Here is a 57545-nt window from a genome sequence, read left to right as displayed (position 1 = left end):
CCGGCTACGATGCCGAGAAGGCCATCAGCCATGGCTATGATCCCAAGCAAGCCAAGGCGCTGCTGGCCGAAGCCGGTTATCCGGATGGTTTCCGGCTGGCCTTTGACTGCGAGCAGGGCTATTACCTGAATGCGGAGCAGTGGTGTCAGGCGGTGCAGCGCTACTGGTCCAAGGTTGGTGTGGATACCAACCTGAACATGCATACCCGCAGCGTCTATTCCCAGATCCGCGATAACGGTCGCACCGATGTGGCGGTGCTGGGCTGGGCCAACCTGCCGCTGTATGACGCCTACAGCATCAACCAGCAGATGCTGCACTCCAAGGATGGCGGCATTTACGGTGCCTTCAACATTCCCCGCTACCGGAATGAAACCATCGACAAGCTGATTGAACAGTCTTCCTCCGAGCAGGATCAGCAGGCCCGCACCGGGCTGATGGAAGAAGTGCTGGCCACGGCCCAGCAGGAGCTGCCGTTCCTGCCCATGCACTTTGAGCCCATGGCCTGGGCGACCTCCGACAAGCTGAGTATTACCCAGAACCCCGACAACGTGGTGCGGCTCTGGTACGCCAGCCTCGAGGAAAGCTGATTCCTTTGCCGGCCACCCGCTGAACCAGGGGTGGCCGGCACACAAGATTCTCGACCAATACCAAAATAACAAGGATAAACCATGGCAAAACTACCGAGCATGGCTGCCTGTCTGGTGGTGGCCGGCTGTTCGCTGGCGGCTGCGCAGCAGGCTCAGGCTGAAAACGTGGTGCGCTGGGCCCAGCAGGCGGATATTCCCACCCTGGATCCTTATGCCTTTGCGTCAACCCATGCCCTGAGCTTTCAGAATCATATCTACGAAGGGCTGGTGCAGTGGAACAACGAGCTGAAGCTGGAGCCGACCCTGGCCACCCGCTGGGAGCAGCTGGACGACACCACACTGCGCTTTTATCTGCACCAGGGCATTCGTTTTCACAATGGCAATGCCTTCAATGCCGATGATGTGGTGGCCTCCATCGCCCGGGTGACCCACCCCGACTCAGGCATTCGCGGCAATGCGTCTTCCATCAGGGATGCCGTCAAGGTAGACGAGTACACGGTGGACATTCGCCTCAATGGCAAGTCGCCCATCGCCCTCAATGAGCTGTCCGGCGTACTGATGATGGACAAGGAGTGGCTGGAACAGCACAAGGCCACCGAGCCCACCAGCATGAGCAAGGGCACCGAAGGTTATGCCACCAATCACGCCAACGGCACCGGCCCCTTTATTCTGGAAAGCCGCCGCCGCGATGCGGAGATGGTGCTGGTCAAAAACGAGCACTGGTGGCGGGCCGGAGAGGTGAAGCACAATATCGATCGCATTGTGTTCCAGCCGGTGTCGTCCGATGCCACCCGGCTGGCGGGGGTGTTGTCCGGAGAGTTTGATCTGGTCAATGACGTGCCCCTGCAGGATCTGCCCCGGCTGGAGCGGGAAAAGAACATAGACGTCAAGGTACGCCCCTCGTTGCGGGTGGATTACCTGTCGCTGAACATGGCCGACGAGCTCAATGCGGGCAACGTGGACGGCAAGAACCCGCTGCAGGACTTGCGGGTACGCCAGGCCCTGCACATGGCCATTGACCGGGAAGCCATCGTCAAGAAGATCATGCGTGGCATGACCGAAGTGGCCAACACCTATGTGGCCCCGGCCATTGCCGGTTATGACGCAGAGCGCGCCATCACCCTTCCCTATGATCCCAAACAAGCCAGGGCGCTGCTGGCCGAGGCCGGTTACCCGGATGGGTTCACACTGGCCTTTGACTGTGTGCAGGGTGCTTACCTGAATGCGGAGCAGTGGTGTCAGGCGGTGCAGCGCTACTGGTCCAAGATCGGAGTGAAGAGCGAGCTGAATGTGCATACCCGCAGTGTGTATTCCCAGATCCGCGACAACGGCCGCACCGATGTGGCGGTGCTCGGCTGGGCCAACCTGCCGCTGTATGACGCCTACAGCATCAATCAGCAACTGGTGCACTCCAGAGATGGCGGCATCTACGGCGCCTTTAATATTCCCCGTTACCACAACCAGGAAGTGGACCGGCTGATAGAGCAGTCCGCCTCCGAGCTGGACCAGGCCGCCCGTGTGCAGCTGATGAGCGATGCCCTTGCCCTGGCCCAGCAGGATCTGCCGTTTATTCCCCTGCACTTTGAACCCGTCGCCTGGGTGGCGTCCAGCAAGCTGGAGATTACCCAGAACTCCGACAATGTAGTGCGGCTCTGGTACGCGAGCATCAAGGAGAGTTAACCCTTTTCGGCTTCTGTATGACGGGAGCCGGTTGCGGGAGTGGCTTTGCAATTGCAAATCAAAGGAGTGAGATGATGTTGGCTTTTATCATACAGAGATTGATCCAGGCTTGCGGCCTGATGCTGACGGTGGCGCTGATCGCCTTCACCATGTTCCAGTTTGTGGGGGATCCCATCGACGGCATGCTGCCGGAGAGCGCCACCCAGCTGGAGCGGGATCAGCTGCGGGAAGAGCTGGGTCTGAATGACAGTGTCATCACCCAGTACGGCCGCTTTGTCGGCAATATCGCTCAGGGTGATTTCGGGATTTCCTATTACAACAAGATGGATGTGCTCAACCTGATCATGGAGCGGCTGCCCGCTACCCTAGAGCTGGTATTTGTGGCGGTGGTCATTTCCCTGCTGGTGGGCCTGCCCGCCGGGGTCTGGGTGTCGCTGTCGCGCAACAAGTGGCTGACCAGCCTGGTGCAGACCATTTCCCTGATCGGGGTGTCGCTGCCCAGCTTTATTGCCGGCATCGTGCTGATCATCGTGTTCTCGGTGTGGCTGGGCTGGCTGCCTTCCCACGGCCGGGGTGACATAGTGGAGTTTGGCTGGTGGAGCAGCGGTCTGTTCAGTCAGTCGGGCTGGGCCTCGATTATTCTGCCGGCGCTGTCACTGGCCTTGTTTATGATCACCATGGTCATGCGTCTGGTACGCAGCGAGATGAAGGAAGTGCTGCGCACCGATTACATCAAGTTCGCCAAGGCCAGGGGCATCCGCCAGCGCAGCATCAACTATGTGCATGCCCTGCGCAATTCCCTGCTGCCGGTGATCACCATTATCGGCCTGCAGATCGGCGGCCTGATCGCCTTCGCCGTGGTCACCGAAACGGTGTTCCAGTGGCCGGGCATGGGGCTGCTGTTTATTCAGGCGGTGAACTATGTAGATATTCCGGTGATCTCCGCTTATCTGGTGTTTATCTCCCTGATCTTTATCTGCATCAATACCCTGGTCGATATCCTTTATCGCGTGATTGATCCGCGCATGAAAAATGCGTGATCGCTGGCACCCCAAGGACGAGGTAACTTATGGCAATTAACAACATGACCAAGGCGGCGCCGTCCGCCTCCACCGGCTCCCGTACCGGGGGGCTGCAGAAACTGTGGCAACGGCTGCTGGCCGCCTGGGACAGCGACATCGCCTACAACTTCCGCACTTCACGGCTGACGGTGTTCGCCAGTGCGGTGCTGCTGCTGCTGCTGTTCGCCGGCATCGGCGCTTCCCTGCTGGCCCATTACGATCCCTTCGACCTGGCCGCCTTTGACCTGATGGACTCCGAGCTGCCGCCGTCCTGGGTGGAAGGCGGTGAGGCCCGCTTCTGGCTGGGCACCGACATTCAGGGCCGGGATGTGTATTCACTGATCCTCTACGGCCTGCAGGTATCGCTGATCGTCGGCTTTATCAGTGTGCTCTGCGCCATGGCGCTGGGGGTGACCCTGGGTGTGATCAGCGGTTACTTCGGCGGCATGGTCGACGCCCTGATCATGCGCCTGGCCGACGCCATGCTCAGCTTTCCCACCATCATGTTTGCCCTGCTGGTGAGCGGTGCCGCCCGCGGCCTGCTGCCCCAGGAGATGCATGATCAGATGGCGGTGTACATCATAGTGATTTCCATCACCCTGACCGGCTGGATGCAGTACGCCCGTACCGTGCGGGGCTGCACCCTGCTGGAAGGCAACAAGGAATATGTGCAGGCCGCCAAGGTAATGGGCAGCAACAACATGCGCATCATGTTCCAGCATATTCTGCCCAACGTGCTCAGCCCGGTACTGGTGCTGGCGACCCTGCATCTGGCGCTGGCGGTGCTGACCGAAGCGACGCTGTCCTTCCTCGGTGTGGGCATGCCGCCGCATCAGCCTTCGCTCGGTACCCTGATCAACGAAGGCAACAAATACCTGTTCTCGGGCCAGTGGTGGGTGGTGCTGTTCCCGTCTCTGGTGCTGGTGATACTGGCCCTGTCGGTCAACCTGGTGGGTGACTGGCTGCGCGATGCCCTCAATCCCAAGCTGCGTTAAGGAGAAGACCATGGACAAGGCAAACAATAACCGCGGTGAGGTGATCCTGGAAGTTGATGACCTGTGCATTGAGTTTATGCACCGCAAGGGCAACCTGAAGGCGATTCAGAATGTGTCGTTCGAGATGCGCCAGGGCGAGATCCTGGGCGTGGTGGGGGAATCCGGTGCCGGCAAGTCGCTGACCGGCTCGGCCATCACCGGCCTGCTGGAAGCGCCGGGACGCATCGCCAGCGGCGAAATCCGCCTGCATGGCAAGCGCATCGACAACCTGCCGGAAGAGCAGCGCCGGCTGCTGCGGGGCAAGGAAGTCGGCGCCATCTTTCAGGATCCGCTGACCAGCCTTAACCCGGTGCTGACGGTGGGCAAGCAGCTGATTGAAACCATTCAGACCCACCTGCCACTGTCTTATGATCAGGCCCGGCAGAAGGCGCTGGATCTGATGAAGGAAGTGGGCATACCGGCGGCGGAGCAGCGTATTGATCAGTATCCGCACCAGTTTTCCGGGGGCATGCGCCAGCGCATCGTGATCGCCCTGGCACTTTGTGTGGAGCCCAGGGTGATCATCGCCGACGAGCCCACCACGGCGCTGGATGTGTCGGTGCAGGCCCAGGTGCTGCAGCTGCTGCGCCGGCTGTGCAAGCAGCACAATGCCTCGGTAATGCTGGTGACCCACGACATGGGGGTAATCGCCGAGATCTGTGACCGGGTGGCGGTGATGTATGCGGGCCGGCTGGTGGAGATCGGCCCGGTGGAGGCGGTGCTCAAGTCCCCCAGCCATCCCTATACCGCCGGGCTGATGGGCTCCATTCCCCGGATTGGCGTGCGCGAGCCCAGGCTGTCGCAGATCCCGGGCTCCATGCCCCGGCTTAACGCCATTCCCCAGGGATGTGCCTTCAATCCGCGCTGCCCCAACAGCAGTGCCGAATGCCGGCAGTCTGAGCCGGTGCTGAAAACGGTGGGTGACTCCCGGGTCGCCTGTCTGAAAGTCATGGAAGAGGAGCTGGTGTGATGAGCGAAATGATCGAAGAAAGAGGTCTGCTGGAGGTACGCGACCTGCATATCAAGTTCGATATCTCCAAGCCCTTGATGCACCGGCTGCTGAACCGGGAAGACAAAACCTATGTGCACGCGGTGCGGGGCATCGACTTCAGCATTCGCCGGGGCGAGACCTTCAGCCTGGTGGGTGAATCCGGTTGCGGCAAGTCGACGGTAGCGCGACTGTTGTCGGGTCTGTATCAGCCCACGGACGGTGAAATCAGCTATGAAGGCACAGTGCTGGCAGAAGCCAGCCGTGAGCAGCGTCAGTATATTCGCCGCCGTTGCCAGATGATCTTTCAGGATCCCTTTGCCAGCCTCAACCCGCGCTGGAAGGTGGATCGCATTATCGCCGAGCCGCTGGTGCTGTTTGGCATGATCAAGAGCCGGGAAGAGGGACGCCGGCGGGTGGGCCAGCTGCTGGAGCAGGTGGGTCTGGCGGCCTCGGACATGGACAAGTTTCCCCATGAGTTCTCGGGAGGCCAGCGCCAGCGTATCTCCATTGCCCGGGCCCTGGCCGGCGAGCCCGAGTTCCTGGTGTGTGATGAGCCCACCTCGGCGCTGGATGTGTCGGTGCAGGCCCAGGTGCTCAACCTGATGAAGGATCTGCAGGAGGAGCTGGGGCTGACCTACCTGTTTATCAGCCATGACATGTCGGTGGTGTCCCACTTCTCGGATCGGGTCGGCATCATGTATCTGGGCCGGCTGGTGGAAGTGGGCACGGTGGAAGAGGTATTCAACCGCCCCCGCCACCCCTACACCCGCATGCTGATGGACGCCATTCCCAGCATGGATGTGATCCACAAGGAGCGGACCCCGGTGACCGGTGAAGTGCCCAACCCTATTTCACCGCCCTCGGGTTGTGCCTTCCATCCCCGCTGTGCCTTTGCCACCGACAAGTGCAAACAGACCTCACCGGCCACGCAGAATATCAGCGAAACCCAGCAGGTCTCCTGCCACTATCCTCTGTCCATTAGCTGATCAGCGGCGTTTCGGACGTAACAGGGCCGGCTCGGCCGGCCCTGCCTTCTCTCACTCCTGTCATTCTTTCTTTACACCTGCTCCATCCACCTCCAGTCTGCACACGTCCCCCGCTTTTATACTTAAGGGCGCGGCAGCCGGGAGTAATACCAATTACATTAAGCAAGCGATCGCTTCAGGTCCTGCTGTAGCTGCCACTTTAGTCGGCAGGGCCTGTGCAACAGGCCTTTAAGACGCAGTGGTCTGCAGGTTTGCGCCAGCTGAAGCGGCGCCTACAGATCGGATACAGAGTGAGTAAATGTTTAATCCGATTGGTATAAGGAGGGCATCATGGCAGCAAACAATCACAAAGGCCTGTGGGAGAACCCGCTGGGTACCGACGGCTTTGAATTTGTGGAATATGCCTCCACCGAGCCCGAGCGGCTGGCGCAGCTGTTTGAGCGTCTCGGTTTTGTGGCGGTGTCCCGCCATCGCAGCAAAAATGTGACCCTGTATCGCCAGGGGGACATCAACTTTATTCTCAATGCAGAGCCCGACAGCCAGGCGGCGCAGTTTGCCAAAAGCCACGGCCCCTGTGCCAATGCCATGGCGTTCAGGGTGAAAGACGCGGCCGTTGCCCTGAAACGGTTGCAGGCCGATGGCGCCAAAGTGGTGCCCTCCGGCGCCGGCCCCATGGAGCTGCAGATCCCCGCCATTGAGGGCATCGGCGGCTCGCTGATTTATCTGGTGGACAGATACGGCGATCACAGCATTTATGATGTGGACTTTCGGCCGGTCGAGGGTGTAGAGCGCCATCCTGAAGGGGTGGGGCTGACCTATATCGATCACCTTACCCACAATGTGGCCCGGGGCCATATGGACATCTGGGCCGGCTTTTACCAGCGGCTGTTCAACTTTCGGGAAATCCGCTACTTCGATATCGAGGGCAAACTCACCGGGCTGCGCTCCCGGGCCATGACCAGCCCCTGTGGCAAGATCCGCATTCCCATCAACGAATCCTCGGACGAACACAGCCAGATCGAGGAATTTCTGCGCCAGTACAAGGGCGAGGGCATTCAGCATATCGCTTTGGGCACCGACGACATCTACCGCACCGTGGAGCAGCTGCGTGCCGGTGGCATGAGTTTTATGGATACCCCCGACACCTACTACGAGCGCCTGGACGAGCGTCTGCCCGGTCACGGTGAGGATTCGGCCCGGCTGCAGCAAAACCGCATTCTGATGGACGGCGCGCCCAGCGAAGGCCAAGGGCTGCTGCTGCAGATTTTCACCGACACAGTGATAGGCCCCATCTTCTTTGAAATCATTCAGCGCAAGGGTAACGAGGGCTTTGGCGAGGGCAATTTTCAGGCGCTTTTTGAATCCATTGAGGAAGATCAGATACGCAGAGGGGTACTGAAGGCGGATTAATCTCCCATTTTTAATCCCACCCGTTTTTTATTTGAGCGCAAGCTGGCAAAATAGCAGGACATGCTGTCAGCTATTCTTTACACCTGTGTCCGGGGTGGCTGATAACCAATAACAGACCGAAGACATAACGGAGTGGGTGTGAGTAACAATGTGCAGGGGGCCGGCGCGCGTCCGGCCCAGTGGTCCAGCCGGTTTGCCTTTATTATGGCGGCGGTCGGCTCGGCGGTCGGCCTTGGCAATATCTGGAAGTTTCCCTATATCACCGGCGAAAACGGCGGCGGCGCCTTTGTGCTGGTGTATCTGGCCTGTATCGCCGTGATCGGCCTGCCGCTGATGATGGCGGAAGTCATGCTGGGCCGGCGCGGCGGCAAAAGCCCCATCGGCACCATGGCGCAGGTGGCGGCCAGTGAAGGGCGCAGCCGCAGCTGGGTGGGCGTCGGCTTTATGGCCACCCTGGCGGCCTTTTTGATCCTGTCGTTTTACAGCGTGATCGCCGGCTGGACCATGCCCTATATTGTGTCGGCGGCCAGCGGCGAGCTGAGCAACATCAGCGCCGAGCAATCGGGCGGCCTGTTTGAAGGCCTGCTGGCCTCACCGGGCCAGCTGCTGTTGTGGCACTCGGTGTTTATGGGACTGACGGTACTGGTCTCCGCCGGCGGTGTGCGCCACGGCCTGGAGCGGGCGGTGACCAAACTGATGCCGGCGCTTTTTGTGTTGCTGCTGATCCTGGTGGGTTATGCCATGACCACCGGCCATTTCGGTGAAGCGGCCGCCTTCCTGTTTACACCCGACTTCTCCGCCCTCACCGCCGAAGCGGTGCTGGTGGCCCTGGGCCATGCCTTCTTTACCCTGAGCCTGGCCAGCGGCGCCATGATGGCCTACGGTGCCTACCTGAAAAAGGACGTCTCCATTGCCCGCACCTCCGTGGTGGTGGCGATCATGGACACCGGCGTGGCCCTGCTGGCGGGGCTGGCGATTTTCCCCATCGTGTTCGCCAATGGCCTTGAAGCCGGCGCGGGGCCGGGGCTGATCTTTGTGACCCTGCCGGTGTCCTTTGGCCAGATGCCCGGCGGCGGCTTCTTCGCCACCCTGTTCTTCGTGCTGCTGCTGTTTGCGGCCTGGAGCTCGTCCATCTCCATGCTGGAGTCCCTGGTCAGCTACCTGAACGAAAAGGGGGTAAGCCGGATGAAGGCGGCGGTGGGCGGCGGCCTGGTGGCCTGGCTGGTGGGCATTACTACCGTGCTGTCGCTTAACGAATGGTCCGGCTTTACCCCGCTGGACATGTTCGCGCGCTTTGAAGGCAAGACGCTGTTTGATCTGTACGACTACCTCACCGCCAATATCATGATGCCCCTGGGCGCGCTCTTTACCGCCCTGTTTGTGGGCTGGAAAATGAAGCCGGCCCACTCCGCCGCCGAGCTGGGCGGCTGGCACCGGGTGTGGTATCCGGTGGTGCGCTACCTCACGCCCGTCGCCCTGCTGATCGTGTTTTACTTCAACCTGAAATAACGCTCTTCACTGCTACAGGGCTTGCCTGGCTTCAACCGGGCAAGCCCTGGTATCTCTTCGCCAGCTTTCACTTCAACGCTTGACATGGATCAAGACGCTTACTGTGTCCCTACAATAATTTAACATTTTTCAGACAGTTAAATGGATAAGGACATCGTATGTATCAGTTTCTGCTAAAGGCCCATGTGGCGCTTGTTGTGTTGGGTTTTTTAAGTTTCCTGCTGCGCACCTGGTGGGGAGTGACCCATTCGGCACGACTGCACAATGCGCTGGCACTGAAGGCCCATAAACTGGTGACCCTGCTGATGCTGGTCAGTGCCCTGGCCTTGTGTGTTGTGATAGCGCAATACCCGGTCACCGATGCCTGGCTGACCGAAAAGCTGGTGCTGCTGGTTGCCTATGTCGCCTTTGCCATGATGGCCTTCAAGCCTGAGGTACCAGCCCGGCGGCGTTATGTGCTGGCGGGCATTGGCTGTGCCCTGTTTGCCACCATACTGTTTATCGCCAAAAGCCATACGCCCTTGCTGCTGGGCTAAAGACAGCCGTTATAACCCGTACCGCTCTATCTTCTTCAGCAGGCCCTGGCGCGACAGCCCCAGGGCCTGGGCGGCATGGGTGCGGTTGTTGTCGTGACGGGCCAGGGCGTCGGTGATAAGGGTGATTTCCAGCGCCCGCACCTGGGCATCCAGGGTATCGCCACCGGGCAGGGGCCGGGCCGGGCTGTTTTCCCGGGCGTCCGGATAGAGCAGGGCGATGTCGTCCAGGGTGATAATCCCCCCCTGGGCGATGGCGGCCACGCTGTCGAGGGCGCTTTTCAGCTCGCGCACATTGCCCGGCCAGCGGCGCTGAATAAACCAGTTGAAGGCGGCGGTGTCCGGATGCAGCGGCGGCTGGCCGCTGCCCTGGGCCTGCAGCTCCAGAAAGTGGCTGATCAGCAGGGGAATGTCTTCCGGGCGATCGTCCAGGGGCCGGGTTTCAATGGTCACGCCCTTGATGCGGTAGAACAAATCTTCCCGGAACTCGCCGCTGGCGACCTTGTCGGGCAGGCTGGCGTTGGTGGCGGAGATCACCCGTACATTGATGGTTTCCAGCTCTCGCCCGCCCACCGGGTAGAAGCTGCCCTCCTGCAATACCCTGAGCAGTTTTACCTGCATGGCCAGGGGCATGTCACCGATTTCATCCAGAAACAGGGTGCCGCCGTCGGCCAGCTTGAGCAGGCCGTCCTTGTTGCGATCGGCGCCGGTAAAGGCGCCCTTGGTGTGGCCGAACAGTTCGCTTTCCAGCAGTTCGGCGGGAATGGCGCCGCAGTGCACCGAGATAAAGGGACCGGAGGCCCGGGGGCTGAGATCGTGAATGGCCCGGGAGATCACCTCCTTGCCGGTGCCAGAAGGGCCGGTCACCAGCACCCGCACATCGGTGGGAGCAATGCGGCTGACCAGGGCGCGAATGGTGTTCATGGACGGTGAGGCGCCGATCAGGGTGGTGATCGGGCTCTGCCGGCTGATGCGGGTTTTCAGGCTGTTGAGCTCGCGCACCAGCTGGTGTTTGGTAATGGCGCGGCGGATCACCACCGCCAGCAAATCCGGATCCATGGGCTTGGCCAGCAGATCCCAGGCGCCCTGACGCAGGGCTTCCAGCGCCAGCTCCCGCTCGCCGTGACCGGTGAGAATGATCACCGGCCTGTCGGTAAACTCGGGCAGGGCGCTCAGGGTATGGTGCGGATCGAACCGGGGCGGCAGTGACAGATCGAGCAGGACAAGATCGGCGTCGACGTCAGCCAGCAGGGTGCGCAGCTCGCCGAGATCGGCGCCGGTATGCACCTCGTAGCCTTCCGCCTGCAGCCACTGGGCGCTCAGGGTGCGAAAGGCGGGCTCGTCGTCGATGACAATAATGCGGGCCGTGGTCATGATGCTTGCTCCTCGGGAAAATAAAGCTCAAAGGTCACCGGCCAGCCGGCGTCGTTACGGTGGCGAATATGGCCGCCATGGGCCTCCATAATCCGCTGTACGATGGCCAGCCCCAGGCCGCTGCCGCCCTGACGCCGGGTCACAAAGGGGCGGAACAAGTGAGCCTGCATGTCGGCCTCGATGGTCGGGCCATTGTTGTGCAGCCACAGCACACCGGGGGTGTCGGTGCTTTCAAGCCGTATATGGCCGTCCGGCTGATTGCGTACAAAGGACAGGGCGTTGTCGATCAGGTTGGTCAGCACCTGTTGCAGCCGGTAGGGATCCGCATACAGGTGATAATCGTCCGGCAGGCTGTAATCAAAGCTGACCTGCTGCCAGTCGAACTGGGGGCGCAGGCTGTCCAGCAGTGGCGCCAGGGGCAGGGGGCGGGGCTGTATCTGCAGCTGGCCGGAATAGGCCAGCATGTCGACGATCAGCCGGTCGGCCCGTTTGAGCTGCCCTTGAATCATGCTTTTACGATCCGCCTCCAGGCCGGCGGTGGCCATGGAAATGATATTGAGCGGGTTGCGCAGCTCGTGGGCCATGGCCGCCGACAGTCCGCCCAGCTCCACCAGGTGTTGTTCCGAGACCCGCTTGCGTTCGGCTTCGGCCAGTTGCAGCGAGCGCTCCAGCAGGCCGCAGCGGGTGGCCAGCAGAGAGCCGAACACCTCGGCGGTCAGCCGTGTGCCGGGGGTGACATCGTCAAAACCCTTCAGCCGGAACTGCCAGCCCTGTGCCTGATGCAAACACCACAGCTGCAGCCCGGGGCCGGGTTCGGACAGTGGTGGCCGGGTCAGCAGCCGCACCGTGACCGGCTGGCCCATCTGCCGGGCCAGCAGTCGCTCGGCGGTTTGGGCCAGGGCATTCCAGTCGCTGGCATCGCGCAGTTGTGCCATCCAGGTGTCGAGCAGCTGTTCATCGAGCCGGCTGCCCGGGTAGATTAACCGCTCCACTAGGGCGCTCACCGGCCGGTACAGCGCCAGCGCCAGCATCAGCAGCAGCAGCGAATACAGCCACAGCTGCCACTGGGGCACGGCGGCCAGGGCCTGCATGCCCAGCCGTCCGGCCATGGCGCTGAACAGCGCCATCAGTCCCAGCAGCAAACCGGTCATTAAAATCCACAGCAGCGCCCGGTTGGCCCAGGCGTTCACTTCCAGCATCTGGTAGCGCACCACACCGTACACCAGCAGCAGCACGTAGCTGGGCAGCAGCAGCATGGGCCAGGGATACCAGTGCAGCCCCAGAGACGGAAAAATAAAACTGGTGGCAAGGAGCAGCCCCCAGGCGCCGGCGGCGAACATGGCGGCAATGGAGCGGCGGCGGTTGCCCCTGTGGCGGGCAAAGCCCCACAGCAGCAGGGCATGGGCCAGCACGCCAATGAAAATGGTGTAGCCAATATTGAACCAGCCACTGCCCTGAAACACGAAATAGTGTTCAAAGGGGCCAAAGGCGATGATGCCGCCGCCGTTTTGCAGCAGGGTGATCAGGCTGACCAGCACCGCCGCCCCGTAAAGCAGGCCGCGGTGGCGCGCCAGCCGGCTCAGCCAGGGGCGCTGACCGGCCCCCTGGTTGACAAAGCCGATGGCAAAGTCGAGAAAAAAGGTGGGCATCAGCGGGTTGGCCAGGATCAGCGCCACCCCCAGGGTGTCCAGCCCGTAAAACACCGCCACATGGCCGGCGCACCACAGCGCCATCATCACCCCAAAGCCCGCCAGCGCCTTCATGCTGCGCCGGTTGCGGGCGCGCCAGAACAGCCAGGCCGATACCAGCAGGGCGCAGCCGCTGGTAAGCATCATCATGAGTTCAAAGGCGAGTTCCAGAGGCATAAGGAAGGGTGTCCGGGTGTAAATGGTGTTGACAGCTGGAGGCCAAAAAACTGTAAACCTTGTTGTCGGTGAGCACAAGTTTTTACACTTTTATTGATCCACGGCAAGACAGGACGGCCTTCTCCACAAATTGGCACACCTTGTGCATTTAACTCACTACCAGACTAACGAGTGAGCATAACCATAATGAACATGACTGCCCTGTTGATGGAATTTTCCGCTATTGTGATCGTTCTTCTGATGGCGGGCCTGCCGGCCCTGCTGCGTCGCCAACTGGCCCGCTAAGGAGGACCCATGGAGCTAGATGCCGCCATACTGTCGCGAATACAGTTCGCCTTTACCGTCAGCTTTCACATTATCTTTCCGGCCATCACCATAGGTCTGGCCACCGCCATTGCCATCTGGGAAGGGCTCTGGCTGAAAACCCGCAACCCTGTGTATTTTCAGCTGGCCAAGTTCTGGATCAAGCCCTTTGCCATCACCTTTGGCATGGGGGTGGTGAGCGGCATCGTGCTGTCTTACGAGTTTGGCACCAACTTCTCCCGCTTTTCCGAGATCACCGGCGCCGTGCTGGGGCCGCTGATGGCCTATGAGGTGCTGACCGCCTTTTTTCTGGAGGCCGGTTTTCTCGGGGTCATGCTGTTCGGCTGGCAGCGGGTGGGGGAAAAACTGCACTTTTTCTCCACCTGTGTGGTGGCGGTTGGCACCTGGATTTCCGCCTTCTGGATTATCGTGGCCAACTCCTGGATGCAGACCCCGGCGGGCTATGAGCTGGTGGACGGTCGCTTTGAGGTGGCCAGCTGGATGGAGGTGATTTTCAATCCGTCCATGCCCTACCGGCTGACCCACATGCTGCTGGCGGCCATGCTCAGCGCCACCTTCCTGATTGGCGGCGTCAGCGCCTGGTATCTGTTTAAAAAACGCGATCTGGCCTTTGGCCGCAAGGGCCTGTCCATGGCGCTGTGGGCGGCGCTGCTGCTGGCGCCGGTGCAGGCGTTGGTAGGCGATTTTCACGGCCTGAATGTGAAGGAACATCAGCCCATCAAGGTGGCGGCCATGGAAGGGATCTGGCCCGAGCGCGAGGCCGGTGCGCCGCTGCTGCTGTTTGCGGTGCCCGACATGGAGGCCGAGACCAATCATTTTGAAATTGCCATTCCCAAGCTGGCTTCCCTCATTCTTACCCATGAGCTGGACGGCGAGCTGCAGGGCCTGAAATCGGTACCCGCCGACGAGCGCCCCTATGTGCCGCTGGTGTTCTATTCGTTCCGCATCATGGTGGGCCTGGGTGTGCTGATGATAGGCGCCGCCCTGTGGGGCCTGTGGCTGCGCCGCAACAACGGCCGTTTTGAAAGCCGGCCCTTTCAGTGGCTGATGATGCTGATGATCCCCTCCGGCGTTATCTCTACCCTGGCCGGCTGGTATGTGGCCGAAGTGGGCCGCCAGCCCTGGCTGGTGCACGGCCTGGTGCGCACCATGGACGTGGTGTCACCGCTGCCGGCGGAGCGGGTGCTGTTTTCCCTCACCCTGTTTGTGCTCACCTACAGCCTGCTGTTCTGCGTGTATCTCTATTTTATGGCCAAGCTCATTCGCAAGGGGCCGCCCGACATGGCCCGGCTGGAGCAGCACATGATCGGCATCAAGGCCCCCGGCTTTGCCCTGGCCTGGGTGAAGAAACTGCAACACGACGTAGTGGAGAACTGAGATGGATCTGGCGCTGTTTTATTATTTGTTGCTGGGCTTTGCGGTGCTGATGTATGTGGTGCTGGACGGCTTTGATCTCGGCCTCGGCATCCTCTACCCCTGGTTTCGCAGCGAAGGCGAACGGGATCACATGATGCGTTCCATTTCCCATGTGTGGGACGGCAATGAAACCTGGCTGGTGTTTGGCGGCGTGGTGCTGTTCGCCGCCTTTCCCGCCGCCTATGCGGGCATACTGGCGACCCTGTATACGCCCATTATCATCATGCTGATCGGGCTGATTTTCCGCGGTGTGGCCTTTGAATACCGGTTCAAGTCCCATCGCTCCAAGCCCTGGTGGGACAAGTCGTTCTGGCTCGGCTCCACCGTGGCCACCTTCTGCCAGGGCGCCATTCTCGGCGCCGTGGTGCAGGGGGTGGAGGGCGGCCCCGGCGAGCTGGGGGCCCTGGACTGGCTCAGCCCCTTCAGCCTGTTCACCGGTTTTGCGCTGATGGTGGCCTATGCCCTGCTGGCCTGTTGTTACCTGGTGCTCAAGAGCCGTGATCCCGTGCTGGCCCGGGCCGCCCACCTGGGCCGCCGGCTGGTGGTGATCATCATGGCCATTCTGCTGGTGGTGAGCCTGTGGATGGTGCTGGCCAACGAGCAGGTGAGTGCGCGCTGGTTTGACGGCCTCAACTTTATCTGGCTGTCGCCGCTGCCGCTGCTGAGTGTGCTGCTTGGCTTTTTGCTGTACCGGGATCTGGACGGCGAGCCCCATGAAACCCGGCCCTTCTGGCTGGCCTGCGGCCTGTTCCTGCTGGGTTTCGGTGGTCTGGTGGTGAGCCTGTTCCCTTACCTGATCCCGCACCGGCTGACCCTGTGGCAGGCCAGTGCCCCCGACTCCAGCCTGTTGTTCCTGCTGCCGGGCATTCTCATCTTTCTGCCGCTGATCTGCGCTTATACCCTGTGGGGCTACCGCATCTTTTCCGGCAAGGTGGAAGATTTCGAGGAAGGTTACTGATGGCGGGTAAAAGAAGCTGGCTGTGGTTTGCCGGCCTGTATCTCGCCGGGGTGGGGGGGATCACCCTGGTGGGCATGGCCCTGCGCTGGCTGCTGGGAATGTAAACCTTTCGGACCAGGTAAACAAAAAACGACCCAAATGGGTCGTTTTTTTTGTTGCTAGCTCCAATCTTCTTATACTAATTACATTAAGCAAGTGATCGTTTTAGGTCCTGTTGTAGCCGCCACTTTAGTCGGCAGGGCCTGTGCAACAGGCCTTTAAAACGCCATGGTCTGCCGGTTTGCGCCAGCTGAAGCGGCGCCTACAGCTCGCTAACAGAATGAGTAAATGTTTAATCCGATTGGTGTTACATCATCCAGAATCCGGCGGCCAGCAGGGTGACCAGAGCGATGGCGCCGCCGATCAGCGCATAGGGCAGCTGGGTCAGGGCGTGATCCATGGTGTCGCAACCGGCGCCCTGGGCCGAGAGCACGGTGGAGTCACTGAAGAAGCAGGCGTGGCTGCCAAAGGCCGAGGCCGACAGCAGGGCTCCCACCACCAGCGGCATGGGCACGTCCATGGCCTGACCCAGGGGCACCACGATGGGCAGGGAGATCACGAACACGCCCCAGCTCGATGCGGTGCTGAACACCACCGCGGCCATCACCAGGAACACCACGGCGGGCAACAGCGCCGGCGTCAGCAGCGGGGTGACGGTGTCGATGATGTAGCGGGTCATGCCCAGCTGATCGTTCACTTCCTTCAGAATAAAGCCGGCGCACACGGTGGCGAGCGGATACAGCATCACCTTGAAACCGTCCAGGGTCGCCTCCACCTGCTGCTGAAACGACAGCAGCCGTTGCACCGAATACAGCACCATGGTCGCACCCAGGGCCACCAGCACGCCCTTCAGCAGATCGATGTCGTAATACACGCTGGCCAGCACCAGCACCGCCATCGGCAGCAGAAAGTTGGTCAGTCCCAGCCAGCCGGGCACGCTGCGCTCGGGGGCGGGCGTTTCCTCGTCCTGCCAGCCATCGGGCACCGGCTGACCACCCTGCGCCCGGGCCTCGGCCTTTTTCATGGCGCCCAGATCCGGAAGCCGGCGCGCCGCCACCAGCGCCACCACCAGCAGCGCCGCCCAGCCGTAAAACATCCAGGGAATGCTGGCTACATAGAGTGACATGCCCTGGCCGCTTTCGGCCGCACCCGAGTCTTCCAGCAATGAAGCAAAAAACACCGCCCAGGTGGATACCGGCACCAGAATACAGATGGGAGCGGCGGTGGAGTCCACGATATAGGCGAGTTTTTCCCGGGAGATGTGAAAGCGGTCGGTAATGCGCTTCATGGATGACGACACCGCCAGCGAGTTGAGGTAGTCGTCGATAAACACCACCAGTCCCAGGCCGACCGTGCCCACCATGGCGCTTCTGGGGGACTTGATAAGCCGGGTCATGACGGCGCCAAAGCTGTGCACGCCGCCGCCCCGGGCCAGCAGGTTAATCAGCCCGCCCATCATGCCGCATACCAGAATAAGCCAGGCGATGGTTTCATCCATCATCACCGCCAGGGTCACGTCCGCCAGCGGGCTTACCAGGTTGGCCGGATCGAGCAGCAGCAGGCCGAGCAGGCTGCCCGCCAGCAAGGATTCCACGGTTTTGCGGGTGAGCACCGCCATGGTGATCACCAGCGCCGCCGGCAGCAGGCTCAGCGCACCGTAGTCGCTGCCGGGCTCATGGGTAAAACCGAGCCAGGCAAAGGCCAGGGCGGCTATCACGGCCACCGCCAGGCCACGCCAGAGCGGTGGCCATTTGACACTGGGATTGAGGGCCAGGGAGTTGGGTTGTTCCATCATCATCTTCCTTTTTTGGGTCGAGGGGGCGCGCCTGCCGGCGCTCTTTTACCTGCTTGGTAACATCAGGCGTTTTTCAGCATCCATTCCAGTTCAATGTCGGTAATGCGCTTTTCAAATTCGAGCAGCTCGTCCTGCTTGCAGATGCGGTACACCTCGATGAACTCCTCACCCAGATAGCGCTTGAGCGGAGTGTCGCTTTCAAGCCGGGCCAGGGCGCTGCTCTGGCGGGTGGGCAGGGGCAGGCCTTCCTGCTCCAGGCCGTTGCCCACCACCGGCTCCGGCAGCGGCAGTGTGTTGTCGAGGCCGTGCAGCAGGCCGGCCAGTATGGTGGCCACCACCAGATAGGGGTTGGCGTCGGCGCCGGGTACCCGGTATTCAATGCGGCGTGCCTCGTCGTCGCCGGCGGGAATGCGCAGGGCCACGGTGCGGTTGTTGTGACCCCAGGACGCCTGCACCGGCACATACATGCCCGGCTGAAAACGGCGAAAGGCGTTCATGTTGGGGGCCAGCAGCGCCATGCTGTCGGGCATCAGATCCAGCATGCCTGCCAGCGCCTGCCTGAGCAGCGGCGAGTCCTCGCCCTCGGCATCGGCAAACAGGTTGTTGCCCTGCTCGTCGGTCACACTGATGTGCACGTGCAGGCCGCTGCCCGGATGCTCCTCGTAGGGCTTGGCCATAAAGGTGGCGTCCATTTCATACTGTTCGGCCACCAGCTTGATCAGCCGCTTCAGCGCCAGCGCCTGATCGCAGGCGGCCAGCACGTCGCTGCCGTGGTGCATGTTGATCTCGAACTGACCGGGGGCCGCTTCCGCCACGGCGCCGTCGGCGGGCAGTCCCTGCAGGGCGGCAATATTGTCGATATCGGCGAGGATCTCCGCAAAGTTGTTGAGGTTGTCCACGGAATACACCTGGCTGTAGGTGTCCCGCTTCTGGGTCAGCGGCGAGCAGGGGGGTTGCAGCCGGCCCTGCTCGTCCCGATCCCGGTCCACCAGATAAAACTCCAGCTCCAGGGCGATCACCGGGGTCAGCCCGCGCGCCTTCACCTGCTGCCATACCCGGTTGAGTACGTTGCGCGGCTCCAGGGCAAAGGGCTGCTCGTGTTCATCCACCATGGTCAGCAGCAGCTGGGCCACGGTTTCCGCATCCGAGGCGGAGGGCACCAGGGTGCCGGCAATGGGATAGCAGGGCAGATCCGGCTCGCCGATGTCCTGGCCGATGCCGGTCTCTTCCACCACGTTGCCGCGAAAGTCCATGGCAAACACGGAGGCGGGAAAAAAACAGCCGGCTTCAAGCTTGTCGAGGGCACTCACCGGCAGCCGCTTGCCGCGAAAGATGCCGTTGAGATCGGTCAGTAAAACGTCCACATACTGGGTTTGGGGGTAGCGGACCAGATAGGCGGCCACCTCCTGTTCAAAGAGAGTAGAAGCCGGCTCGTCGGCCGAGGGAAGAGTCGTTACCTTTGTGTTCGCTTGCATGATTTCACCACCATGTGACCGTTAAATATAATTTACGTTGATAACTTAGGTGTGTTTATTTTGTTTTGCAAGTGTTAAAAATTATTGAGCTCCTGGTCCCGTGGTGCTAGGGTTTTGACTATATTTTTTACGGATGTCCCGCCATCGGGGCAGAGTGTTCAAAATTTAAAGCGGGTGAGCGACGATGACATTGGTTCATATATTTAACAAACCCTGGGTGGGCGTCATTCTGTGCCAGCAGCAGCTCGGGCCCCACCCGGGCCTTACCGTGCAGCAGAAATATCTGGACGCCATTGTGGCGGCCGGCGCGGTGCCGGTGCCCCTGGTGCACCAGCTGGGTGAGGATGAACAAAGCCTGGCGGCCATGCTGTCCCGCCTCGACGGCATTCTGCTTACCGGCAGCTACAGCAATATGGAGCCGCACCATTACGGTGAAACCGGTAAGGAAGAGCACACCGACGCCGGCCGGGACCGGCTCAGCCTGCGGCTGATCGACGCCGCGCAAACCATGAAGCTGCCGCTGTTTGGCATTTGCCGCGGTTTTCAGGAAATGGTGGTGGCCAGCGGCGGCCGGCTGCACCGGCGCCTGCACGAGACCGGGCTGTTTGCCGAGCACAGGGAAAACAAGGAACAACCCCTGGAGGTGCAATACGCCCCGGCCCACGACATTCAGCCCGTGGCGGGCGGCCTGCTGGCGCAACTGGCGGGTGAGGGCGTGCAGAAGGTCAATTCATTGCATATGCAGGGGGTGAAGGCACTGGGACCGGGCGTGCGGGTGGAAGCCACCGCTCCCGACGGCCTGGTGGAAGCCATCAGCCTGGTGAATCATCCCTTTGCCCTGGGGGTGCAGTGGCACCCGGAATGGCACAGCCGCGACAACGCCCTTTCCCGGTCGCTGTTCGACGGCTTTGTGGCCGCCTGCCGGGATCATGCCCGGGCGCGGGAGGCGGTATGAGCGCCCATGGCGAGCTGGCGCCGGGCAGCCGGCTGGCGGACATTCGCCGGCGGCTGGGGCTCAGCCAGCGCAGAGTGGCCGAGCTGTCGGGGCTGACCCACGGCGCCATCTGCACCATAGAGCAGGACAAGGTGAGCCCGGCGGTGAGCAGCCTGCAAAAGCTGCTCAAGGTGTATGACATGTCGTTGTCGGAGTTTTTTGCCGAGCCCGAGCCGCTGGCCCGTAACAAGGTGGTGATTAACGAGAGCGAGCTGGTGGAAATCGGCAGTCAGGGGGTGTCGTTCAGACTGGTGCACAACGGCAACCGCCAGCGGGCGCTGGGTTTTCTTATCGAGTGCTATGCCCCGGGCACCAGTACCGGCGGTCACCTCAAGCATCAGGGCGAAGAGGTGGGTACCGTGCTGGAAGGGGAAATCGAGCTGACGGTGGGCGGTGAGCACTACCATTTGAGCGCCGGTCAGAGCTACGTGATCGACACCGGGCTGCCCCATACCTTTACCAATTCATCGGACCGGGAATGCCGCATTATCAGCGCCCATACCCCGGCCAATCTGTAATCAAGGCGGAGACACATGATGGAGTTCAGAAACCAGGCTTACTGGCAGGCGGAAGCCGAAAAACTGCAACCCGAAAGCCGGCTGTTTATTGAAGGAGAATACCGCGAGGCGGTGGCCGGCGAGCGCTTTGCGGTGATCAACCCCGCCACCGATACCACCCTGGCCGAAGTCAGCCGGGCGCGGGAGGCGGATGTGAACATGGCGCTGGTCGCCGCCCGGGCCAGTTTCGAGGCCGGCGTCTGGTCACAAAAAGCCCCCGCCGAGCGCAAGACGGTGCTGCTCAGGCTGGCGGCGCTGATGGAGCAGCACAGGGAAGAGCTGGCGCTGCTGGAAACCCTGGATACCGGCAAACCCATTCGTCACAGCCTGCGGGACGACATTCCCGGCGCGGTGCGCTGCATGCGCTGGTATGCCGAGGCGGTGGACAAGATTTACGGCGAAATCGCCCCCACCGGGCCCGATGCCCTGGCGCTGGTCAGCCGCGAGCCCATCGGCGTGGTGGCGGCCATTGTGCCCTGGAACTTTCCGCTGCTGCTGGCCTGCTGGAAGCTGGGGCCGGCGCTGGCGGCGGGCAACTCGGTGATTTTAAAACCCTCGGAAAAATCGCCGCTGACCGCCATTCGTCTGGCCGCCCTGGCGAAGGAAGCGGGCCTGCCCGATGGCGTGCTCAACGTGCTGCCCGGCTTTGGCCACGAGGCGGGCAAGGCCCTGGCCCTGCACGAGGATGTGGACTGCCTGACCTTTACCGGCTCCACCGGGGTGGGGCGGCTGCTGATGGAATACGCCGGCCGCTCCAACATGAAGCGGGTGTGGCTGGAGGCGGGGGGCAAGAGCGCGAATATCGTGTTTGCCGACTGCCCGGATCTGGCCAAAGCGGCCCGGGCTTCGGCGTCGGGTATCTTCTACAACCAGGGTCAGGTGTGCATTGCCGGCACCCGGCTGCTGGTAGAAAGCAGCATCAGGGACGTCTTTATGGCCGAGCTGAAAAAGGCCGCCGAGCACTTTAAACCCAGAGATCCGCTGGATCCGTCTTCCACCATGGGCACCCTGATCGACAGCGATCACCACGGCAGCGTGTGCCGCTACATTGCCGAGGGTCTGGAAGAAGGCGCCGTTCTGGGCCTGGACGGCCGGGATCAGGCGGGCAACTTTATCGGGCCCACCGTGCTGGAGCAGGTCAATCCGCATATGGCGGTGGCCCGGGAAGAGATCTTCGGCCCGGTGCTGGCGGTGACCACCTTTGAACGGGAAGAGGACGCCGTGCAAATGGCCAACGACAGCCAGTACGGTCTGGGCGCCGGGCTGTGGACTTCGGATCTGCGCCGGGCTCACCGGCTGGCGCGGCAACTCAAGGCCGGATCTGTGTTTATCAACAATTACAACGACGGCGATATGACGGTGCCCTTTGGCGGCGTCAAGCAAAGCGGCAACGGCCGTGACAAGTCACTGCACGCCTTTGACAAGTTTACCGAACTCAAGACCACCTGGCTGGCACTGGATTAAGGGAGCATTCACATTATGGAACACGTCAACAGCTACTACGCGGCCACCGCCAACGAACACGCGCCCTGGCCGCAACTGACCGAAAACATACAGTGCGATGTGTGCGTGGTGGGGGGCGGTTACACCGGCCTGTCCACCGCGCTGTTTCTGACCGAGGCAGGCTTTGATGTGGTGCTGCTGGAGGCCGGCCGCATCGGCTTTGGCGCCAGCGGTCGCAACGGCGGCCAGATTGTCAACTCCTACAGTCGGGACATAGACGTGATCGAATCCCGCTACGGCGCCGATACCGCCCGCATGCTGGGCAGCATGATGTTTGAAGGCGGTGATATTATTCGCGAACGCATTGAGCAGTACGATATAAAGTGCGACTTCAGGCCCGGCGGCATTTTCGCGGCGCTCAACCGCCGCCAGCTGCATGAGCTGGAAAGTCAGAAGGGCAACTGGGAGCTCTACGGCCATGATGGCCTGGAGCTGCTGGATGCCGAGGCGGTGGCCCGGGAGATCGACACGGATCGTTATGTAGGCGCCCTGCTGGATCATCGCGGCGGTCATATTCACCCCCTCAATCTGGCGCTGGGAGAGGCCGAGGCCATTCGCAAGCTGGGCGGTCGCATCTTTGAACAGTCGGCGGTGACCAACATTCAATACGGCGATCCGGCCCTGGCAAAAACGGCCAGGGGCAGCGTCAGCGCCAGGTTTGTGGTGCTGGCGGGCAATGCCTATCTCGGCAACCTGGAGCCCAAGCTGTCGGCCAAGGCTATGCCCTGCGGCACCCAGATTGTGACCACCGAGCCCCTGAGTGACGAGCAGGTCAGACGGCTGATCCCCAACGGCTATTGTGTTGAAGACTGCAACTACCTGCTGGACTACTACCGGCTCACCGGCGACAACCGGCTGCTCTATGGCGGCGGCGTGGTCTACGGCGCCCGGGATCCGGACGACATCGACCGCCTGGTGCTGCCCAAACTGCTGAAGACCTTTCCCCAGCTGGAAGGGGTCAAGGTGGATTACCGCTGGACCGGCAACTTCCTGCTGACCCTGTCGCGCCTGCCCCAGTTTGGCCGGCTCGAGCCCAACGTGTATTACATGCAGGGTTACAGCGGCCACGGCGTCACCTGTACCCACCTGGCGGGCCGGCTGCTGTCGGAAGTGCTGAAAGGCCAGGCCGAACGTTTTGACGCCTTTGCCTGCCTGCCGCACCTGCCGTTTTTCGGCGGCCGCCGCTTTCAGGTGCCCTTCAGCGCCATGGGCGCCGCCTACTACAGCCTGCGGGATAAATTGGGCGTTTAAATGTATTGGAGCGCGGACGGCTCGTCCGCAATTTGGCGCGCAGCGGCAACCATTTTTGAGCGCCTGCGGCGCTAATGCAGGCGAGCCGCCTGCGCTCCAAACTTCGTCAATCGGCCAGCAAGGTATCGGTGCGGGCCGCCATGATGAAGTCATTGCGGTGCAGGCCGCCGATGGCGTGGGTCCACCAGGTCACGGTGACCTTGCCCCATTCCAGCAAAATGGCCGGGTGGTGAAATTCGCTTTCGGCCAGTTCCGCCACCTTGTCGGCAAAGGCCCAGGCCAGTTTGAAATTCCTGAATTTAAACTCCCGCTCCAGCTGCAGCACGCCGTCCCGGGCCTGGGGGGTCCAGTCGGGGATCTGCGTCATCAGCTCGGCCAGCTCGGCATCACTGACTCTGGGCGCATCGGCCCGGCAGGCCTCGCATTGTTGTTGGGCCAGTTGGGTCATGGGTTCTCCTTAAACGGCGGTTTGTTTGGGTGGAAAGGTGGGGGCGAACAGCCCCAGTGCCTGAGCCTTGTGCACGTCGGCCATGATATCCATGTCGGCAATGGCAAAGAGATCGTCCAGGCTGTCCAGTACATAGTAGATGGGCTGCATGATATCGATACGATAGGGCGTGCGCAGCACATCCAGCATATTAAAGGGGCGAAACTCGGGTTCATCCGATTCAAAGGCGTATTGAGTCTCACCCGGCGACGACAGTATGCCGCCGCCATAGATGCGCCGCCCTTCCGGCGTGTTAAGCAGGCCGAATTCCACGGTGAACCAGTACAGCCGGGCGAGAAAGCCGCGTTCTCTGGGGGTGGCGTCGCGGCCGAGTTTCCCATAGGTATGAGTAAAGCGGGCAAAGGCCGGGTGGGTGAGCATGGCGCAGTGACCGAACAGCTCGTGAAAGATATCCGGCTCCTGCAGATAGTCGAGATCTTCCCGCCGGCGAATGAAGGTGGCCACCGGAAACTGCCGGTCGGCCAGCAGTTCAAAGAAACGGTCAAAGGAGATCAGTGCCGGCACCCGGGCCACCCGCCAGCCGGTGGCGGGCTCCAGCACCCGGTTGATCTCGTTCAGCTGGGGAATGCGGTCATGGGGCAGGTTTAACCGTTTCAGGCCTGTCAGGTATTCGTTACAGGCACGGTGCTGCACGCAAGCCAGCTGGCGCGTAATCAGCGTGTGCCAGATGGCGTTTTCCTCCTCCGAGTATTCAATTTTTCCGTCGGGCCCGGGTTTACGGGCCACATAGGTGGAGGCGTTCATTTATATGCCCTTCGTCAGCGTCTGTATATTGCCTTTTAATCTAGAGAGATGAGCGCAGGCTGAGAAGGGCAGGTTGGCAGTTTGAATTTACGCTGGTGTCAGTTCTGCTTTACGATGGGTGCCTGTACTCCAAACACTCGGGACAGATAGGCCAGGTAGCCGGCGTCTTCGCACATGGTCTTGCCCGGGCTGTCGGACAGCTTGGCCACCGCCTGGCCGTTGCAGCGGGTCATCTTGATCACCATGTTGAGGGGCCTGGTGTCCACCACATCGTTGGTGAGGTGGGTGCCGATACCAAAGGCGGGGTGGCACTGGCCGGCAAAACGCCGGTACAGCGCCAGCGCCGTGTCGATGGTAAGCGAGTCGCTGTACACCAGCCGCTTGCTGCGGGGATCGATCTTGAGCTTGCGGTAGTGGGCCAGGGCCTTCTCGGTCCAGATAACCGGATCGCCGGAGTCGTGGCGCAGGCCGTCAAACAGCTTGGCGAAGTAAAGATCGAAGTCCCGCAGAAAGGCGTCCATGCCCACCACATCGGTGAGGGCAATACCGAGCCGGCCCCGGTATTCGTGTACCCAGGCTTCCAGCGCGGCTTTCTGGCTGTCGACCAGACGGGGGCCCAGGGCCTGAAACGCCTGCAGAAACTCGTGGGCCATGGTACCCATGGGCCGGCAGCCCAGGCGTCGGGACAGATCCAGGTTGCTGGTGCCGGAAAACTGCGCGGGCAGTCCGTTCAGCAGGGTTTCCACCACTTCCTGATGCCAGCGCCGGGAAAAGCGCCGGCGGGTACCGAAATCGGAAAAATGAAAGCCGTTGCCGGCCGGCTCCCGGGCCACCTTTGCCATCTTGTGCTGCAGCCTGGCCCTGGCCTGTTGCCAGTCGGGGCGTGAGTAGTGATGGCGGCAATATACCTCGCTGATAATGGCCAGCAATGGCACCTCAAACAGTATGGTGTGCAGCCAGGGACCGCGCACCACCACTTCCAGCCGGTCGTCGTGGCAGGCCAGCCGTACAAAGCCGCGCTCCAGCCGGAACAGCCGCAAAAAGTGAATAAAGTCGGGCTTGATGTAATCCAGTGTCGCCAGAAAGGCGAGCTCAGCTTCGGTCAGCCGCAGGCTGCACAGATGGTCGATCTCCCGGCTGATGTCCTCAACACAGGAAGAAAAGTCCACACCCGGAGTGCGGCAGCGAAAGCGGTATTCCACTTCCGCCGCCGGGTACTGGTGCAGCACCACCTGCATCATGGTGTATTTGTACATGTCGGTGTCGAGCAGGGATTGAATAACGGGCTCAGTCATCACTCTGCTCCAGAGCGCCGCTGTCGTGTACAAAATGGGCGCCCAGCTGGATCATCTCGGCCATGGCATGGCGGCTGGTGTCGTCGGCCACGCCGCGAATGGCGGCGCGATTGACGATGACGTTCATGCCGGCGGCCAGCAGTTGTTTAACCGTGTGGAATACGCAGTAGTCGGTGGCCAGCCCCCCCACCAGTACGGTGTCGATATCGTTGTCGCGCAGGTATTCAATCAGCCCGGTACTTTGCTGCTCGGCCAGATCATGAAAGCAGGCGCCGTAGGGGTGCATATCGGGCTCCACCCCCTTCCACACGAAAAAGTCGTAGTCGGCGGGATGGGGCAGGCCGTCGAGCAGTTCAAAGCCGCGGGTGCCGGGCACCGCATGGAGCGGCCAGCGCAGATCCATGTTGTCGCTGTCCATTTTGCTGAAAGCGGGCTGCTGGTCGGTGGCCACCCAGTGGGCAGCGGGAGAGTGGGCGTCCTTGGAGCCCAGGCGAAAACCGGCAAAGGTGGCCTGGCGGTTGAGCTCGCCGGCGATATCATCGCCGCCGGGAACCGGCAACTCATCGGGACAGACGGGAGTAAAGGTATACTGGGCATCCACGTCCAGACTGGCTACCCTGTGTTTGGCGGGCAGTTTCATGTGCCACCTCCTGTAAGTGACTTGAGGGCAAAGGGCACTGCGTTTTTTAATATTGTTTTAATTGAGTCTAGGGATAATTTGGTTCAGTATCGCCCCCATTCGGGGTATTTCCCCCTCATTAGCCAAAGGTGACCATAATGAGCCAGCTCCACCAGCCAGAATACCAGCGTTTTATCGAACAAGTGAAAGCCGACAACGTCATGTGGGGGCTTCGCTTCGGAGACGAATGGGTGGTGTGTGATTCCACCGAGTTCGCAGACACCGAAGTGATGCCGCTGTGGTCCACCAGGGCCGAGGCCAGCGCCCAGTGCGTGGACGAGTGGGCTCAGTATGAGCCTTTTGAAATCACCCTGGCCGAATTCCTGGAAATCTGGGTGGAAGATCTGTCGGAAGACGGCGTGCGCATCGGCCCCAACTGGAATGAAGAACTCGACGGCATTGAGCTGGATGTACTGGAGATGGTGAAGGAATTCGCCTGATCCACGCTTAAAACTGGATGAGTGAAAAAACGGCGCTCCTTGTGGAGCGCCGTTTTTGTTTAGGGGAAAATAGGTTGCCGCTGCGCGGCAAAATGCGGGCAGGCTGCCCGCGCTCCAAAGAAGGCTCGGTATTAAAACCTCCAGCTCAGTCGCTGCCAGCCCCGCTCGACCGCCAGGGCATTGAGACTGTCGCTGCCGTTGATCACCGCGGCTTCATCCACATGCTCCAGCAGCGCCAGATCGTTGTGGGAGTCGCTGTAGCCGTAGCAGAAGCCGGGCTCTATGCCTTGTTCCCTCAGCCAGTGCCCCAGGCGCACCACCTTGCCCTGCTGAAAGCTGTAAACCCCCTCGGGCCGGCCGCTGTAGCGCCCCTGCACGATCTCGGTCTGCACGCCGATGGCATCCGCCACCCCCAGATGATGTGCGATGGGCCTGACCAGGTGCTCTCCGGTGGCGGAAATGATCAGACACCGGTGTCCCTGCGCGCGGTGCCAGGCAAGCCGTTCCCGCGCCTGGGGATAGACGATGGGCGCAATGTGCCGTGTGATGAACTCCTCAACCAGCGGTGCCAGCTCTTCGGGGCGCCGGCCTTCAATGGGCGACAGGGTCAGCGCCATATAGACGTTCATATCGAGGGTGCCGGCGTAATAGTCGTCCATCAGCCGGCGTTCTTCCGCCAGCAGTGCCTTGCTCACCAGGCCGCGCTCGGCCAGAAAGGTCAGCCACAGGGTGGCGGAGTCGCCGGCAATCAGGGTTTCATCCAGATCAAAAATGGCCAGGTTCATCAGGCAACCTCTTTCAGTTCATTTTGTGGCAACAACAGCTCCACCCGGCTGCCGGCGGGCAGCAGGGAATGGGGGCCCCGGTTGAGGGTGTCCACTTCCAGGGTGGCCTGCTCCAGTTGCATGCGGTAACGGATCACATTGCCCAGCAACTGGTGCTGCGCCACCCGTGCCGGCAGCGGTGCCGTCATCATTTGGCCATAGTCCCGGCCCGGCTCACGAATGTAAATGCTCTCGGGACGAATGGCCAGCCGGCCGTGAATGTTAAGGCCGAACAGGGCCCGGGCCTGCTCCGGCTCCAGCAGGTTGTAGCTGCCCATAAAGCTTGCCACAAAGTCACTGGCCGGACGGGTATACACCGCCTCGGCGCTGTCGGCCTGGACGATACTTCCCTTGTTCATCACAAAGATGCGGTCCGACATGGTCAACGCTTCTTCCTGATCGTGGGTCACAAAGACGGTGGTAAGGTTGAGATGTTGCTGGATCTGGCGGATCTGCTCGCGCAGCCGCTTGCGGATGGGCGCATCCAGCGCCGACAGCGGCTCGTCCAGCAACAGAATGCGCGGCTGCACCACCAGCGCCCGGGCCAGCGCAACCCGCTGGCGCTGGCCGCCGGACAGCTCGGAAGGATAGTGGCGCTCGCGGCCTTTCAGGCCGACCAGCTCCACCGCTTCCGCTACCCGGCGTTCGGTTTCCCGCTTGTCCACTTTTTGCATGCGCAGGCCAAAGGCGATATTGCCGGCCACGGTCAGGTTGGGAAACAGGGCATAGCTCTGAAACACCATGCCAATGCCCCGTTTCTGGGGCTTGAGGTGAGTGATGTCTTCACCGGCCACACGAATATGGCCGGTGTCGGGGCTCACCAGACCGGCCAGGCTGCGCAGCAGGGTCGACTTGCCGCAGCCCGAGGGGCCGAGCAGGGTGACCAGCTCGCCCTGGCGAATGTCAAAACTGATATCGCTGAATACATGAGTGTCGCCAAAGCGTTTGGCGAGATGGGCAACTTCCAGATAAAACATCAGGCTCTCCGGGATTGCAGGCGCAGCGCCAACCAGGTGGCGAGGCCGATAAACAGGAAGTAGGACATCACCATGGCACTGGTGAAGTGGCCGCTGGTGGTGCGCTGGCTGTACAGGTAGACCTGCAGGGTTTCAAAGCGGGTGCCCACCAGCAGGTTGGCGAACACGAACTCCCCGAACAGGAAGGAAAACGCCAGAAACAGGGCGCTGAGCAGGCCGTTGCGGATGTTGGGCAACACCACCTGCAGAAAGGCCCGGGTGGTGCCGGCCCCCAGCAGGTGGGCGGCGTCCATCAGATCGTGCAGATTGATGGCTTCCAGGTTGTTGGCCAGCGCCCGGTACATAAAGGGCAGGCTCAGGGTGAAGTAACAGAGCACCAGTATCCAGGGCGTGCCGGTCAGGGGCAGCGGGCCGCCGGCATAGAGCTGCAGCAAACCCACCGACGACACCACAGGCGGCACTGCAAAGGGCATCAGCACCAGCAGGTTCATCAGTCTCTTGAGCCGGGGAAAGTAGTAAAACACCACGAACAGCGCCGGCAAAATCAGCGCCAGGCTGAGCACCAGCGCCGCCAGGCATACCAGCAGCGAGCGGCCAAAGGCCGCCAGAAAGCGGCTGTCACTCCACAGCTGGGCATACCACTGCAGGCTGAACCCCGAGGGCAGAATATGGGCGCCCCAGTGTTCGGCCAGGGAATAGATCAGGGTAATGGCGATGGGGGTGGCCAGCAGCGCCACCAGCACCCAGATGGTGATGCGGGCGGACAGCGGGGGCTTAGACATAACGACTCCGGGCAATCAGCCATTGATTGATGCCGGTCACCAGCAACAGCAGGGCCATCAGCAGCAACGACAGCGCCGCCGCCAGCTGAGGCTCGAGGAAGATGTCGCCCGCCACCAGACCGGCAATCTGAATGGTGACCAGGTTGTAATTGCTGGTCATCAGCGCATAGGTGCTGGCATAGGCCCCTAGGGCGTTGGCCAGCAAAATGATAAAGGTGCCGAGCAGGGCAGGCCTCAACACCGGCAGCGCCACTTTCAGCCAGTAGTGCAGCGGACCGGCGCCCAGCAGGGCGGCGGCGTCGCGCCAGTCGGGCTTGATGGCATCAAAGGCCGGGTACAGCAGCAGTACCGCCAGCGGGATCTGAAAATAGGTGTAGAGCACCAGCAGGCCGGCCCGGGAGTAAAGATGAAAGTCTTCCACCAGCCCCAGCTCCTGCAGCAGCAGGGTGACGGCGCCGTTCATGCCCAGCAGCACGATAAAGGCAAAGGCCAGGGGCACGCCGGAAAAGTTGCTGGCCATGGTGGTAAAGGCCACCACGGCGTTTTGCAGCCGGCCCGGTACCCGGCGCAGGGCCGCGGTGCCGGCCAGGGCGATGGCCAGCCCGGCCAGGCTGGACCAGAACGCCAGATCCAGGCTGTTGGCAAAGGACTGGCGATACCAGGGCGAGCCGAGGATCTCGGCGAAGTTGGCCAGGCTCCATTCACCGCCGGCCTGAAAGCTGTTGACCAGTACCCAGATCATGGGGGCCAGCTGAAACAGGCCAAACACCAGAGCAAAGGGCAGCAGCAGGGTCAGCGGCAGCCAGCGGCGCCAGGGGGCGGGGCGGCTGGCTGCCGCCCGGGCCGCGCTCGCCGCCCTGGGTTGGGCGGACGCCTTGGCCCGCAGCGCGGCGGTGTTACCGCCGGTGGGCAGAGTAGACTCGTTCATCGCAGCAACTCCCGGCACAGGGGCTTGTCATGTTCAATGCCCAGCAGGCTGGCCACGGTGCCGCACAGCTCGGTCTGGCGGGGTTGGGCCTGCGGATTGTGGCTGAAGGCCGAGCCCAGCACAAACAGCGGCACTTCGCGCTCTTCCGGCAGGTTGCCGCCGTGGCTGCGATCCCGGTTCATGCCGTGATCGCTGGTGATCAGCAGCTGATAGCCTTGCTCCAGCCAGCGGGGTACATAATCGGCCAGCAGCAGATCAAAGTGGCGGGCGCTGTTGCGGTACTGTGAGGAGTCCAGGCCAAACTTGTGGCCGGCATCGTCCACGTTCATCGGGTGGATCAGCAGCAGATCCGGATCCGCACTTTGGCGCAGCCATTCGGCGTCCAGCAGCAGGTGGCTGTCGGGGTAGTGATCCAGGTGATAAAAGGCACCGTGCTGAATGGGCAGTGACTTGTCGCTGGTAAAGCGATCCCGCACCGGATCATAGGGCGCTTTGTTGTACAGCTCGCTCACCCAGTGATAGGCCGCCGCCGCCGTGGTGAGGCCGGCCTGGCGCGCCAGGTGAAACACACTGGTTTCCTTGCTCAGGCGCACCACCTCGTTGTGCACCACTCCGTGATCCACCGGCTGGGTGCCGGTAAGAATGGTTTCATAGAGCGGGCGCGACAGTGAGGGCAACTCGCATTGCAGCTTGTAGGCGGTGGCGCGCTCCGCTTCGGTCATGGCCAGCAGGTAGCCCAGGTTGTGCCGGGCTACCTCGTGGGCCAGACCGTCAATGATGATCAGTATGACCTTGTTCATGCTTACCTCTGCTGGTGGATCTGTACCTGGCTCTGCCACTGGCGCGGCAGCCGCTTGGTGCTTTGCTCCCAGGTCTCAAAGTCTTCAATCGGGTGAGCCTTGGCGTACATCTCGTCGGGCAGCAGTTTGGCCTGCACGTCGTCGGGCAGGGTGACATTGCTGCGAATGGGGCGGGCGTAGCCCCGGGCCAGGTTGATCTGGCCGGCGTCGCTGAGAATGTATTCCCGGGCCAGTTTGGCGGCGTTGGGGTGTTTGGCGTACTTGTTGATGATGGTGGCGTAGCCGGAGATCAGCGAGCCGTCTGAAGGGATCACCACGGTAAAGCGGTCGCGATCGATGCGATCCCGGTAGTTGAGGGCGTTGAAGTCCCACAGTATTGCCATTTCAATCTCGCCCTTTTCCAGGTTGGCGATATTGATGTCCACCGGTGACAACCGGCCCTGTTTGGCCAGATCCGCGAACAGCGCCAGGGCCGGGGTGAGGTTGGACTCGTCTCCGCCCAAGGCAAAGGCGGCGGCCAGAATGGCGCTGTTGGCCTGGGCGGCCACGCCCACATCGCCTACCGCAACCCGATAGTCGCCGTCGCGCAGCTCCGCCCAGGAGGTGGGCGCCTTGCTGACCAGCTCGTTGTTGACGATAAAGGCGATGGTGCCGGTATAGCCCAGCATCCAGTGGCCGTCTTTATCCTTGGCCCAGTCGGGAATGTCATTCCAGGTGCTGGGCTTGTAGGCCTGAGTCACGCCCTGCTGTGCGGCGATGGGGCCAAAGGCGGCACCCACATCGCCGATGTCGGCGGTGGCGTTGTCCTTTTCGGCGGCAAACTTGGCGATTTCCTGGGCCGAGCTCATGTCGGTGTCCTGATGCTCGAGGCCGTAACGGGTCTCGAGATCCTGCCAGGTGTCCTTCCAGTTGGCCCAGCTGTCGGGCATGCCGACGCTGTATACCTTGCCTTCGGCCCGGGCCTTGCTTTCCAGCTCGCTGAGATCAGCGGCCTGGGTGGTGGCCGTCAGGGCCAGGGTCAAGAGACTTGCACTAAACAGGTTTTTCATGGGATTCCCATCCTCTGGACTAGGTCAGATTTCGGGGTTCATGCTAGAGCGCATTTGTGACAAAAATAAGTCAGTTTTACGACAGGTAAGTGGTGTTTTTATGCATAAGTGATGAAATGTTGCGCTGGATCTCGTTATTAACCTGAGCGGTACAGGCTGGTATACTCGCTTTCATCGTTGCTGGAATAGGCCAAATAGATTGACCGCTTCACCCCAAACCCAGACATCCCGCATTATCGATACCCTGCGCGGGCAGATCACCGGCGGATCCCTGGCTCCCGGCCACAAGCTGCCCGCCGAGCGGGAGCTGGCCACCCTGTTTGATACCACCCGCATCACGGTAAAGGACGCGCTGTCGATGCTGGAAGCCGAGGGGCTGATTTACCGGGAAGAGCGGCGCGGCTGGTTTGTGTCGCGCCCGCGATTGATCTACAACCCGGTCAGCCGTTCTCATTTTCATGAGCTGGTGCACAGCCAGCAGCGCACCGCCGAGACTCAGGTATTGGCCTGCGAGTCGGTGGTGGCCCCCGGCGAGCTGGTGGCGGACATGGGACTGGCACCGCTCAGCCGGCTGATCCGCATCTGCCGGGCCCGGCGCATCGACGGCCGCACCGTGCTCTATGTGGAGCATTTCCTGCGCCCGGAGCTGTTTCCGGGCATTGAGCAGCAGGATCTGAGCCGGTCGCTGACCGATCTGTACCGGCAGCAATACGGGCTGGAATATGGCCGTTCACGCTTTGATATCTGCCCCACGGCGGCCCGGGGCGAGGCGGCGCGGGTGCTCAACCTGGCCCAGGGCAGCCCGGTGCTGGCGGTCAGCCGCATCAATTACGATCAGTACGATCGCGTTATCGACTGTGACCGGGAAATCTGGCGTCACGACGCCGTGCGCATTCGGGTGGAAAGCCGGGTGTGAACATGGTGTCGCCATTTTCTGATTAAACAGGGTGCAGTAAGGAGCCTAAGCGAATAAAATATGCCCGCCTTTTGATACAAAGGCGGTATCCGCATGTTCACACGTATATAACACCTCCCCGGCCAAGGCTGGGTTCTGTTTTCCAAAATACCCAATTATAGTTCCAATCGATTCCCTTTTGGTTTTTCATGAGCAACGCCCACCTTACAGACGGAGCCAGACATTATGTTTTCACTCAGTCTTGCCATTGACCGCTTGCCCCGGGAAGCCGGTCTGCTGACCATGGCGGGCGTGCACTGGCTGTCGCTGGCCCGGCGGGATGACATGCTGCGGCTGGCACAACAGTTTATTGCCGGTCTGCCACCAGAGCTGCGCACCACTCTGGTCGCGCCTGCCGATGAGCAGCAGGCGTTGCTGGAGGCGCTGCCTGCCGACACCGGGCCGGCCCGCATGGCGCTGTTTGAGCTGAAAACCGGCCGTCGAGCCGCAGAGCTGAAGCAGCTTTCAGCTGAGCTTGGGCGAGCCGGTATCCGCTCCGGTTTGTTGCTGCTGTTGCTGCCTGCCGGACGGGTTGAGGTGCTGGGCAGCAATAGCTCGTCCTGGGCGCTGGCGCTGCAGGACTGGGCCGAGCGACACGGAGTGGCGGTGCTGGTGTTGTGCCATGGGCAGGAGCGGGTATTGCCCGGGGAGCTGGCCGGCCGGCTCAGTGGTCTGTTGCGGCTGGAGCGTCATGGTGGCGGGATTTTTCTGCAGATTGAAAGTTGGCGCAACCGTCTTGGCTTGCTGGCAGGCTCGGCGTTTGAGCTGGGGCTGGAAGCCGGCCGCTTTGCGGTACTCCCTGCCCTGGCCTGGCAGAGTGACGAGGTGTATGAAGCCGGTGGCGTGCTGATCCAGAAAGCCGCGCTGGAGCGAATACCGGCGCCGGCTGCCGACTGGCGAGTAGTGGAGCAAAACGACGCCTTCTGGGAAGCAGCGCTCACCGCAGCCGAAGGCACCCTGGTGGTGGCGGTAAGCCATAACGATGAAGTGCCCGGGCTCGCGCGGCACCTTCACAAGCTGCGCAGCCTGCACGGACCCGGACTCAGGCTGGCGGTGCGCAAGCTGCGTCCCTGTCTGCGGGATGCGGAGCAGGAGCTGCTGCTGCACTGCGGTGCCAACCTGATTATTCCGGACGGGCTGTCTCATGCCAGTTTTATGGCGTTGCTGCGCTGCCTGCACGGGCAGCGCTGGCACCGGCCCCGGGTGCATAATCTGGATGAACTCTTGTTGCGCTATCAGCCCCCCGCAGCCAGCGGCCTGTTAAGCCCGAACGCCTTTTTCCGCCAAGCCGATGCCGTGTTTCGTGCCGGTAGTGGCGAGACGACACATCAGTTGCTGGCGTTGCCACTGCGTACGGGGCTGAGTGCCGACATGTGCCTGAGTCAGCTGCATTTGCGCCGGCAGGGAGACCTGGCCTGCCTGCTGGATGATTGCTGTTACCTGTTTCTGTTTGCCTGCCCCGATGAAACCCGGGAAGCGGCCCTGGCCAATATTTGCCGGTTGCCCTGGCCGGAGCTGTTCAGTGAATGCCGGGTGTTTACCGATACCGAAGCACTGCCCCGGCAGCGCTTTGAACAACAGCATGAGGTAGCTGCCATCGCGCCCGTGGTATCGCTGCACGCCGACAGCCCGCAAAATAGCAGCCAGTTCGGCAGCCGGCCTGTTTTTCTCGAAACCAGAGGAGCCTAAATGTATTCGGATGTATGGCAGCTGGCGTTACTGAGTGCCCTGCTGGCTCTGACCGGCTGGTGGGCGCTGACCCGCCTTGGACGAAAAACCATGGCTCTGATTGCGCTGTTGTTGCCCGGCCGTTACCTGAAGGCGAGGGGAGTCCGCCGAGTGATACGAAAGGAAGAGTGCCATGAGCAGGGCGGAGGCCGTCATGACCCAGACTGACACCGGCAAGGCCGCGCTGGCTTCGGCGCCGCTGTGGCGTGGGCTAGGGCACTGGAACCTGTACTTTCTCGTCAAGCTGTTGTTGCTGTGGCAGGGCTACCTGAACTTGCAGCCGCTGCCCAATCTGGCGCTGGCGGCGTTTCTGCTGCTGCCGTTACCGGGGCGCTGGCTGCCCCGGCTGCGGCTGCTGACGGCCCTGCCGCTGGCACTGGCACTGCTTTATCAGGACAGCTGGCTGCCGCCGTTTTCCCGTTTGCTGGCTCAGCCCGGTGTGGCCGATTTTACCTGGGCCTATCTGCTGGAGCTGGCCGGGCGCTTTATTAACTGGCAGCTGCTCGGGGGCTTGCTGATAGTGGTTGTGGCGTATCTTTATCTGCAGCTCTGGATCCGGTTTACCACCTTTACCCTGGCTGGGCTTGGCTGGCTGGCGTTGCAGCCTCTGGTTAATCAGGATGAGGCGAGCGCCAACCTGGTGGCAACACCTGCACCAGCGGTACAGGTGGCACCGGCGGTGTCACTTGATGAGCAATTGCAGCGTTTTTACCGGACGCAGCAAACCCTGACGGCGCGTTTTCCCGCTTCTGCCGGTGCCTCGGTCGCCGGGACGCCGGCAGAGGCCCCCTTTGATCTGCTGTTGCTCAATGTCTGCTCCCTGTCCTGGGATGATCTGGACGAGGCGGGGCTGAAACACCATCCCTTGTTTGCACGCATGGACCTGATCTTTGATCGCTTCAACTCGGCCACTTCCTACAGCGGACCGGCGGCCATCCGGCTGTTGCGTGCCGGTTGCGGCCAGGGCAGCCATCAGAGCCTGTTTGAGCCGGCCCAAAAGCAGTGTTTGCTGATGGACAAGCTGCGCGATCTGGGTTTTGGTACCGATATGGCGCTGAACCACAACGGCCGCTTTGATGATTTTCTGGGCGAAGTGCAGCATCAGGGCGGTCTGGGACAGCCGGTGGTGGATCTACAACAGATGTCGCGTTATCTGCTTGGTTTTGATGGCGCTCCCGTCCGGCGCGATGGTGAGGTACTCAACCGCTGGTGGCAGCAACGACTGCAGCAGGGCGAGGGCGGCCGGGTCCTGTATTACAACACGGTCAGCCTTCACGATGGCAACCGCCGTGTACTCCCCGATGGGGATACCCGGCGGGCAAGCTACCGTCAACGGGCGGAGCAACTGTTTGCTGATATTGAACAGTTTTTTGACCGGCTGGAACAAAGCGGCCGGCGGGTAGTGGTGGTGCTGGTGCCCGAGCATGGTGCCAATCTGCACGGTGATCGCATGCAAATTGCCGGCATGCGTGAGTTGCCGGTGCCGGCCATTACCCATGTGCCGGTGGGTGTTAAAGTGTTTGGCATGGACATCGCCGGGTCGGAGCCTTTGCATCTGGAGCAAACCAGCAGTTATTCGGCGCTGGCAGAGCTGGTGGCCCGGTTGTACCGGCAGCAGACAGGTGCCGGTACTGCCCCCGACCTGAACGCCCTGGTGGCAAACCTGCCCTCCACTCAGTGGGTGGCGGAAAACGCCGGTACTGTGGTGATGCAGCAGCAGGGCAGAACCTTTGTGAAGCTGGAGGAAAACGGAAATTGGCTACCTTACCCGGCAAAATGACCGATGTGGTGAGGCCGGCGGATGATACCCGGCTGTTGCGCCAGCAACTGGGACACTGGGTGCACCGTGATATTGCCGACGAGCAGGCACTCAAACAAGCGCTGCAGCGCTGGCCGTTACTGGCCGAGCTGGCAGATGAACAAGCGGGATCGGAGCAGTTTGAGGCCGACTTGTGAGGCTGCTCAGTATCAGTGGCATTCGCGGCGGCACCGGTACCACTACCGTGCTGGCGGCTCTGGGCTATGCTCTGCACCGGCTGGAACAACGGGTATTGCTGGTGGATCTGTCCCCCGCCAATATGCTGGGGTTGCATTTTGAGCAGCCGGTCAGCCATCAGCAGGGCTGGGCCCGTGCTTATGTGGAAAGCGCCGACTGGCGTGCCCAGGCGCTGGAGCTGCAACCCGGGTTGTGTTTGTTGCCCCATGGTCGCATTACCCGGCAGGAGCAGGAGCGACTGGAGCTGTGGCTGCGTAATCACCCCGGAGAATGGAACCGGCGCATGAGCCGACTGGCAGACCGTTTTGACTGGATACTGTTTGACTCGCCCCATGACTCTGGTGCCCGGGCCGGCAGTCTGCAGCCGGATGTGAGCATTCAGGTCATTAATGCCGATGCCGCCTGTCAGGTGCTGCTGCAGGCTGCGCCCTCTGCTTCATGGCTGCTGGTTAACCGGTTTGAGGCTGGCAGCCGGTTGCAGCAGGATCTGCTGCTGCTATGGCGACGACAGTTTGCCGACCGTCTGTTGCCGCTGGTGCTGCACCGGGATGAGTCCACTGCCGAGGCTCTGGCACACAAGCTGCCCCTGGGGACTTATGCCCCCCAAAGCCAGAATGCCACCACGGCAGATAGCCTGGCGGTATGGTGTCTGGCCAGAAGGGGACGCACATGCTGACCCTGAACAGGGCTTATCATGTGCTGCGCCAACGAGGCGCTACCCGGGTCACGGCCATCTGGCTGGTGTTGTGGCTGGCACTGGCCCGGCTGGTGTTGCGCCTGGGGCAGCCGGGCTGGCGGCATTGGCTGGCGCGACTGAACAACAGCATGCCCCACCTGGTCCGGGGGCAGCCCCGCCCGGGGGATCCGCTGCGTTACCTGATCCAGGCGGTCTGGTTGCTGCTGGTTAGGCCCTGGCCCGAACACTCGCCCAGCCTGACGGCAACCTTGTTTGGCGGCGTTAAACGCCTTGGCATGCTTGCCGGGCGCAGCCAGCAGTGGTTGAGCAACCGGCTGCTCGTTTCCCTGGCCGGTACCGTGTCGGCGCCCGGAGCACAGCACAGCCGGGCATGGTGGCGCAACCGGGGCCGCCGCAAGCGCCAGCTGACCATCTGGCTGATGCTGGCGCTGGCCCTGCTGCTGGCCCTGCTGGGGGTGACTCAGCCCTTTGGCTATGGCGCCCAGCTGGTGTTTGTGGCCCTGCTGTGGATGCTGGCCATGATGGTGCGGCACCTGCCCGGGCGTTTTCCGACCCTGCTGATGATAGTGCTGTCAGTGTTGATTTCCTGTCGCTATCTGTGGTGGCGTTACAGCGCCACCCTGAACTGGAACAGCAATCTGGATCTGACCCTGGGGCTGATTTTGCTGGCGGCGGAAACCTATTCCTGGCTGATCCTGTTGCTGGGCTATGTACAAACCTGCTGGCCGCTCAAGCGGCGCCCCGTACCATTGCCGCAAGACACGGCGCTATGGCCCACCGTGGATCTGATGATCCCCACCTATAACGAGCCACTGTCGGTGGTGCGCACCACGGTTTATGCCGCTCTGGGCATCGACTGGCCGGCCGACAAACTGAATATTTATATTCTGGATGATGGCGGACGCATGGCGTTTCGCCGCTTCGCCGAGGAGGCGGGCGTGGGCTACATTGCCCGCAGCGAGCACAAGCACGCCAAGGCCGGTAATCTCAACCATGCCCTGAAGCAAACCAGCGGCGAGCTGGTGGCCATTTTTGACTGCGATCATGTGCCGGTGCGTTCCTTTTTACAGCTTACCGCCGGCGGCTTTTTGCAGGATGCCAGGCTGGCGCTGGTGCAGACGCCCCATCACTTCTTTTCGCCGGATCCGGTAGAGCGCAATCTGGGCCTGTTCCGGCGCACCCCCAACGAGGGCGAGTTGTTTTATGGTCTGGTGCAGGACGGCAACGACATGTGGAACGCCACCTTTTTCTGCGGCTCCTGTGCCCTGTTGCGGCGCAGCGCCCTGGAAGAGATTGGCGGCATTGCCGTGGACACGGTGACTGAAGATGCTCACACCGCCTTGCGTTTGCACCGGCTGGGCTGGAACTCGGCCTATATGCGCATTCCCCAGGCGGCAGGGCTGGCTACCGAGAGCCTGTCGGCGCATGTGGGCCAGCGCATTCGCTGGGCCCGGGGCATGGCGCAGATCTTTCGTATCGACAATCCCCTGCTGGGCAAGGGGCTGAGCCTGTTTCAGCGGCTGTGCTATGCCAATGCCATGCTGCATTTTCTGGCCGGGCTGCCCCGGTTGGTGTTTTTGCTGGCGCCACTGGCCTTTTTGCTGCTGCATTCCTACATCATTTATGCGCCGGCGGCCTTGCTGATGCTTTATGTGCTGCCGCACATGATGCACTCCAGTCTGACCGCGGCACGGATGCAGGGGCGTTATCGTAAAACCTTCTGGGGTGAGGTGTATGAAACCGTGCTGGCCTGGTATATCGCCCGGCCTACCACGGTGGCGCTGCTGGCACCTTCCAAGGGCAAATTCAACGTGACCGCCAAGGGCGGGCTGATGGCCGAGGCCCAGTTTGACTGGCGCATTGCCCGGCCCTATCTGGTGCTGGCCCTGCTGAACCTGGCCGGGCTGGGATTTGGCGTATGGCGCTTTTTTTATGGACCGGCCATGGAGCAGGGCACTGTGGTGGTGACCTGTCTGTGGGTGCTCTATAACCTGCTGATCATCGGCGCCGCCGTGGCCATTGCCGCCGAGGCACGGCAGGTGCGTCAGAGCCCGCGGGTAAAGATCAGCCTGCCGGCGGCGTTGCGCCTGCCGGGCGGGCATTTGTATGCGGGCACCCTGCTGGATTACTCCGATGGCGGTGCCGCCATTCGCGCTTCCGGGGCCGGCAATCTGGTACCGGGCACGGAGGTGGAGCTGGTATTGTACCGGGGCGAACGGGCGTTTGCCTTTCCGGGGGTGATCAGCCGGGAGCGCAATGGGGTGGCAGGCATCATTCTGGCCAGTCTCAGCCGCGAGCAGCGTATTGATTTTGTGCAATGCACGTTTGCCCGTGCCGATGCCTGGCTGGGGTGGCTGGAGTCCCGGGGGCGGGAGCGCCCGCTGCAAAGCCTGCTGGATGTCTTTGCCACCGGTGCCCGGGGCTATGCCTGTTTGTGGCGGTTTTTGCCCGCCGAATTGCGCCTGTTGTGTGCTCCTCTGCTGGCCCTGTTGCGCTGGCTGGGTTCTTTTTTACCGCGCTGGCCCAAAGCCGGTGTATCCAATAACCAAGAATGGACTGCCTTATGAGCCGATTGCCAAGCTGGTTTGTCACCAGCCTCATCCTGCTGCTGACGACTACCGCCTGGGCTCAGGCGGACATGGATGAGGTCAAGCCACCGTCCTGGCAGGTGCAGCGCAGTTTTGGCCAGCTGACCCAGAACAGGGATCTGATGTTGCGGGGGGTGAAAAACACCCAGGTGGTCAGCTTTGCCCTGCGCCGGGACCGTATTGCCGAAAACGGCGAGCTGGTGCTGGCCTATACGCCGTCTCCGGCCTTGTTGCCGGAGCTGTCGCACTTGCGGGTGTACCTGAACGAGGTGCTGATGGATACCCTGGTGATCACCAAGGGCGAGCCGGGCCGGCAGGTTGAAAAGCGTGTGCGCCTGGACCCGCGTCTGGTCACCGACTTCAATCAGGTACGCATCGAATTTGTCGGGCATTACACCGACATTTGTGAGGATCCGGCCCACAGCGCCCTGTGGCTGAACCTGGCCAAAAACAGCCGGATAGCGCTGACCGAGCAGGCGCTGGCGCTGACCAATGATCTGTCTCATTTTCCGCGGCCGTTTTTTGATACCAGCGATAATGAGCGGCTGCATCTGAATATGGTGCTGCCCGGTGATCCCGGGGTGCCCGAGCTGCAGTCGGCCGGTGTGCTGGCGTCCTATTTTGGCAGCCTGGCGGGCTGGCGAGGGACCGGTTTTGCGGTGAGCTACGATCAACTGCCGCCGGTTTCCGGCGATGAGCCACCGGCCCGTATTCTGGTACTGGCCGCCAATGACAACCGGCCCGCCTTTATGGCCGATGAAAAGCAGTATCCGCCGGTGGAAAGCGCCGAGGTGCGGCTGATGGATCACCCGGACAGTCCTTATTCCAAAATACTGCTGGTGCAGGGGAAGGGGGATAACGAGCTGGCCCGGGCGGTGCGCGCCCTGGCACTGGGTGGCAAGCTGTTGCGGGGAGAGCGGGCGGTGATTGAAGAGGCGCAGCCGCTGGCTCCGCGCAAACCCTATGATGCCCCCAACTGGACCCCTACCGACAGACCGGTGCGCTTTGCCGAACTGGTGGAATACCCGGGACAGTTGCAGGCCAGCGGGCTGATACCCGATCCCATCGAGTTGAGGGTACGACTGCCGCCGGACTTGTTTGTGTGGCAGAACAAAGGCATACCGCTGCAAACCCGTTATCGCTATACGGCCCCAACGGCCAATGACGATTCCAGGCTTAATATCAGCATTAACGGCGAGTTTATCGGCAGTTTGCCGTTAACCGGCGAGCGGGACAGCCAGCTGGAAAAGCTGCGGCTGGCGGTGACCTCCAATGAAACCGCCAATGCCCGTGATCAGCTGATGGTGCCCTCGCTCAAAATTGGCGCCAGCAATACCATTCGCTACGACTTCAGCTTTGCGACCACGTTTGGCAGCGCTCAGCCCGACCGTTGCCAGACCACCCTGGTGGTAGACAGCCGGGCAGTGATCGACGAAAACTCGATGATCGACTTCTCCGGTTATCACCACTTTATGGCCATGCCTGATCTGGCGGCCTTTGTGCGCAGCGGCTTTCCGTTCAGCCGGATGGCGGATTTGTCCGATACCCTGGTGCTGATGCCGGCGGCGCCTACCCCCATGCAGACCGGATTGATGCTGGACACTCTGGCGCACATTGCGGCACAAACCGGCTATCCGGCCATGGCGCTGCAAATTACTCAGGATCCCGATGTATTGAGCGGGTCTGATGCCGATCTGCTGGTGTTTGGCCGGCTGCCCGACCACCTTGAGCAGGAGCCGGGTGCCGGCCTGCAGCAGCCGGCCGACTGGCTGCTGCAGGCGGCCAATGCCTCGCCGGTGCAGACCCGGGCACCGGCCCGGCTGGAGCACACCAGCTTTGATGCCGGGGCCCGGGTGACGGTGTCGGCCAAAGGCCCGCTGGCGGCGGTGGTTGGCATGGAATCGCCCTATACGCCCGGGCGCAGTCTGGTGGCCTTGCTGGGTAACCAGGAGCAGGACTATGCCCTGCTGCGCCAGACCCTGCAGGACGAGGGAAGGCTGAACGACATATCCGGCTCGGTGGCGCTGCTGCGTGAAAGCGGTGTTAACAGCCAGCTGGTGGGGGAGCAGTATTACATTGGCCACCTGCCCTGGTGGGTGAAACTCTGGTATCTGCTGGCGCCCCAGCCGGTGTTGCTGGCGGTGCTGGCGGTGCTGAGCACCCTGTTGCTGGCGGTGCTGTTGTGGCGCAGTCTGCGCTGGCTGGCCCACCGGCGTGATGTTCACGGTGTGGACTAGACCATGAGGCTGGTGGTGCTGGCATGGTTATGGCTGATATGGCCCCTGAGCGCCCCGGGGGCCTGTGACTGGCCACTGTGGCAGCAATACAAGGCGGCCATGATGAGCGACGACGGTCGCATTATTGATCACGCCTCGCCCCGGGCCATCACCACCTCGGAAGGGCAGAGCTATGCCCTGTTTTTTGCGTTGGTGGCCAACGACAGGCTCGCCTTTGAGCGCTTGTTGCGCTGGACGCAAAACAACCTGGCCGGTGGGGATCTGAGCGCTCGTCTGCCGGCCTGGCGGTGGGGCAAAAGCGGCAGCGGTCACTGGCAAGTACTGGACGGCAACAACGCCGCCGACTCGGATTTGTGGATCGCCTACAGCCTGCTGGAAGCGGGGCGCTTGTGGCAACGGCCCGATTACACTCGTCTGGGGCGGGAGTTGCTGTGGCGCTCGGCGGCGGAAAGCCTGCGTGTGTTGCCGGGGTTGGGCCTGACCCTGTTGCCGGGCAAGCAGGGGTTTGAGAAGCCAGCAGGCTGGAAGCTGAATCCTTCCTATCTGCCGCTTCCCCTGCTGGCCCGGTTTGCCGAAGAGGCACAGATATGGCAAGACCTGGGCGAAGTCAGCCACCGCCTGCTGCTGGCGTCGGCGCCCAGGGGGGTGGCTCCTGACTGGATGTGGTGGCGAACGGGGGAGGGCCCTGATCTGAAGGCCACGGAAACCGGCAGTTACGACGCCATTCGCGTTTATTTATGGCTGGGGCTGGCAGCGCCAGGCACGCCGGGGCGTGATGCACTGCTGGAGCACTTCCGGCCCATGCTGGCGCAAACCCGGCAACGCGGTGTTCCGCCGGAACGGGTGAATGCCGTTACCGGCGGTGCCGAAGGCACCGGTCCGGCGGGGTTCTCCGCCGCCCTGCTACCTATGCTGGCGGCCTGGCCGGAATATCAAGCCGAGCTTGAGCGCCAGCTGCAACGACTGCGTGACGAGCCACCCGGTGCCAACGTCTATTATGGCCGCTCCCTGCTATTGTTTGGCCTGGGCTGGCATCAGCAACGCTATCGCTTTGACCAACGGGGCCGGCTGCACCCGGCCTGGGAGACAGTATGCGAATAAAGGTCTTGTCTGCTTTTTGTCTGCTGGTCCTGAGCCGCCCTGTTCTGGCCGATCCCGATACCCCTGCTGAGCAGCAGGCCTTTTTGCTGGAGCAGTTGCGTCTGGGGCAGGCCCTGTACCGGGATGATATGGTGGAAAATGCCCTTGGCCGGCTGGAGCTGGTGGCTCCGCTCGATAAAGATGTGGCACTGGCCGCCATGGAGTTCAGCCTGCACCGGGGAGAAACAGAGCAGGCATACGCCCGCTTGCAGCGTCTGATGGCGGCGGGCGTTTCTTCCAGCACTCTGAGCCAGGCGCGCGCCCTGCTGGCCGCCTATAACGAAGACGGCCTGGCCCTGCGCCAGCGCGCACAACTGCTGGCCGCCAGTGGTCAGCCGGACGCAGCCATGGCGCTGTACCGGCAACTGTGGGGAGACCGCCCACCCGGGCTGCAACTGGGGCTGGAGCACTGGCGTACCCTGGCTCAGGTAGACGGAGCGCGCGCCCGGGCCATTTCCCGCCTTGAGCTGCTGAACCGGCGTTTTCCCGGTAACCCCGAACTGCGCCTGACTCTGGCCCGGCTGTGGCTGGCCGGGGAGCAGCCGGAGCGGGCACTGGCGCTGCTGGGAGAACTGGCCGGCAATCCGGCGGTGGCCAACCGGGCCGCCGAGCTGGAATACAATTACCTGATTGATCTGCCGGTATCCGAACGCAGCGCCCGGCTCTGGCAGCGTTTCCTGACCCGTTATAAAGGCAGCAGCCATGAAAGCGGGGGGCGGCGTCAATGGCAACAACAGCGCGCCTTGCTCAAGGATCCCGTCTGGCGCGCCGGGCGGCAGGGTATGGCACTGGCAGAGCGAGGGCGCTATGGTCAGGCCCTGCCGTTGCTGCGCCGGGCGGTGAAGGCATATCCGCAGCATGCCGGCTTTCATGGTGCAGAGGGGCTGGCCCTGCTTCATCTGAAGCGGTATGGGCCGGCTCAGGCGGCGCTGACCCGGGCGGTGGAGCTGGAGCAGGACGGCAGACTGATTTCCAAATGGCAGGATCTGCAGCAATACGCCCGTAGCCTGGTGTGGGTGGAGCGGGGTGAACAGGCTCTGGCAAAGCAGGATTACCGCCGTGGCGAACAGGCCTTTCAGCAGGCCCACCGGCTTCGCCCCAGTGATGTGCCGCCGCTGCTGGGCCTGGCCGAGACGGCCCTGGCCGAAAATAATGAGTCGAAGGCCGAACGCCGGCTGCAGCAGGCCTGGCGGATGGCGCCGAGTGACGCTCGTGTTATCTACGCCCTGGTGGACTTTTATCGCCGCACGTCGCCGGCGCGGGCTCTGGCGGTGCTGACCGCACTGCCGTCCAGGGTGCGGCGGGACTATGCGGAGCTGGAAAGCCGGCTGCGGCTGGAACAGCTGACACCACAGATTGAGCAGGCCCGGGCCGAAGGGCGCACCGGTGACGCCATTAGCCTGTTGCGCCGGGCGGTGCGGCTGGCACCGCCCCAGCCCTGGCTGGCCTATGAGCTGGCCACCTTGTTGCAGCAGCAGGGACGGTCGGATGAGGCCGGTACGATATTTGCTCCGCTGCTGCAAACGGAGGGAGACGATCCGCAAGTCCGTCATGCTCATGCCCAGTTTCTGGCTTCACGCAATGACGATGAAGCCGCCCTGGCCAGCCTGCAACAGATTGCGCCGGAACGCTGGTCCGAGGGCATGAGTACGCTCGCCACCCGGCTGGCAGTGCGTCTGCGGCAAACGAAGATCATCCGCTGGCGTGATGAGGCCCGGCAACAAGCGGATCCAGTCCGGGCTCTGTCGCTTTATGCCCGGGGGCTGGCGGCGTCCGGCGAGCTGGCGCCTGAGGCGCTGTCCCCTCTGGACGGCGCTGCGCTGACCCAGGCCAGCCGGGCAAGCGCAGAGGATGACTGGCTGCAGCGCAGCCTGAAGCGGGAAAGCGCCGATCTTTACCGCCGCCAGAATGCCACCCTGCAAGTGCAGCAGGATGTGGGATGGCGCACCGACAATAATCCCTCGGGGGTGAACGATCTGCGGCTGAACACCAGCATGCTCAGGGCAGAGTGGCCCTGGGTCAACGGCCGGGCCTGGGTACAGGCCGAGCAGGTCATGCTGAATGCGGGCCCCCCCGAAGCTGACGATCGTTTTGGTGGCTGCAATGCGGTGACAGGGGACTGCAATGCCGGTTCGCTGGATACCGAAGGCACAGGGCTGGCGGTGGGCTGGCAGGGAGAGCGCTGGAGCTGGGACATTGGGCATTCTCCCCTGGGCTTTGAGATCAGCAACTGGCTGGGCGGGCTCAATTACGCTGGCGACTGGAATGAACTTGGTTACAGCCTGACCCTGTCGCGCCGGCCCATGAGCAACTCTCTGGTATCCTACGCCGGAGCGGTGGATCCGGTGACCGGACTGAGCTGGGGAGGCGTGACCGCCACCGGTCTGGCTCTGGGGCTGAGCCATGACCAGGGGGAGGAAGACGGCATCTGGGCCAGCCTGGGAGCACATTCGCTGAATGGTGAACGGGTGGAAAACAACCAGCGTTTCAGCGCCATGGCCGGTTATTACTACCGCCTGATTGAACGCCCCCATGAGCAACTGAGAGCGGGCAGTTCACTGCTTTATTTTCAGTACCAGAAGGATCTGAGTGAAGACACCCTGGGGCAGGGCGGCTATTACAGTCCCCAGCGCTATGTGTCCCTGGGTCTGCCGGTGCGCTATGCCCGCCGTGATGAGCACTGGTCCGGCGTGCTGGAAGCTTCTCCCGGCTGGTCCTGGTCCCGCGCTGATGGTAATGAGTTGTATCCTGAACAATGGCAGGCCATTGAAAACAGCGGCAAACCATTAAGACCAAGTGCTCCCGGGAGCAGTGACGCCGACACGGGCGGCGGCCCCGGTATCAGCCTGGCGGCCCGGGGGGAATACCGGCTGAATGAGCACTGGATTCTGGGCGGTGGTCTGAACTGGCAGGTGAGCGAGGACTATGCCCCGGGGCACGGCTTTGTATACCTGCGCTACCACTTCGGGCCCTGGTTGGGAGATCTGGATATGCCGGTGGCGCCGCTCACACCTTATGCGGAATGGCGCTGAATCGTTATTCCACCTGGTGTCCACCAAGTACCAGAGTACGCGTACAAAAGCGGCCTCAAGGTTTTCCGCAAAACCGATACATGCGAAGATGCGCCCCGTGTTTTTTGCTGTGACCTTAAGGCCTTTTGAATATGCTGCTGATGATCGACAACTACGACTCCTTTACCTGGAACCTGGTGCAGTATTTTGGTGAACTGGGGCAGGAGGTGGTGGTGCGCCGCAACGACGACATCGGCCTGGACGAGATTGCCGCCCTGGCGCCGGCGGGGCTGATCATTTCCCCCGGTCCCTGCACGCCCAACGAGGCTGGCGTGTCACTGGCGGCCATTGAGCGTTTTGCCGGTGAACTGCCCATTCTGGGAGTGTGCCTGGGGCATCAGGCCATTGCGCAGGCCTTTGGCGGCGACGTGGTGCGGGCCCGGCGAGTGATGCACGGAAAGACCTCGGCCATTCGCCATACCGGCACCGGCCTGTTTAACGGACTGCCCGACCCCTTGACCGTGACCCGTTATCACTCTCTGGTGGTGAAGGCCGACACTCTGCCGGCCTGCTTTGAGGTGACTGCCTGGAGTGAGCTTGAGCAGGGCGGCCGGGACGAGATCATGGGCATGCAGCATAAAACGCTGCCGGTGCACAGCGTGCAGTTTCACCCGGAAAGCATTCTCACCGAAGGCGGCCACCGGCTGCTGGGTAATTTTCTGAACCTGTTATAAGAGCGCTGCCGGCTCAAACGTTGGGATTCGCTGCGCTCATCCCAACCTACCCAAGCTGTCATCCTGACGAAAGTCAGGATCTTCCTGCAGCAGGATACCGGTATGACGGTGTTTCTAGCTCCCTGCCTTCCCCCCGAACTATAAGTTTTTCTTGTTTTCCCTATCAGACTTTCTCGCTCGCCTGTTACTGCTCCACCGGGAATAATGGCCGGGAGTCCGGATTTTTTATAAAAAATTTTTTGTGCCTGTTTATGCAGCGAAAGCCCCGTTGCCACGGCGCCGGACTCACCGGGTTGCGAGCTTATGCAAGATAAATGACTACAATTTTTCAAGTTGCAAAATAAACAACCAAAATTGTGACTCAATGTAGAGACAAGTTGTGGTTGCTTTGCAATAATGCTTGCACGTTTACATGGATTTAACTTTTATCGCAGAGCATGCTGCGGTAATCAGAGGAGCAACGCATGTCTGATATGGCTGTTACCCGCGAACTGTTTGACCAGGTGATGGTACCCAATTACGCCCCGTCCCAGAGCATTCCGGTTCGGGGGCAGGGTGCCCGTGTGTGGGATCAGGAAGGCAGAGACTTTATCGATTTTGCCGGTGGCATCGCGGTCAACTGTCTGGGTCATTGCCACCCGGCTCTGGTGGGAGCGCTCAAGGAGCAGGGTGAAAAGCTCTGGCACCTGAGCAACGTCTGGACCAATGAGCCGGCCCTGCGTCTGGGCAAAAAACTGGTGGATGCCACCTTTGCCGAGCGGGTGTACTTCTGTAACTCCGGCGCCGAGGCCAACGAGGCCGCGCTCAAGCTGGCCCGCCGTTACGCCATTGAGCATCACGGCCCGGAAAAAACCCAGATCATCGCCTTTCACCAGGGCTTTCACGGCCGCACCTTCTTTACCGTGACCGTGGGTGGCCAGGCCGCCTATTCCGATGGTTTCGGTCCCAAACCCGCCGATGTCGAGCACGTTCCCTACAATGATCTGGAAGCCCTCAAGGCCCTGATCTCCGATCGCACCTGCGCCGTGGTGATGGAGCCGCTGCAGGGCGAGGGCGGTATTATCAGCCCTGAGCCGGCGTTCGTGAAAGCGGTGCGCGAGCTGTGCGATCAGCACCAGGCGCTGCTGGTGTTTGACGAAGTGCAGACCGGCGTGGGTCGCACCGGCGCCCTCTATGCCTACATGGATATGGGCGTCACCCCTGACATTCTTACCAGCGCCAAGGCCCTGGGCGGTGGCTTCCCCATTGGCGCCATGCTCACCCGCGCCGACATTGCCGCCTCGCTCAAGCCGGGTACCCACGGCTCCACCTATGGCGGCAACCCGCTGGCCTGTGCCGTGGCCGAGGCCGCCTTTGATACCGTCAACACGCCGGAAGTACTGGCCGGCGTAAAGGAGCGGGAAGGCTGGTACCGGGAAGAACTGGCTAAAATCAATGCCAAATACCAGTGTTTCTCGGAAGTTCGCGGCAAGGGCCTGCTGCTGGGCTGCGTCATGAACGAGCAGTATCAGGGCCGCGCCAAGGAGTTTCTGCAGGCCGCGTCCGAAGAAGGTCTGATGGTGCTGATCGCCGGTGCCAACGTGGTGCGCTTTGCGCCCTCGCTGGTGATCACGCAGGAAGAAGTGCAAGAAGGCCTGGCCCGCTTTGAGCGCGCCGTGGCCCGGGTGGTCAACGGCTGAGGGCCACCACCGTTATAACAGGCGGGGCCGGAGCGCCCCGCCACACGCTGAAAGGAGTGCTGCATGCTGGTGATTCGCCCCATAGAGCAGCGAGATTTACCCACGCTCAAGCAGATCGCCATCGAGTCCGGTCACGGCTTTACCTCACTGCCGGTCAACGACGAGCTGCTGCAGAATAAAATCAACCATTCCCTCGCCTCCTTTGCCAGCCGTGCCGGCGGCAAGGGCGAGTGTCTGTATTTTTTTGTCGCCGAAGACAGCGACACCGGCGAGGTGCTGGGCACCACGGCGCTGGAGTCGGCGGTGGGGCTGTCGTCCCCCTTTTATACCTACCTGCTGGGCAAGCAGGTACACAGCTCGCGCAAGCTGGGCATCTACAATGTGGTGGAAACCCTCACCCTCACCAATGACTACACAGGTGTCAGTGAGCTGTGCACCCTGTTTCTGCGCGAGCCCGCCCGTCATGGCATGAATGGCCGCTTGTTGTCGAAGAGCCGGTTTTTGTTTCTGGCCGAGTTTCCCGAGCTGTTTGACCGCCGCATTCTGGCGGAAATGCGCGGGGTGTCCGACGACGACGGTAACAGTCCGTTCTGGAGCTGGTTGCAGGAGCATTTTTTCTCCATGGACTTTCCCACCGTGGATTACCTCACCGGCATCGGGCAAAAGGGCTTTATCGCCGATCTCATGCCCAAATATCCGATTTATGTGAGCCTGCTGTCAAAACAGGCGCGGGCGGTGATCGGCAAGACCCACGAAAAGACCCGGCCGGCCCTGCGCCTGCTGGAAGAAGAAGGCTTCAGCTGGCGCGGCTATGTCGACATTTTCGACGCCGGTCCCTCGGTGGAGTGCGAAGTGCGCGAGATCCACACGGTGCGCAACAGCCACCAGCTGCGGGTGCACATCGGTGAGCCGGCGCAACCGGGGACGTTTCTGATCAGTAACGGCCGGTTTGACGAGTTTCGCGCCCTGTTGGGCGACATGGCAATCAATGAACAGCAGCAGGCGGTCATCTCTCCAAAAATGGCCAGTCTGCTGAAAGTGGAAGACGGAGATACCGTCAGGGTAGCGGAGATGAAACGCAATGACTGAGGCAGTGCAATACATCAATGGTCAGTGGCTGATGGGTGAAGGCGAACAGTTTGAGTCCCTTGATCCGGCAAAAAACGAGGTGGTCTGGCAGGGCGCCGCCGCCAGTACGGCCCAGGTGGACGCTGCCGTGTCCGCCGCCCGTGAGGCTCTGGCCGACTGGGCCTTTCGTCCGCTGGACGCGCGCCTGGCCGTGGTCAAGGCCTTTTGTGGCCTGCTGGAGCAGCACAAACCGCAACTGGCCGGGTTGATCGCCAAAGAGACCGGCAAGCCTCAGTGGGAGGCGCTGACCGAAGTGGGCGCCATGATCGGCAAGGCCGCCATTTCCGAAAAGGCCTATTTTGAGCGCACCGGCACGGTAGAAAATCCCATGCCCGGTGCCCGCGCCTTTATTCGCCACAAGCCCCACGGTGTGGTGGCGGTGTTCGGCCCCTACAACTTTCCCGGCCACCTGCCCAACGGCCATATTATACCGGCCCTGATCGCCGGCAATACCGTGGTGTTCAAGCCTTCCGAGCTCACTCCTCTGGTGGCCCAGGAAATGGTGCGGCTGTGGGCCGAGGCCGGGCTGCCTGCCGGTGTGCTCAACCTGGTGCAGGGTGAAGTCAGCACCGGCAAGGCGCTGGCGGCACACCCCGGTATCGACGGCCTGTTCTTTACCGGATCGTCCAATACCGGCAAGCTGCTGCATCAGCAGTTCGCCGGCCAGCCGGGCAAGATCCTGGCGCTGGAAATGGGCGGCAACAACCCGCTGGTGGTCACCGACGTGGCCGATGTCGATGCCGCCGTGCATGCCATTGTGCAGTCCGCCTTTATTACCTCCGGCCAGCGCTGTACCTGCGCCCGCCGCCTGCTGGTGCCCACCGGTGAAGCCGGTGACCGGCTGCTGGCGCGGCTGGTGGAAGTGACCAAAGCCATTCGCGTTGGGCACTACGATGCCGAGCCCCAGCCCTTTATGGGCGCCATGATCTCCGAGCGCGCCGCCCGGGGCATGGTGGCGGCCCAGGCCAACCTGCTGGCCTTTGGTGGCGAGTCGCTGCTGATGCTGAAGCACCTGCAACCGGGCACCGGCCTGGTGTCGCCGGGTATCATTGACGTGACCGGTGTGGCCGAGCTGCCCGACGAGGAGCACTTTGGTCCTTTGCTGCAGGTGATCCGGTTCGATTCCCTGCCCGAAGCGCTGACCCTGGCCAACCGCACCCGCTACGGGCTGTCGGCGGGCCTGTTGTCCGACAGCGAGGCCGACTGGGACTATTTCTATCGCCATATTCGCGCCGGCATCGTCAACCGCAACCGCCCCATTACCGGCGCTTCCAGCGCCGCACCCTTTGGCGGCGTGGGGGAAAGCGGCAACCACAGGGCCAGCGCCTACTATGCCGCCGACTACTGCGCCTATCCGGTGGCCTCGGTGGAAGGCGACAGCCTGGACCTGCCTGAGACCCTGTCTCCCGGGCTGAGTTTTTAATCAAGGAGAGCAACGCCATGCATCGTTCTGCAGACGAGTTGTTTGACGCCCTGTGGCAGCATTACCTGACCGTGACCCCCAGTGCCCTGAAAATTCACGATTTGCTGGGAGGGGGCAAGGCCATCGTCAATGATCATGTGGCCTTTCGTACCTTCAATCATCCCAAACTCGGGCTCGACAAGCTGGCGGCCCACTTTCTGGCCTTGGGCTATGAGCAGAAGGGGGAATATCACTTCGAGGCCAAGAAGCTCTATGCCCGTCACTACGAGCATGCGGATCCAACGGCGCCCAAGGTGTTTATCAGCGAGCTGCTGCTGGAGCAGTGCTCTTCTGAACTGCAGCGCATTGTGGCCGGCCTTGTCGATCAGGTGAATGAGCAGCTGCCCGGGCACAAGGATTTTCTCTATTCCGGGGCGCCCTGGACCCTGTCTCATGCCGACTATAAAACCCTGCTGGTGGAAAGCGAATACGCCGCCTGGCTGGCGGCCTACGGCTACCGGGCCAATCACTTCACGGTGAGCGTGAATCACCTCGAAGGATTCGACACGCTGGAGGCGGTGAACAGCGCCCTCAAGCAGGCGGGGTTCCGGCTTAACGACACCGGCGGCGAAATCAAGGGTTCCCCCGATGTGCTGCTGGAGCAGTCGTCCACCCTGGCCGACACCGCCCTGGTGCGTTTTACCGATGGCGAAGCCGAGCTGCCCAGCTGCTTCTACGAGTTTGCCCTGCGTTATCCCAAACCCGACGGCAGTCTCTACACCGGCTTTGTGGCGGCTTCGGCAGACAAGATCTTTGAAAGTACCGACGCCGGCCGCTAATAGCCGGCCCCCTGCTCCCGGGCCCGGGAGCAGGGCTTTCTTCATCAGGGAGCAAGCGTTTCCGGCACGGAAGTGCCGGGTTGTGCCGGGGCAGCAGGGCTGCTGCCCAGTATCCAGCCTCCCAGCATGGCCAGCAGTACCGAAGCCCCGGCCAGTGTAACAAAGATCGCATCCAGTGAGCCGGTGCTGGTGCGCAGGTAGCCCGCCAGCAGGTTGCCCAGAGTGCCGCCCAGGCCAAAGGTCACCATGCAAAAGCCGCTGATCTGCATGGTTGTGGTGGCGCAATACTGTTTGCCTACCCAGCCCGCCACTATGCCCCACATGGGAAAATACATCAGACCGTAACCAAAGCCGGCCACCAGAGCAAAACGGGCCGGATCATACACAAAGGCCAGCAGGCCGAGGGCAAAGCCACAGAAGATCACCAGCAGCGCCACGCCGTGGCCTCTGCGGTCGGCAAGCCTGCCGGTAAGCAGGCCGGCCACCATGCCGGTGATGCCCACCATGGTCCAGGTGTAGCCGCCCAGGCTGGCGGGAAGGCCCCGTTGATCCAGATAGACGTTCAGCCAGCTGGAGAAGGGCATGGTGGAGAAACCGGCCAGGAAGCAGATCAGGCAGGCCAGAAAGGCGGTGCGTTCGCGACAAAGGGCAAACAGCAGTTTTTTAGCGGGCAGGGCCGGCTCGGGAGCCGTGGCGGGCATGGCAAGCGGTGTGCCAAGGTGCCGCAGCAGGTGCCAGGTCAGGGCCATCACCAGCAGGCCGGCAGCCCCTGCCAGTTGCCAGGCCAGTTGCCAGCCAAGGGAAGGCACCACCAGCAGGATCAGCAGGCCGTTCAGCCCATACCCCCAGGCGGTGCCGCTGGACACGGTGGAAAGGCAGGTGGAGCGCTGCTCGGGCCGGGCATGACGGCTGATGATCTCCACCAGCGCTCCCCAGCTGATGGCTGCGCTGGCGGCCAGGCAGGTCAATGTCAGCATAATGAACAGCGGGTTTTCAAGCTGCGCCATGGTAAACAGCAGGGCGGTGGTGAGTCCTCCCGTTGCCAGCGCCAGCCTCGCCGTATTCAGACGATGACCAAGCAAGCCGAGCAACATGGCGCCGGTAAGATAAGCCAGCTGGGTGAGGGCGCCGATGGCGGCCAGATGCCAGTGACCGAGAGCAATGCTTTCACGCATCAGCGGTACCAGGGCCGCAAACAAAAACATGCCAAAGCCATGGCTGACTATCTGGTTCATTCCGAAGATAACGGCCATTTTCATCCTTGATGCTCCCTGAACCTGTGATTAAAAATCGCTCTTCTTTATCCTGAAACCTTGCCGGCCTTCGGTAAATCGATGAATATTCATATCTGCGTTCAACAAGTTTGAAATCTGCTTATGCGAGACTTGCCCATTACCCTGCTGCGGACCTTTGTGGTGGTCGCGGAAACCCTGAATCTGACGGTGGCCGCCGGCCGGCTGCACCGGGCGCCGTCGACCATCAGCATGCAGCTGAGCCGGCTGGAAGATCTGGTCTCGACCGAGTTGCTGGAGCGGGGCCAGTACGGGGTTCGGTTAACACCGGCGGGAGAGCTGCTTCGTTCTCATGCCCAGTTGTTGCTGAATCAGCATGATCGGATCCTCGGCGCTTTTATGAATGCAGAGATTGGCGGCAAGGTGCGTTTCGGCACCCATGATCAATATGCCACCCGCAGTCTGCCCTCTCTTCTGGAAACCTTTGTGCTCAATTACCCCGAGGTGCGGCTGGAGGTGCAGTGCGATCATCGCCCCCGGCAGCTGGTAGCTCAGGTGCAGCAGGGCAGGCTGGATCTGGCTCTGGTGGAAATGCCGCTGAACTCGAACGGCGGGCAGCGCCTTGGGCGTGATGAGCTTGTCTGGGTGCGCTCGCCCATGCACCAGACTCACTTGCGTGATCCTCTGCCCCTGGCGGTGTTTGTGGAAGGCTGTTATCACAGGGATGCCGCCCTGCAGGCGCTGGAACAATCGGAAACCGCTTACCGGATTGCCTTTACCAGCCAGAGCCGGGCGGGCGTGCTGGCGGCGGTGCGGGCCGGGATTGGCGTTGGCATTATTCCCCGCAGCACCCTGGAAGAAGGCCTGGTGATGGTGGAAGAGGGGCTGCCTGCCTTGCCCAGAACAGACACCACCCTGTTTGTGGCCGATGAAGCCAACGAGGCGACCAGCCGGCTGGCGCAGATCATTCGGGAAAGCCCGCAGTTTGCCCGCACCGGGCACGACATGACCCGGCTGCTGCACCAGTTCGGCTGAACGGGCAGGTTGTCTTGTTCCTTGAGGGCGAGCATGGGATCATCCCTGCCGATCACTATAACCAAGGAGCCAAACCATGAAACTGGCATTTATCGGACTGGGCGTGATGGGCTTTCCCATGGCCGGACATCTGCAGCAGGCCGGGCATCAGGTGTGCGTGTATAACCGTAATTCAGCAAAGGCGGCGGACTGGGTAGCCCGTTTTGGCGGCACCAGCGGCGCCACCCCGGCCGAGGCGGCACAGGGCGCCGACATGGTGATGCTGTGCGTGGGCAACGACGACGATGTGCGCTCCGTGGTGTACGGCGACGAGGGCGTGCTGGTGGGCATTAAAGCCGGAGCCTTACTGGTCGATCACACCACCACCTCGGCCAGACTGGCGGAAGAGCTGGCAGACGCCGCCGGCAAGCAGAATGTACGTTTTATCGACGCGCCCGTGTCCGGCGGCCAGCTGGGGGCGGAAAACGGCGCCCTTACCGTGATGATCGGCGGCAGCGAGGCGGACGTGGACGAGGCTGCGCCGGTGCTGGCGGCCTACGGTAAAAAAGTGACCCGGCTGGGGCCGGTTGGCGCCGGTCAGCGCTGCAAGATGGTCAATCAGATCTGTGTGATCGGCGCTGTGCAGGGCATTGCCGAGGGCCTGATGATCGCCAAAAAGGCCGGGCTCGACATTCCCACGCTGATCGAGGTGCTGGCTGGCGGAGCCGCCCAGAGCTGGCAGCTGCAGAATCGGGCCCAGACCATGGCCGACGATCAGTTCGACTTCGGCTTTGCCGCCCAGTGGATGCACAAGGATCTGGGCATCTGCCTGGATGAAGCCGAGCAGCAGGGTCTCAGACTGCCTCTTACCGAGCATGTGCATCAGGTCTATGAACGCTTGCTGGAACAGGGCATGGGCCGTTGTGACTCCACCGTGGTGATTCGGGATCTGGAGTCCTGAGCCCCATGAAACGGGGACTCAGCCCTTGGCAGAGGCCCGCCGGCTCGGCTATGCTGAGCACATCTTGAGGCGCCGCCTTGAGTTTTCCCTTGCGGTAATGTGACGTTTTCCGCAGTTTCCGCACAAAACAACGGCACTTGATATAAGGCCTCGAGCCAAAGGCTTTGCTTGGGGCTCGAATTTGAATAGAGTGGGCAACCGCTTAATGCCAAGTGAGAAAGGATACCCTATGAACAAGACTCAGCTTGTCGATGCAATCGCCGCCAAGGCCGATCTGAGCAAGGCTCAGGCCAAGGCCGCCCTGGAAGAAGTACTCAACGGTATCACTCAAAGCCTGAAAGAAGGTGATCCTGTACAACTGGTGGGTTTCGGCACCTTCAAGGTCAATCATCGTGCCGCCCGTACCGGTCGCAACCCGCAAACCGGCAAGGAAATCCAGATTGCAGCGGCGAACGTGCCCGCCTTCGTGGCCGGCAAGGCGCTGAAAGACGCAGTCAATTAAGACTCATCAAGAACATATAAAACCCGGCCCAGGCCGGGTTTTTTTTAACACTTTTCTTGCCCCCGCGATCATTAGGTTGTTATAACTGAAGCAGGTCCTGCCCCTAATCTGGGAGGCTGTTATGGAAGTAAACGCAATCCGTCAGGTCGCCGTACCCTGGGCCGGAGCCCGCGGACTGACCACAGGACTGATGCTCACCGAGTTGCATCAGGATGTCTGGAGCGGCTGTCTGGAGCTGGCCATGGGGGTGCCGTCCGATATGGACACACCACCGCATATTGTTTACTGGCTCAGCTTTGGCCATCTCTATGGTTACCGTGTGCTGGAAGGGGCCGATGTGCCCGAGCTGCTCGAAGACGACGATGACATCGACAGCCAGATCCAGCTGATCACTCCATCCCGTTTTCTGACTTGGTTTCATCAGGAAACCCAAGGCTCTCACCTGGACGAGGACATTCAGCATTACCGCATTGCCTGCTGGGATTTTTGCGTAGATGTGCTGGCGGCCCAGCCGCCGGACGTGTGTATCAACAAGGAGTAAAATGAAAGGCTTTATTCTGGTCGCCCATGGCAGCCGGCGGGCGGCTGCCAACGAGGAAATAGCCGGGTTCGCCCAGCGCATGACAGCCGCCATGAATGGCGGCTTTGATTTGACGGGCTACGGCTTCTGGGAGCTGGCGGAGCCGTCCCTGACCCAGATCATTGACGCCCAGGTAGCCGCCGGCGCCCGGGACATCACTCTGTTTCCCTATTTTCTGGCGGAAGGCAAGCATGTGGTGAAAGACCTGCCCTCAGTGCTGGAAGAGAAAAAGGCCCAGTATCCGGGAGTCAAATTCACTCAGCTGCCGCATCTGGGCGCCATCCCCGGCTTTGACCAGTGGCTGGCGGGGCAATTGCAGGGTGATGAAGAGGCGAATAGCTAGGGTAGGTTGGCGATGTATACGGATCTTGAATGCCAATCGGACTAAACATTTACTCATTGTGTATCTGAGCTGTAGGCGCCGCTTTAGCTGGCGCAAGCCTGAAGACCACTGTGCCTTCAAGGCCTGTTGCACAGACCCTGCCAACTAAAGTGGCAGCTACAACAGGGCTGAAAACAGATTACTTGCTTAGGGGGCGTTCTCAATCATGCCAACCATATCACTGTTGATACGAGGTGGAGCATGGCAGTGTAGTGTTTCGCGACACGTTCATATCGTGTCGCGATACGACGGTAATGCTTGAACTTCTGGAAAGCGCGTTCAACCAAATTACGCTCTTTATACAGTGCCTTATCGTAATCCCGAGGGCTGATCCGGTTCTTCCTTGGTGGGATCACCGGATTGGCTCCACTG

Annotated in this window: 52 protein-coding genes (1 of these 52 running past the window's edge); 36 read left to right on the top strand and 16 right to left on the bottom strand. The window is 61.6% G+C overall.

From position 1 onward, the window contains the following. The 9 genes from DA373_RS01870 to DA373_RS01830 all read left to right on the top strand — a co-directional run. Window positions 1-587, top strand: the 3' end of a protein-coding gene (locus DA373_RS01870) for an ABC transporter substrate-binding protein (RefSeq protein ID WP_198650207.1). The gene continues 1009 nt to the left of window position 1, outside the view; only the last 587 of its 1596 coding nucleotides appear in the window; its start codon lies beyond the left edge, outside the window; the stop codon is at window positions 585-587. Window positions 588-668: 81 nt separating this feature from the next. Next, window positions 669-2267, top strand: a complete 1599-nt coding sequence (locus DA373_RS01865; protein WP_198650206.1) for an ABC transporter substrate-binding protein — start codon at window positions 669-671, stop codon at window positions 2265-2267. A gap of 71 nt (window positions 2268-2338) precedes the next feature. Beyond that, on the top strand, window positions 2339-3307 hold the full coding sequence (locus tag DA373_RS01860) for an ABC transporter permease (protein ID WP_198650205.1): 969 nt from the start codon (window positions 2339-2341) through the stop codon (window positions 3305-3307). Window positions 3308-3336: 29 nt separating this feature from the next. Further along, window positions 3337-4323 carry an ABC transporter permease gene (locus DA373_RS01855; protein ID WP_232821166.1) on the top strand — a complete coding sequence of 329 codons (987 nt, stop codon included), beginning with the start codon at window positions 3337-3339 and terminating at the stop codon, window positions 4321-4323. A gap of 10 nt (window positions 4324-4333) precedes the next feature. After that, window positions 4334-5332, top strand: coding sequence for an ABC transporter ATP-binding protein (locus DA373_RS01850; RefSeq protein WP_232821165.1), 999 nt, complete (start codon window positions 4334-4336; stop codon window positions 5330-5332). Continuing rightward, entirely contained in the window at window positions 5332-6339 is a 1008-nt protein-coding gene (locus DA373_RS01845) for an ABC transporter ATP-binding protein (RefSeq protein WP_107850662.1), read from the top strand. The genes DA373_RS01850 and DA373_RS01845 overlap by 1 nt, the downstream gene beginning before the upstream one ends. Before the next feature lie 330 nt (window positions 6340-6669). Next, window positions 6670-7749 carry a 4-hydroxyphenylpyruvate dioxygenase gene (gene hppD / locus DA373_RS01840; protein WP_107850661.1) on the top strand — a complete coding sequence of 360 codons (1080 nt, stop codon included), beginning with the start codon at window positions 6670-6672 and terminating at the stop codon, window positions 7747-7749. Between the two features lie 138 nt (window positions 7750-7887). After that, a complete protein-coding gene (locus tag DA373_RS01835) occupies window positions 7888-9258 on the top strand; it encodes a sodium-dependent transporter (protein WP_107850660.1) in 1371 nt (456 codons plus the stop codon). Window positions 9259-9416: 158 nt separating this feature from the next. Beyond that, complete coding sequence (locus tag DA373_RS01830; protein ID WP_107850659.1) at window positions 9417-9794, top strand: SirB2 family protein; 378 nt, start codon at window positions 9417-9419, stop codon at window positions 9792-9794. A gap of 9 nt (window positions 9795-9803) precedes the next feature. Here DA373_RS01830 and DA373_RS01825 read toward each other — a convergent pair whose 3' ends face one another. Together DA373_RS01825 and DA373_RS01820 are read right to left on the bottom strand one after the other, a co-directional pair. Then, window positions 9804-11165: a sigma-54-dependent transcriptional regulator gene (locus DA373_RS01825; RefSeq protein ID WP_107850658.1), complete on the bottom strand. Its 1362-nt coding sequence runs from the start codon at window positions 11163-11165 to the stop codon at window positions 9804-9806. Further along, on the bottom strand, window positions 11162-13030 hold the full coding sequence (locus DA373_RS01820) for a sensor histidine kinase (protein WP_107850657.1): 1869 nt from the start codon (window positions 13028-13030) through the stop codon (window positions 11162-11164). The genes DA373_RS01825 and DA373_RS01820 overlap by 4 nt, the downstream gene beginning before the upstream one ends. 294 nt (window positions 13031-13324) lie before the next feature. Here DA373_RS01820 and DA373_RS01815 point away from each other — a divergent pair, with 294 nt between their 5' ends. Both DA373_RS01815 and DA373_RS01810 read left to right on the top strand, forming a co-directional pair. After that, the gene (locus DA373_RS01815) at window positions 13325-14731 is read left to right on the top strand and encodes a cytochrome ubiquinol oxidase subunit I (RefSeq protein ID WP_107850656.1); all 1407 of its coding nucleotides are present in this window, start codon (window positions 13325-13327) and stop codon (window positions 14729-14731) included. A 1-nt stretch (window position 14732) separates the two neighbouring features. After that, window positions 14733-15728 (top strand): cytochrome d ubiquinol oxidase subunit II, encoded by a 996-nt coding sequence (locus tag DA373_RS01810; RefSeq protein ID WP_107850655.1) that lies wholly within the window; start codon window positions 14733-14735, stop codon window positions 15726-15728. A gap of 346 nt (window positions 15729-16074) precedes the next feature. On the opposite strand, the gene DA373_RS01805 is transcribed toward DA373_RS01810, so the two are convergent. After that, window positions 16075-17559, bottom strand: a complete 1485-nt coding sequence (locus DA373_RS01805; protein ID WP_107850654.1) for a Na+/H+ antiporter NhaC family protein — start codon at window positions 17557-17559, stop codon at window positions 16075-16077. Between the two features lie 65 nt (window positions 17560-17624). Next, the gene (locus DA373_RS01800; RefSeq protein WP_107850653.1) at window positions 17625-19037 is read right to left on the bottom strand and encodes a glutamine synthetase family protein; all 1413 of its coding nucleotides are present in this window, start codon (window positions 19035-19037) and stop codon (window positions 17625-17627) included. 184 nt (window positions 19038-19221) lie between these two features. On the opposite strand from DA373_RS01800, the gene puuD reads away from it, so the two are divergent. Genes puuD through DA373_RS01780 form a run of 4 tightly spaced genes read left to right on the top strand, consistent with a single transcriptional unit; the run spans window position 19222 to window position 23342 of the window. Further along, complete coding sequence (gene puuD / locus DA373_RS01795) at window positions 19222-19992, top strand: gamma-glutamyl-gamma-aminobutyrate hydrolase (RefSeq protein ID WP_198650204.1); 771 nt, start codon at window positions 19222-19224, stop codon at window positions 19990-19992. Then, window positions 19989-20549, top strand: coding sequence for an HTH-type transcriptional regulator PuuR (gene puuR, locus DA373_RS01790; RefSeq protein WP_107850652.1), 561 nt, complete (start codon window positions 19989-19991; stop codon window positions 20547-20549). Before puuD ends, puuR begins: the two co-directional genes overlap by 4 nt. Before the next feature lie 18 nt (window positions 20550-20567). Further along, window positions 20568-22052 carry an aldehyde dehydrogenase PuuC gene (gene puuC / locus DA373_RS01785; RefSeq protein ID WP_107850808.1) on the top strand — a complete coding sequence of 495 codons (1485 nt, stop codon included), beginning with the start codon at window positions 20568-20570 and terminating at the stop codon, window positions 22050-22052. Window positions 22053-22064: 12 nt separating this feature from the next. Then, a complete protein-coding gene (locus DA373_RS01780; RefSeq protein WP_107850651.1) occupies window positions 22065-23342 on the top strand; it encodes an NAD(P)/FAD-dependent oxidoreductase in 1278 nt (425 codons plus the stop codon). A 106-nt stretch (window positions 23343-23448) separates the two neighbouring features. On the opposite strand, the gene DA373_RS01775 is transcribed toward DA373_RS01780, so the two are convergent. The 4 genes from DA373_RS01775 to DA373_RS01760 all read right to left on the bottom strand — a co-directional run bounded on the left by DA373_RS01775 (window position 23449) and on the right by DA373_RS01760 (window position 26529). Then, the gene (locus DA373_RS01775) at window positions 23449-23790 is read right to left on the bottom strand and encodes a 4a-hydroxytetrahydrobiopterin dehydratase (RefSeq protein ID WP_107850650.1); all 342 of its coding nucleotides are present in this window, start codon (window positions 23788-23790) and stop codon (window positions 23449-23451) included. A 9-nt stretch (window positions 23791-23799) separates the two neighbouring features. After that, a complete protein-coding gene (gene phhA / locus DA373_RS01770; protein WP_107850649.1) occupies window positions 23800-24594 on the bottom strand; it encodes a phenylalanine 4-monooxygenase in 795 nt (264 codons plus the stop codon). Between the two features lie 98 nt (window positions 24595-24692). After that, the gene (gene pncB, locus DA373_RS01765; protein WP_107850648.1) at window positions 24693-25889 is read right to left on the bottom strand and encodes a nicotinate phosphoribosyltransferase; all 1197 of its coding nucleotides are present in this window, start codon (window positions 25887-25889) and stop codon (window positions 24693-24695) included. Continuing rightward, window positions 25882-26529 (bottom strand): isochorismatase family protein, encoded by a 648-nt coding sequence (locus DA373_RS01760; protein ID WP_107850647.1) that lies wholly within the window; start codon window positions 26527-26529, stop codon window positions 25882-25884. The genes pncB and DA373_RS01760 overlap by 8 nt, the downstream gene beginning before the upstream one ends. Before the next feature lie 137 nt (window positions 26530-26666). Between DA373_RS01760 and DA373_RS01755 the strand changes: the two genes are divergently transcribed. Then, on the top strand, window positions 26667-27008 hold the full coding sequence (locus tag DA373_RS01755; protein ID WP_107850646.1) for a DUF2750 domain-containing protein: 342 nt from the start codon (window positions 26667-26669) through the stop codon (window positions 27006-27008). A 131-nt stretch (window positions 27009-27139) separates the two neighbouring features. On the opposite strand, the gene DA373_RS01750 is transcribed toward DA373_RS01755, so the two are convergent. The 6 genes from DA373_RS01750 to DA373_RS01725 are packed head-to-tail and all read right to left on the bottom strand — an operon-like array spanning window position 27140 to window position 32368. Beyond that, window positions 27140-27793 (bottom strand): HAD family hydrolase, encoded by a 654-nt coding sequence (locus DA373_RS01750; protein WP_107850645.1) that lies wholly within the window; start codon window positions 27791-27793, stop codon window positions 27140-27142. Then, on the bottom strand, window positions 27793-28809 hold the full coding sequence (locus tag DA373_RS01745) for an ABC transporter ATP-binding protein (RefSeq protein ID WP_107850644.1): 1017 nt from the start codon (window positions 28807-28809) through the stop codon (window positions 27793-27795). The genes DA373_RS01750 and DA373_RS01745 overlap by 1 nt, the downstream gene beginning before the upstream one ends. Beyond that, window positions 28809-29591: an ABC transporter permease gene (locus DA373_RS01740; RefSeq protein ID WP_107850643.1), complete on the bottom strand. Its 783-nt coding sequence runs from the start codon at window positions 29589-29591 to the stop codon at window positions 28809-28811. The genes DA373_RS01745 and DA373_RS01740 overlap by 1 nt, the downstream gene beginning before the upstream one ends. Beyond that, window positions 29584-30519 (bottom strand): ABC transporter permease, encoded by a 936-nt coding sequence (locus tag DA373_RS01735; protein ID WP_107850642.1) that lies wholly within the window; start codon window positions 30517-30519, stop codon window positions 29584-29586. The genes DA373_RS01740 and DA373_RS01735 overlap by 8 nt, the downstream gene beginning before the upstream one ends. Then, entirely contained in the window at window positions 30516-31319 is an 804-nt protein-coding gene (locus DA373_RS01730; protein WP_107850641.1) for an alkaline phosphatase family protein, read from the bottom strand. The genes DA373_RS01735 and DA373_RS01730 overlap by 4 nt, the downstream gene beginning before the upstream one ends. 2 nt (window positions 31320-31321) lie before the next feature. Further along, entirely contained in the window at window positions 31322-32368 is a 1047-nt protein-coding gene (locus DA373_RS01725) for an ABC transporter substrate-binding protein (RefSeq protein WP_107850640.1), read from the bottom strand. Between the two features lie 199 nt (window positions 32369-32567). Between DA373_RS01725 and DA373_RS01720 the strand changes: the two genes are divergently transcribed. The 15 genes from DA373_RS01720 (at window position 32568) to DA373_RS01650 (ending at window position 52502) form a co-directional block, all read left to right on the top strand. Continuing rightward, window positions 32568-33284, top strand: a complete 717-nt coding sequence (locus DA373_RS01720; protein ID WP_107850639.1) for a UTRA domain-containing protein — start codon at window positions 32568-32570, stop codon at window positions 33282-33284. 225 nt (window positions 33285-33509) lie between these two features. Beyond that, window positions 33510-35012, top strand: a complete 1503-nt coding sequence (locus DA373_RS01715; protein ID WP_107850638.1) for a BcsE family c-di-GMP-binding protein — start codon at window positions 33510-33512, stop codon at window positions 35010-35012. After that, entirely contained in the window at window positions 35013-35219 is a 207-nt protein-coding gene (locus tag DA373_RS01710) for a cellulose biosynthesis protein BcsF (RefSeq protein ID WP_107850637.1), read from the top strand. Further along, a complete protein-coding gene (gene bcsG, locus DA373_RS01705) occupies window positions 35206-36831 on the top strand; it encodes a cellulose biosynthesis protein BcsG (protein WP_107850636.1) in 1626 nt (541 codons plus the stop codon). Before DA373_RS01710 ends, bcsG begins: the two co-directional genes overlap by 14 nt. Further along, window positions 36807-37007 carry a cellulose biosynthesis protein BcsR gene (gene bcsR, locus DA373_RS01700; RefSeq protein WP_157953670.1) on the top strand — a complete coding sequence of 67 codons (201 nt, stop codon included), beginning with the start codon at window positions 36807-36809 and terminating at the stop codon, window positions 37005-37007. The genes bcsG and bcsR overlap by 25 nt, the downstream gene beginning before the upstream one ends. Then, window positions 37004-37723 carry a cellulose biosynthesis protein BcsQ gene (gene bcsQ, locus DA373_RS01695; RefSeq protein WP_107850634.1) on the top strand — a complete coding sequence of 240 codons (720 nt, stop codon included), beginning with the start codon at window positions 37004-37006 and terminating at the stop codon, window positions 37721-37723. The genes bcsR and bcsQ overlap by 4 nt, the downstream gene beginning before the upstream one ends. Next, the gene (bcsA, locus tag DA373_RS01690) at window positions 37717-40311 is read left to right on the top strand and encodes a UDP-forming cellulose synthase catalytic subunit (RefSeq protein ID WP_107850633.1); all 2595 of its coding nucleotides are present in this window, start codon (window positions 37717-37719) and stop codon (window positions 40309-40311) included. Before bcsQ ends, bcsA begins: the two co-directional genes overlap by 7 nt. Further along, window positions 40308-42569: a cellulose biosynthesis cyclic di-GMP-binding regulatory protein BcsB gene (gene bcsB, locus DA373_RS01685; RefSeq protein ID WP_107850632.1), complete on the top strand. Its 2262-nt coding sequence runs from the start codon at window positions 40308-40310 to the stop codon at window positions 42567-42569. The genes bcsA and bcsB overlap by 4 nt, the downstream gene beginning before the upstream one ends. 3 nt (window positions 42570-42572) lie before the next feature. Continuing rightward, window positions 42573-43670 carry a cellulose synthase complex periplasmic endoglucanase BcsZ gene (gene bcsZ / locus DA373_RS01680; protein ID WP_107850631.1) on the top strand — a complete coding sequence of 366 codons (1098 nt, stop codon included), beginning with the start codon at window positions 42573-42575 and terminating at the stop codon, window positions 43668-43670. After that, entirely contained in the window at window positions 43661-46741 is a 3081-nt protein-coding gene (locus tag DA373_RS01675) for a cellulose synthase subunit BcsC-related outer membrane protein (RefSeq protein WP_107850630.1), read from the top strand. The genes bcsZ and DA373_RS01675 overlap by 10 nt, the downstream gene beginning before the upstream one ends. A gap of 131 nt (window positions 46742-46872) precedes the next feature. Beyond that, window positions 46873-47454 (top strand): anthranilate synthase component II, encoded by a 582-nt coding sequence (locus tag DA373_RS01670; protein WP_107850629.1) that lies wholly within the window; start codon window positions 46873-46875, stop codon window positions 47452-47454. 464 nt (window positions 47455-47918) lie between these two features. Continuing rightward, the gene (locus DA373_RS01665; RefSeq protein ID WP_107850628.1) at window positions 47919-49133 is read left to right on the top strand and encodes an aspartate aminotransferase family protein; all 1215 of its coding nucleotides are present in this window, start codon (window positions 47919-47921) and stop codon (window positions 49131-49133) included. A 63-nt stretch (window positions 49134-49196) separates the two neighbouring features. Continuing rightward, on the top strand, window positions 49197-50222 hold the full coding sequence (astA, locus tag DA373_RS01660; protein ID WP_107850627.1) for an arginine N-succinyltransferase: 1026 nt from the start codon (window positions 49197-49199) through the stop codon (window positions 50220-50222). Then, a complete protein-coding gene (gene astD, locus DA373_RS01655; RefSeq protein ID WP_107850626.1) occupies window positions 50215-51684 on the top strand; it encodes a succinylglutamate-semialdehyde dehydrogenase in 1470 nt (489 codons plus the stop codon). Before astA ends, astD begins: the two co-directional genes overlap by 8 nt. A 17-nt stretch (window positions 51685-51701) precedes the next feature. Continuing rightward, window positions 51702-52502, top strand: coding sequence for a DUF1338 domain-containing protein (locus tag DA373_RS01650; protein ID WP_107850625.1), 801 nt, complete (start codon window positions 51702-51704; stop codon window positions 52500-52502). A gap of 44 nt (window positions 52503-52546) precedes the next feature. On the opposite strand, the gene DA373_RS01645 is transcribed toward DA373_RS01650, so the two are convergent. Next, complete coding sequence (locus tag DA373_RS01645) at window positions 52547-53761, bottom strand: MFS transporter (RefSeq protein WP_107850624.1); 1215 nt, start codon at window positions 53759-53761, stop codon at window positions 52547-52549. A 117-nt stretch (window positions 53762-53878) separates the two neighbouring features. Here DA373_RS01645 and DA373_RS01640 point away from each other — a divergent pair, with 117 nt between their 5' ends. The 5 genes from DA373_RS01640 to DA373_RS01620 all read left to right on the top strand — a co-directional run bounded on the left by DA373_RS01640 (window position 53879) and on the right by DA373_RS01620 (window position 57134). Then, window positions 53879-54769, top strand: a complete 891-nt coding sequence (locus DA373_RS01640; protein WP_107850623.1) for a LysR family transcriptional regulator — start codon at window positions 53879-53881, stop codon at window positions 54767-54769. A gap of 76 nt (window positions 54770-54845) precedes the next feature. Beyond that, the gene (locus DA373_RS01635) at window positions 54846-55709 is read left to right on the top strand and encodes an NAD(P)-dependent oxidoreductase (protein ID WP_107850622.1); all 864 of its coding nucleotides are present in this window, start codon (window positions 54846-54848) and stop codon (window positions 55707-55709) included. A gap of 229 nt (window positions 55710-55938) precedes the next feature. Beyond that, window positions 55939-56211: a nucleoid-associated protein HU-alpha gene (gene hupA / locus DA373_RS01630; protein ID WP_014293303.1), complete on the top strand. Its 273-nt coding sequence runs from the start codon at window positions 55939-55941 to the stop codon at window positions 56209-56211. Between the two features lie 121 nt (window positions 56212-56332). Next, entirely contained in the window at window positions 56333-56752 is a 420-nt protein-coding gene (locus DA373_RS01625) for a hypothetical protein (protein ID WP_107850621.1), read from the top strand. 1 nt (window position 56753) lies between these two features. After that, complete coding sequence (locus DA373_RS01620) at window positions 56754-57134, top strand: sirohydrochlorin chelatase (protein WP_107850620.1); 381 nt, start codon at window positions 56754-56756, stop codon at window positions 57132-57134. Between the two features lie 203 nt (window positions 57135-57337). On the opposite strand, the gene DA373_RS01615 is transcribed toward DA373_RS01620, so the two are convergent. After that, on the bottom strand, window positions 57338-57545 hold a 208-nt coding region (locus DA373_RS01615), incomplete at its 5' end, for a transposase (protein WP_157953669.1).

The sequence above is a fragment of the Oceanimonas marisflavi genome, from assembly GCF_003049725.1.
Classification (GTDB): Bacteria; Pseudomonadota; Gammaproteobacteria; order Enterobacterales; family Aeromonadaceae; genus Oceanimonas; species Oceanimonas marisflavi.
This window is presented reverse-complemented; position numbering and strand designations above follow the sequence as displayed.

Bases quoted from the DNA above. Each gene is read 5' to 3' on its own strand.
- DA373_RS01800 (WP_107850653.1), bottom strand. From the start codon at position 19,037: ATGCAAGCGAACACAAAGGTAACGACTCTTCCCTCGGCCGACGAGCCG.
- bcsG (WP_107850636.1), top strand. From the start codon at position 35,206: ATGACCCAGACTGACACCGGCAAGGCCGCGCTGGCTTCGGCGCCGCTG.
- DA373_RS01640 (WP_107850623.1), top strand. From the start codon at position 53,879: ATGCGAGACTTGCCCATTACCCTGCTGCGGACCTTTGTGGTGGTCGCG.
- DA373_RS01805 (WP_107850654.1), bottom strand. From the start codon at position 17,559: ATGGAACAACCCAACTCCCTGGCCCTCAATCCCAGTGTCAAATGGCCA.
- bcsA (WP_107850633.1), top strand. From the start codon at position 37,717: ATGCTGACCCTGAACAGGGCTTATCATGTGCTGCGCCAACGAGGCGCT.
- DA373_RS01830 (WP_107850659.1), top strand. From the start codon at position 9,417: ATGTATCAGTTTCTGCTAAAGGCCCATGTGGCGCTTGTTGTGTTGGGT.
- DA373_RS01670 (WP_107850629.1), top strand. From the start codon at position 46,873: ATGCTGCTGATGATCGACAACTACGACTCCTTTACCTGGAACCTGGTG.
- pncB (WP_107850648.1), bottom strand. From the start codon at position 25,889: ATGACTGAGCCCGTTATTCAATCCCTGCTCGACACCGACATGTACAAA.
- hppD (WP_107850661.1), top strand. From the start codon at position 6,670: ATGGCAGCAAACAATCACAAAGGCCTGTGGGAGAACCCGCTGGGTACC.
- DA373_RS01730 (WP_107850641.1), bottom strand. From the start codon at position 31,319: ATGAACAAGGTCATACTGATCATCATTGACGGTCTGGCCCACGAGGTA.
- DA373_RS01735 (WP_107850642.1), bottom strand. From the start codon at position 30,519: ATGAACGAGTCTACTCTGCCCACCGGCGGTAACACCGCCGCGCTGCGG.
- DA373_RS01645 (WP_107850624.1), bottom strand. From the start codon at position 53,761: ATGAAAATGGCCGTTATCTTCGGAATGAACCAGATAGTCAGCCATGGC.
- DA373_RS01710 (WP_107850637.1), top strand. From the start codon at position 35,013: ATGTATTCGGATGTATGGCAGCTGGCGTTACTGAGTGCCCTGCTGGCT.
- puuC (WP_107850808.1), top strand. From the start codon at position 20,568: ATGGAGTTCAGAAACCAGGCTTACTGGCAGGCGGAAGCCGAAAAACTG.
- DA373_RS01650 (WP_107850625.1), top strand. From the start codon at position 51,702: ATGCATCGTTCTGCAGACGAGTTGTTTGACGCCCTGTGGCAGCATTAC.
- bcsB (WP_107850632.1), top strand. From the start codon at position 40,308: ATGAGCCGATTGCCAAGCTGGTTTGTCACCAGCCTCATCCTGCTGCTG.
- puuR (WP_107850652.1), top strand. From the start codon at position 19,989: ATGAGCGCCCATGGCGAGCTGGCGCCGGGCAGCCGGCTGGCGGACATT.
- DA373_RS01850 (WP_232821165.1), top strand. From the start codon at position 4,334: ATGGACAAGGCAAACAATAACCGCGGTGAGGTGATCCTGGAAGTTGAT.
- DA373_RS01715 (WP_107850638.1), top strand. From the start codon at position 33,510: ATGTTTTCACTCAGTCTTGCCATTGACCGCTTGCCCCGGGAAGCCGGT.
- phhA (WP_107850649.1), bottom strand. From the start codon at position 24,594: ATGAACGCCTCCACCTATGTGGCCCGTAAACCCGGGCCCGACGGAAAA.
- DA373_RS01620 (WP_107850620.1), top strand. From the start codon at position 56,754: ATGAAAGGCTTTATTCTGGTCGCCCATGGCAGCCGGCGGGCGGCTGCC.
- DA373_RS01825 (WP_107850658.1), bottom strand. From the start codon at position 11,165: ATGACCACGGCCCGCATTATTGTCATCGACGACGAGCCCGCCTTTCGC.
- DA373_RS01810 (WP_107850655.1), top strand. From the start codon at position 14,733: ATGGATCTGGCGCTGTTTTATTATTTGTTGCTGGGCTTTGCGGTGCTG.
- DA373_RS01675 (WP_107850630.1), top strand. From the start codon at position 43,661: ATGCGAATAAAGGTCTTGTCTGCTTTTTGTCTGCTGGTCCTGAGCCGC.
- DA373_RS01665 (WP_107850628.1), top strand. From the start codon at position 47,919: ATGTCTGATATGGCTGTTACCCGCGAACTGTTTGACCAGGTGATGGTA.
- DA373_RS01775 (WP_107850650.1), bottom strand. From the start codon at position 23,790: ATGACCCAACTGGCCCAACAACAATGCGAGGCCTGCCGGGCCGATGCG.
- DA373_RS01845 (WP_107850662.1), top strand. From the start codon at position 5,332: ATGAGCGAAATGATCGAAGAAAGAGGTCTGCTGGAGGTACGCGACCTG.
- puuD (WP_198650204.1), top strand. From the start codon at position 19,222: ATGACATTGGTTCATATATTTAACAAACCCTGGGTGGGCGTCATTCTG.
- DA373_RS01820 (WP_107850657.1), bottom strand. From the start codon at position 13,030: ATGCCTCTGGAACTCGCCTTTGAACTCATGATGATGCTTACCAGCGGC.
- DA373_RS01760 (WP_107850647.1), bottom strand. From the start codon at position 26,529: ATGAAACTGCCCGCCAAACACAGGGTAGCCAGTCTGGACGTGGATGCC.
- DA373_RS01625 (WP_107850621.1), top strand. From the start codon at position 56,333: ATGGAAGTAAACGCAATCCGTCAGGTCGCCGTACCCTGGGCCGGAGCC.
- DA373_RS01855 (WP_232821166.1), top strand. From the start codon at position 3,337: ATGGCAATTAACAACATGACCAAGGCGGCGCCGTCCGCCTCCACCGGC.
- hupA (WP_014293303.1), top strand. From the start codon at position 55,939: ATGAACAAGACTCAGCTTGTCGATGCAATCGCCGCCAAGGCCGATCTG.
- DA373_RS01865 (WP_198650206.1), top strand. From the start codon at position 669: ATGGCAAAACTACCGAGCATGGCTGCCTGTCTGGTGGTGGCCGGCTGT.
- astA (WP_107850627.1), top strand. From the start codon at position 49,197: ATGCTGGTGATTCGCCCCATAGAGCAGCGAGATTTACCCACGCTCAAG.
- DA373_RS01725 (WP_107850640.1), bottom strand. From the start codon at position 32,368: ATGAAAAACCTGTTTAGTGCAAGTCTCTTGACCCTGGCCCTGACGGCC.
- DA373_RS01815 (WP_107850656.1), top strand. From the start codon at position 13,325: ATGGAGCTAGATGCCGCCATACTGTCGCGAATACAGTTCGCCTTTACC.
- DA373_RS01755 (WP_107850646.1), top strand. From the start codon at position 26,667: ATGAGCCAGCTCCACCAGCCAGAATACCAGCGTTTTATCGAACAAGTG.
- DA373_RS01750 (WP_107850645.1), bottom strand. From the start codon at position 27,793: ATGAACCTGGCCATTTTTGATCTGGATGAAACCCTGATTGCCGGCGAC.
- bcsZ (WP_107850631.1), top strand. From the start codon at position 42,573: ATGAGGCTGGTGGTGCTGGCATGGTTATGGCTGATATGGCCCCTGAGC.
- DA373_RS01740 (WP_107850643.1), bottom strand. From the start codon at position 29,591: ATGTCTAAGCCCCCGCTGTCCGCCCGCATCACCATCTGGGTGCTGGTG.
- DA373_RS01860 (WP_198650205.1), top strand. From the start codon at position 2,339: ATGATGTTGGCTTTTATCATACAGAGATTGATCCAGGCTTGCGGCCTG.
- DA373_RS01635 (WP_107850622.1), top strand. From the start codon at position 54,846: ATGAAACTGGCATTTATCGGACTGGGCGTGATGGGCTTTCCCATGGCC.
- astD (WP_107850626.1), top strand. From the start codon at position 50,215: ATGACTGAGGCAGTGCAATACATCAATGGTCAGTGGCTGATGGGTGAA.
- DA373_RS01745 (WP_107850644.1), bottom strand. From the start codon at position 28,809: ATGTTTTATCTGGAAGTTGCCCATCTCGCCAAACGCTTTGGCGACACT.